The 57,671-nt window shown below is 47.1% G+C and carries 44 protein-coding genes and 1 other annotated feature (2 of these 45 cut by a window edge); of the genes, 17 read left to right on the forward strand and 27 right to left on the reverse strand.

What is annotated here, in order from left to right; all coding sequences use genetic code 11:
* A protein-coding gene (locus PQQ36_RS11815) for a tRNA1(Val) (adenine(37)-N6)-methyltransferase (protein ID WP_273661264.1) crosses the window boundary here: on the forward strand, positions 1-165 show its end. The gene continues 555 nt to the left of window position 1, outside the view; only the last 165 of its 720 coding nucleotides appear in the window; its start codon lies beyond the left edge, outside the window; its stop codon occupies positions 163-165.
* A 108-nt stretch (positions 166-273) separates the two neighbouring features.
* A complete protein-coding gene (gene srmB / locus PQQ36_RS11820) occupies positions 274-1,500 on the forward strand; it encodes an ATP-dependent RNA helicase SrmB (protein ID WP_039552717.1) in 1,227 nt (408 codons plus the stop codon).
* 72 nt (positions 1,501-1,572) lie between these two features.
* Here the strand turns inward: srmB and yaaA are convergent, their stop codons facing one another.
* Together yaaA and PQQ36_RS11830 are read right to left on the reverse strand one after the other, a co-directional pair.
* Positions 1,573-2,349 (reverse strand): peroxide stress protein YaaA, encoded by a 777-nt coding sequence (gene yaaA / locus PQQ36_RS11825; protein ID WP_011078623.1) that lies wholly within the window; start codon positions 2,347-2,349, stop codon positions 1,573-1,575.
* Positions 2,350-2,453: 104 nt separating this feature from the next.
* Entirely contained in the window at positions 2,454-3,884 is a 1,431-nt protein-coding gene (locus PQQ36_RS11830; RefSeq protein WP_011078624.1) for an alanine/glycine:cation symporter family protein, read from the reverse strand.
* Positions 3,885-4,595: 711 nt separating this feature from the next.
* Here PQQ36_RS11830 and PQQ36_RS11835 point away from each other — a divergent pair.
* Positions 4,596-4,781 (forward strand): DUF3545 family protein, encoded by a 186-nt coding sequence (locus tag PQQ36_RS11835; protein WP_013572406.1) that lies wholly within the window; start codon positions 4,596-4,598, stop codon positions 4,779-4,781.
* Between the two features lie 77 nt (positions 4,782-4,858).
* Here PQQ36_RS11835 and PQQ36_RS11840 read toward each other — a convergent pair whose 3' ends face one another.
* The 3 genes from PQQ36_RS11840 to nfo form a co-directional block, all read right to left on the reverse strand.
* Positions 4,859-5,410 (reverse strand): hemerythrin domain-containing protein, encoded by a 552-nt coding sequence (locus tag PQQ36_RS11840; RefSeq protein WP_013572407.1) that lies wholly within the window; start codon positions 5,408-5,410, stop codon positions 4,859-4,861.
* 111 nt (positions 5,411-5,521) lie between these two features.
* Complete coding sequence (gene ung / locus PQQ36_RS11845; RefSeq protein ID WP_011078627.1) at positions 5,522-6,202, reverse strand: uracil-DNA glycosylase; 681 nt, start codon at positions 6,200-6,202, stop codon at positions 5,522-5,524.
* A 301-nt stretch (positions 6,203-6,503) separates the two neighbouring features.
* Positions 6,504-7,385 (reverse strand): deoxyribonuclease IV, encoded by an 882-nt coding sequence (nfo, locus tag PQQ36_RS11850; RefSeq protein WP_045596264.1) that lies wholly within the window; start codon positions 7,383-7,385, stop codon positions 6,504-6,506.
* 324 nt (positions 7,386-7,709) lie between these two features.
* On the opposite strand from nfo, the gene grcA reads away from it, so the two are divergent.
* Entirely contained in the window at positions 7,710-8,087 is a 378-nt protein-coding gene (gene grcA, locus PQQ36_RS11855) for an autonomous glycyl radical cofactor GrcA (protein ID WP_011078629.1), read from the forward strand.
* Positions 8,088-8,210: 123 nt separating this feature from the next.
* Here the strand turns inward: grcA and thrC are convergent, their stop codons facing one another.
* From thrC to thrA, 3 genes are read right to left on the reverse strand one after another with little or no spacing between them, the layout of a single operon-like run.
* Positions 8,211-9,491, reverse strand: coding sequence for a threonine synthase (thrC, locus tag PQQ36_RS11860; protein ID WP_011078630.1), 1,281 nt, complete (start codon positions 9,489-9,491; stop codon positions 8,211-8,213).
* Positions 9,488-10,444: a homoserine kinase gene (thrB, locus tag PQQ36_RS11865; RefSeq protein ID WP_011078631.1), complete on the reverse strand. Its 957-nt coding sequence runs from the start codon at positions 10,442-10,444 to the stop codon at positions 9,488-9,490. The genes thrC and thrB overlap by 4 nt, the downstream gene beginning before the upstream one ends.
* A gap of 18 nt (positions 10,445-10,462) precedes the next feature.
* Positions 10,463-12,922: a bifunctional aspartate kinase/homoserine dehydrogenase I gene (thrA, locus tag PQQ36_RS11870; RefSeq protein WP_011078632.1), complete on the reverse strand. Its 2,460-nt coding sequence runs from the start codon at positions 12,920-12,922 to the stop codon at positions 10,463-10,465.
* 30 nt (positions 12,923-12,952) lie between these two features.
* Positions 12,953-13,075, reverse strand: a sequence feature (Thr leader region).
* A gap of 318 nt (positions 13,076-13,393) precedes the next feature.
* On the opposite strand from thrA, the gene PQQ36_RS11875 reads away from it, so the two are divergent.
* Positions 13,394-13,858: a hypothetical protein gene (locus PQQ36_RS11875; RefSeq protein ID WP_011149528.1), complete on the forward strand. Its 465-nt coding sequence runs from the start codon at positions 13,394-13,396 to the stop codon at positions 13,856-13,858.
* On the opposite strand, the gene PQQ36_RS11880 is transcribed toward PQQ36_RS11875, so the two are convergent.
* Positions 13,855-14,337: a putative 4-hydroxy-4-methyl-2-oxoglutarate aldolase gene (locus PQQ36_RS11880; RefSeq protein WP_011078634.1), complete on the reverse strand. Its 483-nt coding sequence runs from the start codon at positions 14,335-14,337 to the stop codon at positions 13,855-13,857. The two genes, PQQ36_RS11875 and PQQ36_RS11880, sit on opposite strands and share 4 nt — an antisense overlap.
* Before the next feature lie 58 nt (positions 14,338-14,395).
* Positions 14,396-14,803 carry a DUF3293 domain-containing protein gene (locus PQQ36_RS11885; protein ID WP_011149526.1) on the reverse strand — a complete coding sequence of 136 codons (408 nt, stop codon included), beginning with the start codon at positions 14,801-14,803 and terminating at the stop codon, positions 14,396-14,398.
* A gap of 363 nt (positions 14,804-15,166) precedes the next feature.
* Here PQQ36_RS11885 and arcA point away from each other — a divergent pair, with 363 nt between their 5' ends.
* On the forward strand, positions 15,167-15,883 hold the full coding sequence (gene arcA / locus PQQ36_RS11890) for a two-component system response regulator ArcA (protein WP_011078635.1): 717 nt from the start codon (positions 15,167-15,169) through the stop codon (positions 15,881-15,883).
* A gap of 72 nt (positions 15,884-15,955) precedes the next feature.
* Here the strand turns inward: arcA and PQQ36_RS11895 are convergent, their stop codons facing one another.
* From PQQ36_RS11895 to PQQ36_RS11910, 4 genes are all read right to left on the reverse strand, one after another.
* Positions 15,956-16,405: a hypothetical protein gene (locus PQQ36_RS11895; protein WP_011078636.1), complete on the reverse strand. Its 450-nt coding sequence runs from the start codon at positions 16,403-16,405 to the stop codon at positions 15,956-15,958.
* 4 nt (positions 16,406-16,409) lie between these two features.
* Positions 16,410-18,752 carry an aerobic respiration two-component sensor histidine kinase ArcB gene (gene arcB, locus PQQ36_RS11900; RefSeq protein ID WP_011078637.1) on the reverse strand — a complete coding sequence of 781 codons (2,343 nt, stop codon included), beginning with the start codon at positions 18,750-18,752 and terminating at the stop codon, positions 16,410-16,412.
* A 206-nt stretch (positions 18,753-18,958) separates the two neighbouring features.
* Positions 18,959-20,758: a sensor domain-containing diguanylate cyclase gene (locus tag PQQ36_RS11905; RefSeq protein ID WP_273661280.1), complete on the reverse strand. Its 1,800-nt coding sequence runs from the start codon at positions 20,756-20,758 to the stop codon at positions 18,959-18,961.
* Positions 20,759-20,799: 41 nt separating this feature from the next.
* Positions 20,800-21,756, reverse strand: a complete 957-nt coding sequence (locus PQQ36_RS11910) for a TIGR01212 family radical SAM protein (protein WP_039546002.1) — start codon at positions 21,754-21,756, stop codon at positions 20,800-20,802.
* Positions 21,757-22,305: 549 nt separating this feature from the next.
* On the opposite strand from PQQ36_RS11910, the gene gltB (PQQ36_RS11915) reads away from it, so the two are divergent.
* From gltB (PQQ36_RS11915) to PQQ36_RS11960, 10 genes are all read left to right on the forward strand, one after another.
* Positions 22,306-26,844 (forward strand): glutamate synthase large subunit, encoded by a 4,539-nt coding sequence (gltB, locus tag PQQ36_RS11915; protein WP_273661285.1) that lies wholly within the window; start codon positions 22,306-22,308, stop codon positions 26,842-26,844.
* Complete coding sequence (locus tag PQQ36_RS11920) at positions 26,844-28,313, forward strand: glutamate synthase subunit beta (protein WP_047109922.1); 1,470 nt, start codon at positions 26,844-26,846, stop codon at positions 28,311-28,313. Before gltB (PQQ36_RS11915) ends, PQQ36_RS11920 begins: the two co-directional genes overlap by 1 nt.
* 429 nt (positions 28,314-28,742) lie before the next feature.
* Positions 28,743-33,206 (forward strand): glutamate synthase large subunit, encoded by a 4,464-nt coding sequence (gene gltB / locus PQQ36_RS11925; RefSeq protein WP_111437309.1) that lies wholly within the window; start codon positions 28,743-28,745, stop codon positions 33,204-33,206.
* A gap of 18 nt (positions 33,207-33,224) precedes the next feature.
* Positions 33,225-34,637, forward strand: a complete 1,413-nt coding sequence (locus PQQ36_RS11930; protein ID WP_039552690.1) for an FAD-dependent oxidoreductase — start codon at positions 33,225-33,227, stop codon at positions 34,635-34,637.
* Between the two features lie 112 nt (positions 34,638-34,749).
* Complete coding sequence (locus tag PQQ36_RS11935; RefSeq protein ID WP_047109928.1) at positions 34,750-35,178, forward strand: DUF1499 domain-containing protein; 429 nt, start codon at positions 34,750-34,752, stop codon at positions 35,176-35,178.
* Between the two features lie 96 nt (positions 35,179-35,274).
* Positions 35,275-35,970 (forward strand): 5'-methylthioadenosine/S-adenosylhomocysteine nucleosidase, encoded by a 696-nt coding sequence (gene mtnN, locus PQQ36_RS11940; RefSeq protein ID WP_011149517.1) that lies wholly within the window; start codon positions 35,275-35,277, stop codon positions 35,968-35,970.
* A gap of 11 nt (positions 35,971-35,981) precedes the next feature.
* Complete coding sequence (locus tag PQQ36_RS11945; protein ID WP_130349525.1) at positions 35,982-36,935, forward strand: cobalamin biosynthesis family protein; 954 nt, start codon at positions 35,982-35,984, stop codon at positions 36,933-36,935.
* A complete protein-coding gene (gene btuF, locus PQQ36_RS11950) occupies positions 36,932-37,753 on the forward strand; it encodes a vitamin B12 ABC transporter substrate-binding protein BtuF (RefSeq protein WP_101956696.1) in 822 nt (273 codons plus the stop codon). Before PQQ36_RS11945 ends, btuF begins: the two co-directional genes overlap by 4 nt.
* A gap of 71 nt (positions 37,754-37,824) precedes the next feature.
* Positions 37,825-38,445: a TRIC cation channel family protein gene (locus PQQ36_RS11955; protein ID WP_111437307.1), complete on the forward strand. Its 621-nt coding sequence runs from the start codon at positions 37,825-37,827 to the stop codon at positions 38,443-38,445.
* A gap of 112 nt (positions 38,446-38,557) precedes the next feature.
* Entirely contained in the window at positions 38,558-39,403 is an 846-nt protein-coding gene (locus PQQ36_RS11960; protein ID WP_011078649.1) for a LysR family transcriptional regulator, read from the forward strand.
* Here PQQ36_RS11960 and PQQ36_RS11965 read toward each other — a convergent pair.
* The 6 genes from PQQ36_RS11965 to secA all read right to left on the reverse strand — a co-directional run bounded on the left by PQQ36_RS11965 (position 39,354) and on the right by secA (position 49,588).
* The gene (locus PQQ36_RS11965; RefSeq protein ID WP_013572421.1) at positions 39,354-40,133 is read right to left on the reverse strand and encodes a TSUP family transporter; all 780 of its coding nucleotides are present in this window, start codon (positions 40,131-40,133) and stop codon (positions 39,354-39,356) included. The genes PQQ36_RS11960 and PQQ36_RS11965 overlap by 50 nt on opposite strands.
* A gap of 494 nt (positions 40,134-40,627) precedes the next feature.
* Positions 40,628-43,861, reverse strand: coding sequence for a carbamoyl-phosphate synthase large subunit (gene carB / locus PQQ36_RS11970; protein WP_011078652.1), 3,234 nt, complete (start codon positions 43,859-43,861; stop codon positions 40,628-40,630).
* Between the two features lie 16 nt (positions 43,862-43,877).
* A complete protein-coding gene (gene carA / locus PQQ36_RS11975; protein ID WP_011149509.1) occupies positions 43,878-45,017 on the reverse strand; it encodes a glutamine-hydrolyzing carbamoyl-phosphate synthase small subunit in 1,140 nt (379 codons plus the stop codon).
* Positions 45,018-45,498: 481 nt separating this feature from the next.
* A complete protein-coding gene (gene dapB / locus PQQ36_RS11980; RefSeq protein ID WP_013572424.1) occupies positions 45,499-46,308 on the reverse strand; it encodes a 4-hydroxy-tetrahydrodipicolinate reductase in 810 nt (269 codons plus the stop codon).
* 92 nt (positions 46,309-46,400) lie between these two features.
* On the reverse strand, positions 46,401-46,799 hold the full coding sequence (gene mutT, locus PQQ36_RS11985; RefSeq protein ID WP_013572425.1) for an 8-oxo-dGTP diphosphatase MutT: 399 nt from the start codon (positions 46,797-46,799) through the stop codon (positions 46,401-46,403).
* Positions 46,800-46,864: 65 nt separating this feature from the next.
* Complete coding sequence (gene secA / locus PQQ36_RS11990) at positions 46,865-49,588, reverse strand: preprotein translocase subunit SecA (protein ID WP_273661299.1); 2,724 nt, start codon at positions 49,586-49,588, stop codon at positions 46,865-46,867.
* A 331-nt stretch (positions 49,589-49,919) separates the two neighbouring features.
* On the opposite strand from secA, the gene PQQ36_RS11995 reads away from it, so the two are divergent.
* Positions 49,920-50,378, forward strand: a complete 459-nt coding sequence (locus PQQ36_RS11995) for a DUF721 domain-containing protein (protein ID WP_065090720.1) — start codon at positions 49,920-49,922, stop codon at positions 50,376-50,378.
* 73 nt (positions 50,379-50,451) lie between these two features.
* Here the strand turns inward: PQQ36_RS11995 and lpxC are convergent, their stop codons facing one another.
* The 7 genes from lpxC to ftsW all read right to left on the reverse strand — a co-directional run.
* Positions 50,452-51,369, reverse strand: a complete 918-nt coding sequence (lpxC, locus tag PQQ36_RS12000; protein ID WP_011078658.1) for a UDP-3-O-acyl-N-acetylglucosamine deacetylase — start codon at positions 51,367-51,369, stop codon at positions 50,452-50,454.
* A gap of 98 nt (positions 51,370-51,467) precedes the next feature.
* A complete protein-coding gene (ftsZ, locus tag PQQ36_RS12005; protein WP_011078659.1) occupies positions 51,468-52,682 on the reverse strand; it encodes a cell division protein FtsZ in 1,215 nt (404 codons plus the stop codon).
* Positions 52,683-52,714: 32 nt separating this feature from the next.
* A complete protein-coding gene (gene ftsA / locus PQQ36_RS12010) occupies positions 52,715-53,977 on the reverse strand; it encodes a cell division protein FtsA (protein ID WP_011078660.1) in 1,263 nt (420 codons plus the stop codon).
* 10 nt (positions 53,978-53,987) lie between these two features.
* The gene (locus PQQ36_RS12015; protein ID WP_370293068.1) at positions 53,988-54,689 is read right to left on the reverse strand and encodes a cell division protein FtsQ/DivIB; all 702 of its coding nucleotides are present in this window, start codon (positions 54,687-54,689) and stop codon (positions 53,988-53,990) included.
* Positions 54,690-54,946: 257 nt separating this feature from the next.
* Positions 54,947-56,407 (reverse strand): UDP-N-acetylmuramate--L-alanine ligase, encoded by a 1,461-nt coding sequence (gene murC / locus PQQ36_RS12020; RefSeq protein ID WP_013572430.1) that lies wholly within the window; start codon positions 56,405-56,407, stop codon positions 54,947-54,949.
* Positions 56,408-56,420: 13 nt separating this feature from the next.
* Positions 56,421-57,488 carry an undecaprenyldiphospho-muramoylpentapeptide beta-N-acetylglucosaminyltransferase gene (murG, locus tag PQQ36_RS12025; protein WP_045596246.1) on the reverse strand — a complete coding sequence of 356 codons (1,068 nt, stop codon included), beginning with the start codon at positions 57,486-57,488 and terminating at the stop codon, positions 56,421-56,423.
* On the reverse strand, positions 57,475-57,671 hold the 3' end of the coding sequence (gene ftsW / locus PQQ36_RS12030) for a cell division protein FtsW (protein WP_013572432.1). Its footprint extends 997 nt past the window's final position; only the last 197 of its 1,194 coding nucleotides appear in the window; its start codon lies beyond the right edge, outside the window; the stop codon is at positions 57,475-57,477. The genes murG and ftsW overlap by 14 nt, the downstream gene beginning before the upstream one ends.

A 57,671-nucleotide genomic window follows, 5' to 3' on the forward strand; every position in this document is an offset into this window, starting at 1 on the left:
CTATGTCGTGTCAAGCCTAATCCGAATAAGCCTGTTCATCGCTTACTGTTTGAACTCGGTTTATCCACGGCAACAACGAGTGAAGAGCATCTCACGATCAACGACGGATCGACCTACAGCGCAGACTTTGTCAAACTGTGCCAGGATTTTTATCTCAAGATGTAGAAATAACGTGTGATCAAAATCACCGAACACTCTATAATATTCGCCCTTTTAAACTATTGCTGCCCATTGAACTTTGTATCTCAGGGCATTGCTTGTGGAGAACACACTGTGATCAGAACCTTTGCCGATCTTGATCTTGACCCAAACTTGCTGTCTGCCATCGAAGAGATGGGTTACGAGCGCCCAACTCAAATTCAGGCAGAAGCAATTCCACAAGCCCTAGAAGGCCGTGATATTCTTGCTTCCGCTCCGACAGGAACCGGAAAAACCGCCGCATTTGTCTTGCCTGCGCTGCAATACTTGCAAGATTTTCCACGCCGTAAACCAGGACCAGCACGCGTTCTTATCCTCACGCCAACCCGTGAGCTAGCGATGCAAGTGGCCGATCAAGCTCGTGCGCTTGCCAAAAATACCAGTTTGAACATTTTCACCATCACAGGTGGTGTTCAATACCAAGAACATGCGGATATCCTTGCTACCACACAAGATATCGTGGTAGCGACACCGGGCCGCTTGATGGAGTACATCCAAGCAGAGCGCTTTGATTGCCGCGCGATCGAATGGCTGATCCTCGATGAAGCAGACCGCATGCTTGACATGGGCTTTGCTCCGACAGTGGATCGCCTATCTAACGAATGTCGTTGGCGCAAACAGACCATGCTCTTCTCTGCAACGCTAGAAGGCAAAGGGGTGGAAGGTTTTACCGCGGATCTGCTGAACGATCCTGCGGACATTGATGCTGAGCCTTCGCGCCGCGAGCGTAAAAAAATCACCCAGTGGTATTACCGTGCAGATAACATGGAGCACAAGCTCGCGCTACTGAAAGACATCATCAACAACCAAGCGGAACGTACGATTGTTTTCCTCAAAACACGTGAACGTCTGGCGGATCTACGTGCTCACCTCGAAAGCGAACAAGTCAATTGCGCTTGGATTCAAGGTGAAATGCCGCAAGATCGTCGTAACAACGCGATTGCTCGCTTCCGTGATGGCAGTGTGAATGTGCTGCTTGCAACGGATGTCGCAGCTCGTGGTATCGACTTGCCTGACGTGTCACACGTTGTAAACTTCGACATGCCACGCAGTGCCGATGTTTACCTTCACCGCATCGGTCGTACCGCTCGCGCAGGTAAGAAAGGCAACGCAATCTCTATTGTAGAAGCCCACGACCAACCCATGATGGATCGCGTTGCTCGCTATGTGAAAGAGGATATTAAAGAGCGCTTTGTCAAAGAGCTTCGCCCTCAACACAAGAAGCCGGTGTTTAAGAAGAAAAAGAAAAAAGACGATAAAAAAACGTCAGTGAAAAAGAAAAGCACCAAAAAGAAAAAGTAATGGTTCGATAACGTAAAAGGGTTGGCACTGTGCCAACCCTTTCTGTTTTCAGACCTTAACTAAAACCAAATCTCAGTGTTGCTCTTCGCGCTTAAACACCAATTCTGTCGGGGTCGACTCTTCTTCGACGAAGTAGTAACCCGCACTGTCAAATTGAGTTAAATCCGCCACACTCGAAATACGATTTTCAATGATGTAGCGCGCCATCATGCCTCGCGCCTTTTTAGCAAAAAAGCTAATGACCTTGTATTGACCGTTCTTCGCATCTTTAAAAATCGGCGTGATCACTTGCGCGTCCAAGGCTTTCGGTTTCACCGCTTTAAAATACTCATTGGACGCCAGATTGATCAACACGTTATCACCTTGAGCCACAATCGCCTCATTAAGTTTCTCAGTGATCACATTGCCCCAAAACTGATAAAGATTACTGCCTTTGGGGTTGGCCAATTTTGTGCCCATCTCCAAGCGATAGGGTTGCATCAGATCCAGTGGCTTTAATAGCCCATACAGCCCAGATAGCATACGCAAATGTTTTTGCGCGTAATCAAAATCGTCATCGTTGAGCGTTTCCGCTTCAAGCCCTGTGTACACATCACCTTTAAAAGCCAGAATCGCTTGGCGCGCGTTATCTGGAGTGAATTCTTCGCTCCACTCTTGGAAGCGACCCACATTGAGATCGGCGATTTTATCACTCACTTTCATCAACGAAGCCACATCCGCAGGCGTCAACTGACGGCAAACTTCAATCAACTGTTTTGAGTAATCCACGAGCTCTGGCTGAGTGAACTTGTGGGTCACGAGTGGTGATTCGTAGTCCAGAGTTTTAGCTGGTGAAACAACGATAAGCATGACGATTCTTTCCCTTATTTTCTTTTTGTCTAGGGTACAAAAAAAGCCGTGCATTGTCTGCACGGCTTTTCGAATCACAGTGATAGAAAATCTCGATTTCTACCTTAGTCTTTCTTGTTGTTGTCCCAAATGCCTTCTTCCAGTTGAGATTTCAGCTCAGGAAAATCATCGGCATTAAAGGTTGGCAACTTACCCGCTTGTAACTGACGGTTGTAGTCTTTTGCCAGTTTAATCACGATACCAGATAGCAGCAGGATCGCGACTAAGTTCACAATGGCCATCAGACCCATCGATACGTCAGCCAGAGCCCATACCACTGGAAGTGGCGCAATCGCACCAAAGCCCACAAGACCAAGCACGACCAAACGGAAAACATTTAAGCCAGCTTTGTGGTTGTGCTCCAAGAAGACCAAGTTGGTTTCTGCATAAGAGTAGTTAGCAATGATGGAGGTGAACGCGAAGAAGAAGATCGCGACCGCGACAAAAATGCTACCCCAGCTACCCACTTGCGAGCTTAACGCTAACTGAGTCAATTCAATGCCCGTGATCTCACCATGCGGCACGTACTCGCCCGACATCAAAATAATTGCAACGGTCGCTGAACAGATCACAATAGTATCCATGAAAACGCCCAGCATTTGCACGTACCCCTGAGAAGCTGGGTGTGGAGGATATGGCGTAGCTGATGCCGCAGCGTTTGGCGCGGAACCCATACCGGCTTCGTTCGAGAACAGGCCACGTTTGATACCATTAATCATCGCTTGTGCAATCGCGTAGCCCAAACCACCCGCAGCCGCTTCTTGCAAGCCAAAAGCGCTCTTGAAGATCAGCATGAGTACGTCAGGTAGTTTCTCCAAGTTAGAGAGCATCACAAACAGCGCTAAAGCAAGGTAAGCCAATGCCATCACTGGAACGATAAGCTCAGCAGTACGCGCGATACGCTTGATACCACCAAAGATAATCACACCAGACAGCACCACAATCACAACGCCTACGTAGGCATTTTCCCAACCAAAGGCATTTTGCATTGCGTTGGCGATCGAGTTGGCTTGCACCGCGTTAAACACCAGACCAAAAGCAATGATAAGGAAGATGGAGAACAGCACCCCCATCCAACGCATACCAAGGCCTTTTTCCATGTAGTAAGCAGGACCACCACGATAGTTGCCATCGTCATCTTTGGTTTTGTAGAGCTGAGCTAGCGTACTTTCAGCAAATGATGTCGCCATACCCAACATGGCGATGAGCCACATCCAGAAAATCGCACCAGGGCCACCGGCGGTCAGCGCAACAGCCACACCGGCCATGTTACCAGTGCCTACACGTGCAGCAAGGCTGGTACAAAGCGCTTGAAAGGAGGAGATACCAGCGTTGTCCGATTTACGGCTGTTTTTTAGAACAGAAAACATGTGGCCGAAATGGCGGAACTGAATGAAGCCGAGTCGAACCGTGAAATAAATTCCCACACCGACAAGCAAATAAACAAGAATGGAACCCCAAAGCAGGTCATTCATTAGATTGATCAAGTCTGTCATAGTTACCTCAAATTGAGTTTGCGCCAGTCTGTGCTTCCGAGCCATCCACCAGATTGCTTAACCAAGTGTCAAATTAGCTTGGTGAACTATTATTTTCTTTCTGCAATCTAGAATCGTAAATGTCGCTTCATGCATCCGTTTTACGTACTAGCGTTTTTTGACGGGCGGATAATGCAGCCTAGCCACGCAAAAATCAATATGAAACTGCATACTCAATTTTTGTATTTTTCACTATTTTTATACCATTTCTTAACATACAAACCAGAATCAAGAATCAAAAGCAGTTACATAAACCAAACAATTCCATTACAACAAAATGTATCGAAATATTTTGTTTTTCATTTCGCGTCAATTCTCTGTTAAACCAAGAGTGACAAGGCTTTTGCTCTTTCCCCACGCCCCCTCCCTCACTTACCTGTTGTGGATGAGAAATTCACAAGCGCCTTTTCGGATCCTTACCCTCCTCTCTTTGACTTCGTACTGTATAAACACACACATTGTTAACATTAAAATTCTTTTCATTTAATCGTTTTCGTGAGATCGATCGCTCACTTTTTGAGCTCTTATTGCAAGCAAAATGTGATGGTGTGTTCAGTTTTAATCGAAATCTTCATCATACCGACACAAATGCGAAATCTATCATGGTTATGCTCGGAGAAACTGTGGTACTTAGTGACTGCACAAGCGCTGGTGATTTATGTGAGGTGGCTTATGGATGGCTTTGAACTAGATGACTTACTGGATTTTGAAACAACAAGCACAACGAAAACGCGCTCTAAACCAGTAAAAAGGAAATGGCGTGAAATTGAGGCGATGCTTGACCGACGTAACTTACTCAAAGAGCTGCGTGATATGGACATGTGTCACGACTACTCACTGGAAGATATTAAGCTTTAACCACATTAACGAACAAAAAATAGCACTCTTACTCAACGAAAAAGGCACCTCTCACAGGTGCCTTTGTTTATTTTGGGCTAGATCATCTCTTTTTCACTTTGCTGTACACGCTCTGCCAGTTGTCGGTAATGATCGGCAATGGTTTCACCAAAGACTGGATCGTCTTCATTAACCAGCCATTGTGATTCCACTTGTTGCCAATCTTGTGTGGTAAAAGACTCGGCGATCAATGGCAGAATCAAGCGCTCTTCAATGTCCAAATGTTGGCGTTGTGATGAGATAAACGCCTCTAACTGCTCAATGAACATCGCTTGTGGCACCACTGCATCGTTCAAAATCATATGCACCACGTCAGCAAAAGCTGCGGTTTTCTTCGCTAGTTCTTTGTGTTCAAGCTCTAAGTTTTCAATGGTTCTCTGCGCGCCGTAATGCTCTAAGTAATGGCGATAAAGGATGTCTTCTTTCGGATGGTGCACCTTCTCCGCATGATCAGATAAATAGCTGACAATCTCGGCGACCAAACTGTAGTTAATAGGTTGCTCATTTTTGAGCAACTCCACTTTATGGCGCAGTATAGCGAGCATGCGCACAATGTAACCGTGTTCGCGTCTTATCCGTTCAATCATCATAGCGTTTCTCCTTAACACCTCATTTGTTGTAAGTGTATAAGATAGAACGCCATTCGGCTTAGATATCGCTCAAAAAACCATCGCTTTCTACGAAATTACATTCAAATGTGCTTAGAGCGACAAAGGTAGTTGCCAGTCTATTGCTTGCTTTCCTTGATCAAGTAAATGTTGATTCGCTTGTGAAAAATGCTTACAGCCCAAAAAGCCGCGGTGAGCAGAAAGAGGGGATGGGTGTGGCGCGGTGAGAACCACATGCTTATGGCGATCAATAAATCGGCCTTTTTTCTGTGCGTGCGATCCCCACAATAGGAATACCACACCTTGTTGGTGCTGATTGATCGCCTCAATCACTTTGTCAGTGAATGTTTCCCATCCTAATGAAGCGTGAGAATGCGCTTTGCCCTGCTCCACCGTAAGCACCGTATTGAGCAGCAATACGCCTTGTTTAGCCCAAGCTTCAAGGTAACCATGCGCCGGGATCTGAAAGCCCTGGATATCCTGCGCCAACTCTTTGTACATATTCACCAAAGAAGGAGGTGTCTTGATGCCCGGTAACACTGAAAAACACAAACCATGAGCTTGGTTGGGGCCATGGTAAGGATCCTGTCCTAAGATCACCACTTTGACATCTTGAAACTCGGTATAACGAAAGGCATTGAAGACATCCTTTGCTGGAGGGTAAATCACTTTGCCAGCTTGTCGCTCTGCTTCAACAAAGTTGAGTGTCTGTTGAAAATAGCTTTGCTCTTTTTCCGCACCAATTACATCGTGCCAAGTGAGTTGCTGTGTCATGGGGAGAATCCTATTGAAAACCATCAGGCGGTTATTCTAAGTCAGGTCACTCCCCTAACCAAATTCATCACAAGCTATTGGTTTTTTTCGTGACTTTGTGGGCTTTTTTGTGGCGTTCTTGCATGCCCCTGCCCGGTAATATGACGGTTCGGTATTGGCCGTCTTGCGACAGAACGCACAACGTAAGTGGAATGGAACATCATGGTTGTAAACATAGTGGCATCCTCCTGTGACAAACTCGATAAACACTATTGTTCTTGTTTGCTATGAAAGAAAGATGCCAATCTGATGACAAAAAGCGCTAAGCGATTGAAGAGAGATGATATTTTCTCAACTGCTCAATTTCTTGCGGCCAAAGTTCAGGTTCAATAGTTTCTAAAATCAATGGGATAGAATCAAAACGGCTGTCTTTCGCAATGTATTCAAAACAGTCCCAGCCAATTTCACCTTTCCCTAGGGCATGGTGCCTATCCACCTTACTGGCTAATTTTACTTTTGAATCATTAATATGCATTGCACGTAAATAGTGCATTCCGACCACACGTTCAAACTCAGCGAAGGTCGCCTCACACGCCTCAGGAGTTCGCAGATCATAGCCTGCGGCAAAGGTGTGGCAAGTATCCAAACAAACCCCAACTCGACTCTTATCTTCAACCTGCTCAATGATTTCTGCAAGGTGCTCAAATCGCCAACCTAAGTTGGAACCTTGTCCGGCCGTGTTTTCTATCACCGCCACCACATCAGGTACCGCTTGATGCGCTAAGTTGATCGATTCTGCGATTAAAGACAAACACGCTTTTTCTGAGATCTTCTCCAAATGGCTGCCTGGGTGGAAATTGAGTAAGTTCAACCCTAGCTGCTGGCATCGCTCCATTTCATCAATAAACGCGAGACGAGACTTTTCCAGCTTCTCCGCTTCTGGCGCACCTAAATTAATAAGATAAGAATCATGGGGAAGAATTTGCTGTGGAGAAAAACCCAACAACGCGCAATTGGCTTTGAACGCCGAGATGGTTTTCTCTTCTAATGGCTTGGCAACCCATTGACGTTGATTCTTCGTGAACAAAGCAAACGCGTTTGCTCCAATCTCACGCGCCCGCAGAGGTGCATTGTCAACCCCGCCCGCCGCTGAAACATGCGCGCCAATAAATTTGTTACCAAAACGGTTTTTGCTGTTTGTCATTTAATCACTTAACACTTTCAAGATAAGGGGCTAATTACAACCATTTAGCTTAGTTCAGTCAAATTTCCAATTAATTTTGTAGTAAATTTACAACAAAATTAACACTTAACTATTTTTGATATTATCAAATAAATCGTAATTGATAGTTTTTAAAGGGTTTATTGATTTAACTCAATAAAATAACCATCACAAAATTAATGTTTTTAGTTGTTTTTTGACCTAAATCAATACTATCATAATGGATATTAGCTATATAATACTCAGCTCGACAAAATTCGAAAATTAACACCAATAATCACCACGTAAGTGGACTAGGAGATAGTGATGATCCAAGGTATCCAAATTACTAAAGCAGCAAACGACGACCTACTAAACTCAATCTGGCTTCTAGATAGCGAGAAAAATGAAGCTCGCTGTGTAGCGGCAGTTTCTGGCTACGAAGCCGATCAAATCGTTGCAATTAACGAGCTAGGTGAGTTTGAAAGCCGTGAAGTGGCTATCGAAGCAGCACCTCGCATTGAAGGTGGTCAACACCTAAACGTGAACGTTCTAAAACGTGAAACGCTAGAAGATGCAGTTGCGCACCCAGAGAAATACCCACAACTAACCATCCGTGTATCGGGTTATGCTGTGCGTTTCAACTCACTAACACCAGAACAACAGCGTGACGTCATTGCTCGTACGTTTACTGAATCTCTATAATATAGAGACCTAAATATTAAAAAAAACGGCGCTCATCGAGCGCCGTTTTTCTATTCTTGCATTTGTTTTCTAAAGAAAACAATAGGGTGGAGGCCAAGCTCCACCTGTGAGATTGATGCCTGCTTATTGCACGCGACGCAATACTTCTTTCAGAGCCGTAAAATCCGCATCCAACTCTTCTGAGAGCAGTTCCATCACCGCATGTTTTGCCAGTGGTGCTGGCAAATCGATGTCACTGCCAAGAATGTCATCGACCACTTCCTTAAACTTCGCCGGATGTGCGGTACAGAGGAACAAGCCAGTTTCACCTTCTTGTAGCTGCTGATCCAGCACACGATAGGCAATCGCACCATGTGGTTCACAAAGGTAACCAAGTGAATAGAGATCTTTCACCGATTGCGCACTTTGCTCATCAGACACAGCACCTTTGCCCAAAGTTTCCAAACCCCACTCTTTCACACGGCACAACTCTTCAATTCGTGGCCAGTTATTAGGCTGACTCACGTCCATGGCATTTGAAGTCGTCGCGACAGTCGGTTTTGGATCCCATTTACCGGTTTCTAGGTAACGAGGCACGGTATCATTGGCATTCGTTGCAGCGATAAAGCGCTTAATCGGTAAACCCAGAGCTTTAGCAAGCAAACCCGCAGTAAGGTTACCAAAGTTGCCGCTTGGTACCGACACCACCAGATTCTCGCGCTCTTGCTTACTCATCTGCGCCGCTGCTTCAAAGTAGTAGCAGATTTGCGCCATCAAACGGCTAATGTTGATGGAGTTTGCGGAGTTGAGACCAATCTCTTCACGCAGCTCTGCATCATCAAACGCTTGCTTCACCAGCGCCTGACACGCATCAAAGTCACCATTGATCGCTACCGTGTGAATGTTTTTGCCTAATGTGCAGAACAGCTTTTCTTGCAATGGGCTGATTTTGCCTTTCGGATAAAGAATGACCACATTGATGTCTTCCATACCGTAAAAAGCGTGTGCAACCGCGGCTCCTGTATCACCCGATGTCGCTGTTAGAATAGTGATTTTTCCACCATCAGAAACCGCAGCCAACGACTGAGCCATAAAGCGGCCACCGAAGTCTTTGAAGGCAAGTGTCGGTCCATGGAACAGTTCAAGCGCGTAGACACCCTCTTTCACTTGTTTAATCGGTGCTGGGAATTGGAATGCCGCATCCACCATTGAGTTAACTTTGTCTTCTGCTAGCTCATCACCAATCAACGCGGAAAGAATCGCAGTGCTGCGCGAGATAAAATCTTGCGCAAGCAACGCATCGATATCATCAAATTTCGGTAATTCTGCTGGGAAAAATAGCCCCTGATTACGGCCTAACCCTTGGCGCACGGCTTGGCCAAAGGAAACTTGTTCGTCATTTTCTTTTATGTTGTAAAGCTTCATAGCTCACTTCCTGTCACAATTGAGCCCTTTTTGTCTAAACGACAAATGTGGACGAATCCTTCTTCATTTTGTACGTAATTTTGTTCTAACCAGCGTGCTACACGCTGTGCAACATCTTGGTCTTTGCAAATACTAAACAGTGTCGGCCCACTGCCAGAAATGCCCGTTGCCAATGCCCCCGCAGAAGCGGCATATTTACGCGCATCGGCAAAACCGGGAAGCAGTTTCTCACGATAAGGCTCTGCGATCACGTCTTTGATCATCTTCGCGGCAAGCTCAGGCTGCCCTGAGTGACAAGCGTGAATAAAGCCGGCCAAATGGCGGCCATGTGCGATCACATCTTGACGTCGGTATTGAGAAGGTAAAATCGCACGCGCTTCTGCCGTCGACACCTTAATGCCAGGGTAGGCCATCACCCAATACCAATCATCGAAGCACGGAACTTCTTGGCTAATAATGCCGAGCTCTTCGAGCATTAATTGCAAGCCACCTAAATAGCAGGGTGCAACGTTGTCATAGTGCACTCCACCGGAGATTTGACCTTCCATTTCACCCATCAGTGCGAGCAATTCCATTTCATCCAGTGGGTTGGCATGGAACTGATTGAGGGCATCTAACGCGGCAACAATAGAACAAGCACTAGAGCCAAGCCCAGATCCAATCGGCATGTTCTTTTCTAATGTCATCTCAAGCGGTTTGAGCTCAAGACCTTTTTTATCGAGTTCGCGAGCAAACACTCGCCAGCAATCATAAACAATGTTTTCTTTCGGATCGCTTGGCAGCTTTGCAACAAAACTACCCGCCGTCTTTAACGAAAACGGCTCGTTCCCCGCTTTCACCATGACTCGATCGCCAAGTAAAGTGCCATCGATGGGCGACACTGCCGCCCCTAATACATCAAAACCAACACTGACATTACCAATAGAAGCGGGAGCGTACACTACCACAGCCATATCGCTTGAACTCATCGATTAAACCCCTAATTTCCAGCCTAAAGTACGCATCACATCTGAGAACACGCCTGCCGCAGTCACTTGAGTACCGGCACCGTAACCTCTCAATACTAACGGGATCGGCTGATAGTAACGGCTGTAGAATGCTAACGCATTTTCACCATCTTTAATTTTGAACATCGGATCATTTTCATCTACCGCAGCGATCGAGACTTTGCACTTACCATCGATGATTTCACCGACATAACGCAGTACCTTGCCTTCTTCGGCCGCTTGCGCAGAAAGTTGCTTGAAGTACGCATCAGCTTCCGGTAGTCGAGCCATAAATTCATCGACACTGCCTGAATCATCAAAACTTGGTGGCAAGGCTTGATCCACTTCGACATCTTCCAGCTCTAATGCCATGCCCGCTTCACGCGCCAAGATCAACAGTTTACGCGCCACATCCATTCCGGACAGATCATCACGAGGATCTGGCTCTGTAAAACCATTTTGTTTGGCGATATTGGTCGCCTCACTCAACGTCATGCCTTCATCCAACTTACCGAAGATAAAGGAAAGTGAACCAGAGAGAATGCCGCTGAATCGCTCCAACTCATCTCCGGCAGAAATCAGATTTTGCAAGTTCTCGATCACAGGCAAGCCTGCACCAACCGTGGTTTCATACATCAACTTACGACGAGAGCTGCGTGCCACATCGCGTAGCTGATGGTAATACGCCATACTCGCGGTATTTGCTTTCTTATTTGGCGTCACAACATGGAAACCAGCGGCTAAAAACTCTGCGTATTGGTTAGCAATCACGTCGCTAGAAGTACAATCGACGAGCACAGGGTTGATGATATGGTTACGCTGCACGGTGGCAATCAAACTGGCAAGGCTAAACGCTTCAGATGCATTGGCCATGCGGTCACGCCAATGTTCCAGTGGTAAGCCGTTACTGTCTAACAATAGCCCTTTGCTATTGGCCAAACCACACACTCGGATGACAATGCCTTTGTCTGCCAGTTTGGCTTGCTGACGCTGGATCTGATCCACCAACTCACCACCAACACCACCGACACCAACAACAAAAACATCAAGGTAATGTTTCGAGTTGAAGAGATTTTCATGACACGCTTTGATCGCTTGAGAGATCTTATCCTCTGGGATCACCGCTGAAATAGCGCGCTCTGACGAACCTTGAGCAATAGCGATGACATTGACACTCACTTCCGCAAGAGAAGCAAAGAATTGTGATGCGACACCTTTGGAAGTGCGCATACCATCACCCACCAGCGTGATGATAGAGACATTAGTCAGGAACTCGACGGGCTCCAATAGACCATCTTTCAGTTCTAACTCAAAAGCATCTGAGAGTGCCTGTTCGGCTAAAGGTCTGTCGGCAGCTTCAATACAGAAGCTGATACTGTACTCAGAAGAAGACTGAGTAATCAGAACGATTGACACGCCAGAGGCCGACATCGCACCAAATACTCGGCTCGCCATACCAACCATGCCTTTCATTCCCGGTCCAGACACGTTGACCATCGTCAGGTTATTGAGCGTAGTGATGCCTTTGATCGCTAGATTATCTTCGCCTGTATCTTGGCCAATCAGCGTACCAGCACCTTGAGGATTGAAGCTGTTCTTAATCAAACATGGGATATGAAATTGAGCAATTGGCGCAATGGTTTTGGGATGCAAAACGGATGCGCCAAAGTATGAAAGCTCCATGGCCTCTTGATAGCTTAATGACTTCAATAAGCGAGCATCTTCGACTAAACGAGGGTCACAGTTGTACACCCCATCCACATCCGTCCAGATCTCACAACAATCCGCGCGCAGACATGCCGCCAACACGGCAGCTGAGTAATCGGAACCATTACGACCTAGAGTAACCAGCTCACCATGCTTATTGCCCGCGGTAAAGCCAGGCATGATATGAACGTGCCCCTGAGGAAGAGGATTTGAACGGAAGTTTTGCGTAGATACATCGACATCCACCATCCCTTCTAAGTGATCACCATGGGCAAGCAAGTAGTCAACCGGGTCAATAAGATTAACGAGATGACCTTTTGCTTCCAACACCGCCTTCATCAACTGGATGGAAACACGCTCACCTTTGCTGATGATGCGAGCATTGACGTTGTCAGGACACATCCCCAACAAGCCGATACCATGAACAAATTGACGCAGTTGCGAAAGTGAATCCGCGACTTGCTTTAAATACGCGTCACCGTTAAGGCTAGGAAGCTGCTGTTTAATATCACTCAGCAATTGTTTGAACGCACTGTCTAGCTCGTCGACTTGTCGTTCTGCTTCGCCATTTTTCAGTGCAGACTCAATGACCGCGACCAATTTATTGGTTGTTTTCCCTGGCGCCGACAACACTACAGAAACTTCTTCCTGCTTGGCATTGTTAGCAACAATGTCCGCCGCTCTTAAAAAGCGGTCTGCATCGGCTAACGATGAGCCACCAAACTTTAATACTCGCATCCCTTCCTCCCGGATTATTTTTAATCTGTATAAAAAAAGGCCTGTATCTTGTTGGATACAGGCCTTTTTTTGAAATTTGTTCTTTCGCTCAGCAGCCTGCCCCAACATGTGTGATGTCGGTAATAATAATGGTGGTGGTCATTACTAGTTGGCTGTTAAGAATCATAAAACGTTATCTATTGCTTTTGTGTGTTTGCTTGTATCTACGTTTACCGTAGTTTCGAGCGGTTCGTCAACAAAAAGTTACGTTTTTTTTATCACGGGGGTTATGCATATGCGCACATTTTAGGATCGTGTTCTCATTTTCAGGATCTTAAATCTCAGCATTTTGATCTTCTCAGCAAAATGGCTGTAGAAAACTCGCTAACCTAGATCTTCGACGGAAAAATTTTTCCCAACATGGGAGGAATTTTGTGCTTAACTTGAGAGTACAATAAAAAAATCCTCATAATAATCACAAGGAGTAGTGGTATGAAAAACTGGCCCATCTTGCTGCTTTTCTTTGTGTTTTCTCATGCATATGCCAACAATTTGCCTGCTTTAAACCCGACGAAAACGTCGCCCCACAAACTGTTTCTCACCAGTGAAAGTCAAACAGAAGAAAGTTTTGATGTCTGGAATATCGATGGAGGCTACGCCTATCAATTGTTTGATTCAGTGGACCTTTACGTGGGCGCTCGTGTCAATAACTCGCAAACAGCCAATCAGAGTGGCTTTTTAAGTGGCGTGAGTTACCAAATTAGCGATCGGGTGGTAGTGAAAAGTACCATTCGTTCCTTCAAAGTTCAGGAAGAAAGTGGCACTGAACATAATGGTAATTTTGCTGCAGAAGTGACAAGCCGAGTCAAAATTAGCGAACAACTGGATTTGCATGCCACTCTCGACCTGCAAGAGTGGCAACAAGGTATTGAGTTTGGTTTAGGTTTCCGCTTTTAGAATTGAAGCAACTCTTTGGAAATAAGAATTCCATTCCAATCGGCGTAGATGTAATCCTTTGGCTGCACCATTTGGTTGTGCATGGTTAAGGTAACATTGACTTCACCGGCCCCTCGTTTTTCCGTTTTGAATGGTGACGTGCCCAATGCTTTAATCCCCAGTTCCATCTGTGACATCTGGGCGACGTCGCGCACGGCACCAAACACAATCACCCCTTCCCAATCATTTTCAATGGCCAATATCGCTAATTGATCGCCAAGTAATGCTTTTTGGCAGGAACCATGCCCATCCACAACCAACACTTTACCTTTACCATTTTCACTCAAAACATCTCGCACTTTCGAGTTATCGTGATAACAGCGAACGGTCACAATCTCTCCGAAGAATGCCGCTTTCTGACCAAAATTCTGTAATGGCAAATTGAGTAAAGTGACTTTGTCTTCATGTTGATCACAGATATCCGGGGTAATGTCCTTCATATATCCTCCTTGAGAAAATTTTTGCCACATCAAACATGCGGCTCGAATTCAAAATTTCTTATCTGATGCGCTGGTCAAACGGCCCCAGTGATTCTTTCCTTTCATCACTCAAGCAAGACACTAAAAAAAGCTCTCCTTGTTCAACAAAATAAATCGCGTTTTGTTTGAACTCTCTTGCTAAGTTTAGTGCGTAATTCAAATTTATCTCGACAGCAAAACTTTCTTCGCTCCAGCAGCACGCCTTATCGGCGACTAAAACAGAACAAAAGCGTCGCGTGTTAATCTTTGTTTTTAACTTCTGATTACTTATGCAATTCTCTTTTTTTGACTGCAAAATACTCGCAGGGTTCCATGCTGTAATAATGGCGAAACGATCGCTTTGCCATTCATCATTAAAATGGAAAAAAGAGGCTGAATAGGCATGCCATAATGACGCATCTACAGTTGTTTCACCATTATTTATCATAAGTCTCCATCGATTAATAATTGTTACATTTCATCAATTGATATAAATCAACAAAGTGAATGGAATTAACATTTGTTCATTGTTAGCATGCTGTTAACATTATAGAATCCGCACAAAAGCCTTGGGATGCTTACCTTTCCACACCAGACGAAAGGCGTCGAAAGGTAAACAGACCCAGTAGAATAATCCAGTAACAGTTGGACACTGTATACATTTGGCGAGAACCCACGGAAGGCAGATAACTTAAAGAAGTGTTTTTTTGATCACTTTGTTTTATTATCAAAAAATCATTACCTGTATGTTATGTTTTTGCCTAGAATTTATTCTATTCGTACAATTTTGTCACAAATTTAGGTACCGCCAATGCAAACCCCGCAGATTCTTATCGTCGAAGATGAGCAAGTAACTCGTAACACTCTTAAGAGTATTTTTGAAGCAGAGGGATATGCTGTATTTGAAGCCAGCAACGGTGATGAGATGCATCACATGCTGTCTGAAAATAGTATTAATCTGGTGATTATGGACATCAACCTGCCTGGTAAAAACGGCCTTCTTCTTGCCCGTGAACTCCGCGAGCAAGCCGATGTTGCTTTGATGTTCTTAACCGGTCGCGACAATGAAGTCGACAAGATTCTTGGCTTAGAAATCGGCGCAGATGATTACATCACGAAGCCATTTAATCCTCGCGAACTGACGATCCGTGCTCGTAACCTGCTAAGCCGCTCTATGAGCAGCAGTGTTATGCCGGAAGAAAAACGTTCGGTTGAGAAATACGAATTTAACGGTTGGGTGTTGGATATCAACAGCCGCTCACTCATCAGCCCATCGGGTGATGGCTACAAACTGCCACGTTCAGAGTTCCGTGCATTGCTGCACTTCTGTGAAAACCCAGGCAAGATCCAAACTCGTGCCGATCTTCTGAAGAAGATGACGGGACGTGAACTGAAGCCGCACGATCGTACCGTTGACGTGACCATTCGTCGCATCCGTAAGCACTTTGAATCGGTATCTGGCACACCAGAAATCATCGCAACCATTCACGGTGAAGGCTACCGTTTCTGTGGTGATTTAGAAGCGTAAGCGCGCCGCATAAACAAAAAAAGGTTGGTGTTTACCAACCTTTTTTATTTTGTTATGCCCTATCCGTTTGGCTTAAAACACTTTATCGATCGTAATGTTGCGCTCAACTAACCATTCACGTTTACCGTGATTATCGAGCTCCACCAGCAAATCAACATTCTTTTCTGGATCAAAATTCGCTTGCCACACAAAGGCAATTTCCCATTTATTCTCACTGTGCGTGCGCAATTCAAGCAAATCGCCATCAATTTTCCACTCTTGATCGCCTTGCTTAATCGTTAACTCACTCACTGTTAAGCTAGCTGGCAGATCGCGATCCGACGAGAGATACAAAGCGCCATGCAGGTTATCTTGTTGCGATTCACCTAGCGTCGGCATCTGGTTGATCCAAAGGTTACTGGCCAGTTCAATGCGAGTATCAGCAATGGTGATACGATTATCTTGCTGCCAACTCACGTTTGGCTCGGAGGTGCATCCTACCAACAGCAATAGTGGCAGCAGTGCAATTAATGGTTTTTTCATTTCTTCACCTCTGTTCTAACCAACTCTTCAATATCTGAATATCATTTTGATACTCATTCTTGATTTCTTCTACCCAGTCCGCGATATTTTCCCACCATGCGGGCATGTCTGGAGATTGCGCTTTTTGCGCAACGCTTTGAATTCGTTTCAACCCGATCGAACCCGCAGCCCCCTTGATTTTATGCGCTTCGGAAACAATCCCTGGTTGATCTTTTGCAATCATATTGGAATCGAGTATTTCAAGGTATTCAGGCATCATCTCTTCAAACATACGAATGCTATCGAGGACGGGCTGCGGTCCAACAATCTCTACGTAGGATTCAAGCATCACCAGATCCAAAATATGATTCTCTACATGGCTGGTTGTGATCTCAACAACTTCTGCCTCTTCCATCTCGATCGTGGTGCTTTCTTGTTTGATGATCAGTTTTTCAATCACATCTTGAATTGCCTGTACCGCAAGTGGCTTGCTAATGGCTTCATCCATGCCATTGTCTAGATACTCTCGTTTATCTTTCAATACGTTGGCAGTGAGAGCAACCAGCGGTGGCAATTGGCTATAGTGTTTACGATAGTACGCAGCGACATCAAACCCCGTCATATCCGGCAGTTGGATGTCCAGTAACACCAAATCGTAGCGGCTCGGGTCAAAGGAACGTATCGCCTCGTCCCCTGTCATCGCAACCGTCACTTTGTGGCCGAGACTTTCAAGTAGAGAGCGAGCAACGGTGACATTGAGTGCAATGTCTTCCACCATAAAGATACTGAGATGGAGCTGGGTTTTCGGTTTGTCCACAGTCGATGGTGCAGATTCAATCACAGGAACGTGAATCGAAATAGTGAACGTACTACCAAAGCCTTCCTCACTGCTGACGGTAATATCGCCGTCCATCATGTTGATCAACTGGCGTGAAACCGCCAAACCAATCCCGGTTCCAACGGCATGCAAGTTATCTTTACCCGATTTGACTTGGTAGTACATGGCAAAAATCTTATCCAGTTCCGCTTCTGGAATCCCGATCCCTGTATCTTCTACTTCAATAATGATGGTGGCAAAATCCTCTTCCACTTCGGAACTCACCGTCATGACCACTCCACCCTCTTTGGTAAACTTCATCGCATTGCTGATGAGATTCCAAATGACTTGGCGCAAGCGCGTGGCATCCACCTCGATGGCTTTAGGCAGTTCACTCAGACGCTCTAAATCAAATCGCAATCCTTTTTGTTCTGCCATAAGTGCCGAAATGCTTTCGATTTCTGCGACAAAATCTTCAAAGTTAAGCGGAGCTGGTAACAGCTCTAATTTGCGGCGATCAAACTTGTCCATATCAATGATGTCATTGAATATATTACCTAAGGTGATCGCGCTGACATTGATGGTTTGCATGTACTTGCGCTGCTCATCGGTTAAGCGCGTATCCAATAACATACGACTTAAACCAACAATGCCGTTAAGTGGGGTTCTAAGCTCGTGACTGATGGTTGAAATGAACGTGGTTTTATCGCGGCTCGCTTTTTCCAATGATTCTTCATGGCGCTTACGTTCTGTAATGTCACGGCCAAAGCCAACCAATCCTAGGTGACGCCCATCTTTGCTGTAAAACGGCACTTTACGCAGCTCAAAGTAGTGTTTTCTACCATCTGGGTATTCAAGCCACTGCTCGTAAGTCAAAGCGCGATTATTGGCAAAAACTTGCTGATCCGTATCGACAATTTGTTGAGCAACTTCCTTGCTGTAAACATCCCAAGGGCTTAAGCCGACCAATTGATGCTCTTTCTTGCCAGTCAACTCTTCCATCGCTCGGTTACAACCAGAGAACACCCCCTCGGCATTGCGGTAGTAAATCAAATCCGGAGAGGCATCAATAAAAGAACGCAATAACGCCGTGCGCTCCGCAAGTTCCACTTGGGTCCGTTCCCGTTGAAACACCTCGTTTTCGAGATCTTTCATTGCCTCTTCTCTGGCTTCTTCGGCGCGAATACGTTCTTCAATCTCTTGGTTCAATTGCTCGATGTTCTGTTGCAACTGAACATTAAGCTCTTGATCTCGTGAGCGCATATCTTTCAATTTAGAAACCAATTTTGAGAGACGCTGGCGTGACTCTTCCAGCTGATCCACCACCACTGACAAGAAATAGACCGCCCAAGGAGTAATGAGCAAACCGAAAAAGACTGAGCGGACAATATCGATATCATCCACATTACCTTTCAGCACCAAGGTGATGCCCACTTGGACCACCACAGCTAATGCAACCAACGCCAAGGCTAGCAACATCGAAAAACGCACAATCCCCAGCTTAACCAGTAGATCAACGTAATACTGGGCAAGGTTTTTCATCGGTTTCATTTAATGCTCCAAAAGATGAGAGGACAACCTGAACTAGTGAAGTCGTTGGCGACATTAGCATTTAATGCCGTGCAAACATCGAACAGACCATGTAATGAAAATGGCGATCGCGGCACGTTTCAACATCAAACTCACGCACTTAGTTTAGCTTGTTTACCCTTGAGGGTTAAGCTATTGAAATCACAACAAGCGCAATCAATAGAAAATCAGTTGGCGTGAGGGGAATTACCCTTTGCCAAAGTAGACGGCGATTCGCCAGAAGAGAGAGAAATAGGATGAACACAAGTGCGATTCCGGCCATCAGATTTGGCTTGATAAAGCGCGCTATCAGCAAGCGCCACTCCCATATCAGGGACATCTTCGGGGGAGGGAATGTAAGAAACCAAACCAATACTGATGGTCACTCGCCCTGCAATCTTGGAACCTTGATGGGCTATGTTGCTTTCGGCGATGTAAGCGTGGATCTTCTCCGCCACTTTCAAAGCCCCTTCTGCCGTAGTGTTGGGCAGCAATAGAGCAAATTCCTCGCCACCATAGCGCGCAACACAGTCAGACGAGCGGCTGACAACTTGACTAAAAACGGTCGCAACTTGGATCAGCGCCTCATCTCCTGCTTGATGGCCATAGCGGTCATTGAACTCTTTGAAGAAATCAATATCGCAGAGCATGATGGTCAGCGGCAATTTTTCTCGGGCATGGTGGAACCACAGAGTATTCAGTTGCTCATCAAAACGGCGACGGTTGGACACTTGAGTTAAGCTGTCCATAAAGCTCAATTTTTCTAGCTCTAGGTTTGCGGCTTCCAATTTCTGCTCGGCGAGATAACGCTCAGAGATATCGCGTGCCATGATCAAGACACCGTTGGTCCCCGAAGCGGGATCGCGAAACGGTGACTTCACCACGTCATACCAAGCGTATTCTCCATTACTGTCGAGCACTTTATCGATATAACGCAGCGACTTACCTTCGTGCAACACCTGGCTGTCCGTCACAGAGAGGCGTTGGTACATCTCGCCGGGAACCACATCTTGCAAACGCTTACCGATGAGATCATTCACGTCCGCGATGCCCAGCGCTCGCACGAATGGCTCGTTACACGCTTGATACACCAAATTCTCATTGAAGATGCCGATCGAATCAGGGCTGGCTTCCAAAATGTTTTGTAAGATGGTATCTCGCTGTGCCAACGCCACCTCGGTATCTTTGCGGCGCTCCATCTCATCTCGTAGATTTTGCTGCATGGCATGCCACTCTGTTACATCGTGGCTGATGCTAAGAGTACCAATCGGCTCACCCGCTTTGGTCATCAATAAACTTTGATTAACTTCCAACAAACAACTGCGCCCTTGCGGATCGGTCGTCCAGCGGCGTTCACTTTGACGGCCTTTCATCAGGCGACTTTCCGGCATAATCGCTTCATCTCTCCGCCCTTCCCAGAACAGTTCAAAAGCGCGGTTGGTGGCCAGAATTTTGCCGTCATTGTCTTTCAGGCAGATCAGTTCGCTTAGCGAATCTAACGCTGATTGCGCCACTAAGAAGGCATCGAGATCGTCCATATGACGAGAGCGATTCGAAGGATTTAATTGGATATTCAGTAGCCAGCAGTGCTGACCACGGTAGTAAACTTTGCGGCCACTTAACGCCACGTCAAGATGCTCGTGTTCCGATGCTTGCCAGGCAAACGCAAGCTGACTGAACTGACGCCCAGAGAGTGAGGTTAACGAGTTGGACAACTGTTCAATGGCGAACGTCGCCGGAAAAAGATACGTTCGATTAAGCTGACGAACCCCAAGCTGCTGCATTGCCACACTGTTTGCCAATAGAACATGCTGCCCAGTGAGATCGACTAATAAGACTGGGGACATCAAATCGAGAATCAGCGTATCAAGCTCTCGTTGATAGCGAAGATGCAGTAGCCGAGCCACAACATAGCCGAACACCGCCATTAAAATAATCGCGCCGTAATGCTCTGCGAGGTGTGCTATCCATGCAAACTGCTTGTCCATTCTCACTCTTAGATGAATTGTGTGTGCGGCGACTATACCAACTATTGAGGGTGAATTCCGCTTTTTAATTGCGGTTTAGTATAGACAAAAGAATGGCCAAGCGCACTGCCCTGTCCGCCATGCTGAGCAAGGTATTGACCGATTTCAGTCATGGCTAACCAGCGATTTTCACACCATAAAGGTGATAGCAATGTCGGACGACGAGCGGCTGAAGAGACTCGGTGGAAAATCACCTCTGGCGGTGTTCGGCGAATCATTTCGCAGGCAATCTCGACATATTGCTCCAATTCTGGTGCATCCAACTTACCCGCACGCCAAGCTTTGGCCATGGTACTGCCTTCAACAATATGCAAACCATGTAACTTGATGCCATCCGTACCGACCTCAATCACTTTTTCCAAGGTGGTAAAGTTATCGTCTCGAGACTCTTTTGGTAACCCAACGATCAAATGCGTACATACTTTGATGCCCAACGCACGGGCTCGCTGGGTGATCTCTGCATAGCATTCAAAATCGTGTCCACGATTGATCCGCTTTAAGGTGTCATTGCTGGCCGTTTGCAGCCCCAACTCCAGCCAAATTTCATACCCTTGCTGCACGTAATCCGAGAGCAGGTCTAACACCGCATCTGGCACACAATCTGGGCGAGTCCCGACACAAAGACCGACAATGTCCGCGGCTTTCAACGCCTCTTCATACATGTTTTTCAGCACCTGCACTTCCGCATAGGTGCTGGTGTAAGCTTGAAAATAGGCTAAGTACTTCTTCGCGCGATGCACTTCTCCCGCTCGTTCGGTCAATTGCTCTCGAATACTTTTGACTTGAGCTTGCTCATCAGCGAACGACGCCACATTGCAGAAAGTACAACCACCACGGCCGATCGTGCCATCACGATTTGGACAGCTAAACCCTCCATGAAGCGTCAATTTATGCACTTTTTCTCCATATCGGCGCTGAAGATCCTGACCAATCGTATTCACTAGCTCATGTAATTGCATTGAAAACCACCAATTGTAAACCGCAATCAATCTCACTACGGTTTATGTAAATTAATTACACACCTGCAAGAAAAAACACAAAATTTTATTGAATTCAAACGAAGCTTTTCATGGCAAAAATCAATAAACATGCATAAATAAAAGCAAAACAAGCCAGTGTTGCATATTTGTTAAACAAAAAGTGCATTTTTAAACAAGAATTTTGCCTAACTCTGGTTACTTTTCGTTGCATTCCTTAGTCACTAAATTGTAGGATACTTACACATAACCGTCATTTTTGTGAGCTTTATTACAAAATCAAATGCGGAATATGTCTGCGATAAGCCACTCCAACCTATATAAATCACTAAAAAGTGACCAATAAAACAGGCTTATCACCAAGGATTGTTTTTCCCACAAAATTTTTCCTGTGGGATACGGAAAGGACTCAAAATCAACCCCCTCTGGTTGATTGCGATTCAAAACTATAAAGGACAAGGTGCTCAACCCGAGAATGCGATCTCATCGTATTGGTGTTGCTGCGCCTTCTAGAACTGGAAGGAAGTATCTATGGTAGATAGAGAGCAAAGTTCGCAAGGGCTTTATACTCCCGAGCTAGAGCATGATGCCTGTGGTATCGGTTTTGTCGCTCATCTCAAAAACCGCAAATCCCATCAGGTTGTGACTCAAGCTCTAGATATGCTAGCTCGCATGGAACACCGTGGTGGTCAAGGCTGCGATCCATGCAGTGGCGACGGTGCGGGTATTTTGCTGCAAAAGCCTCACGAATTTTTGTTAGAAGAAGCGGTCAAGCTTGGTATCAAGCTACCTTCTTTTGAGAAATACGGTGTCGGTGTCGTTTTGTTCCCGAAAGATGAATACAAACGCGAACAATGCCGTGACATCCTAGAACGCAATGCGAAACGCCTTGATTTGGATATCATTGGCTATCGTGTTCTGCCAACCGACAATTCGATGATTGGCGCCGATCCGCTAAGCACAGAGCCTCAATTTGAGCATGTGTTTATTTCTGGCGGCCCAGGTACCTCACCAGAAGAACTTGAGCGCAAGCTGTATGTGCTGCGTAACTACACCGTACGCGTTTGCCTTGAGAGCGTTTCGAATATCGGGGATGACTTCTACATCAACTCGATGTCTTACAAAACCTTGGTCTATAAAGGTCAGCTAACCACTGAGCAAGTGCCTCAGTATTTCCAAGACCTACAAAACCCGACCATGGTCACCGCACTGGCTCTTGTGCACTCTCGTTTCTCTACCAATACTTTCCCGAAATGGCGCTTGGCTCAACCTTTCCGTTACATTGCGCACAACGGTGAAATCAACACGGTTCGCGGCAACCTTAACTGGATGAAAGCACGCGAAGCGATCTTAGAATCTAAGCTCTTCACGCAAGCAGAGATCGACATGCTATTGCCGATCTGTCAGGAAGGTGCTTCTGACTCTGCCAACTTTGACATGGTGTTGGAACTGCTGGTGCTTTCAGGCCGCAGTCTGCCGCACGCGCTGATGATGATGATTCCTGAAGCGTGGCAAGAAAACAAAGCCATGGATCCAAAATGCCGTGCCTTCTATCAATACCATGCCAACATCATGGAACCGTGGGATGGCCCTGCGTCTGTCTGCTTTACCGATGGTGTACAAGTCGGTGCAACACTAGACCGTAACGGTCTGCGCCCGTCACGCTATACCGTGACAAAAGACAACATGCTGATCATGGCATCCGAATCTGGCGTCGTGGAAATCCCACCAGAAAACGTTGAATACCGTGGCCGTTTGCAGCCAGGACGCATCTTCGTCGCCGATCTCGAACAAGGCCGCATCATTTCCGATGAAGAAGTGAAAGATTCGATTGCCAACGCTCAGCCGTATGAGCAGTGGGTAACAGACAATCTGCTCAGCCTAAAATCGCTGCCAGATGCTGATAACGTACACAGCCAACCTTCTCCAGAGCGTCTACTGCATCGCCAGCAAGCGTTTGGCATCAGCGCAGAAGAAGTGAATGAGATCATTCTACCGTTGGCACAAACTGGCTATGAACCACTTGGTTCGATGGGTGCGGACTGGCCAGTTGCGATTTTGTCACACCAATCGCAACATCTTTCAAACTACTTTAAGCAGCTGTTTGCTCAGGTGACTAACCCGCCGATCGACCCGATCCGTGAACGTATGGTGATGTCACTCAATACCTACATCGGTAAAGATCAGAACCTGCTGGCAGAATCGCCGGTTCATTGCCGCAAAGTAGAACTTGAATCTCCAGTGATCTCAAACGCTGAGCTCGAAAAACTGCGTGCTATCGACAACGAACACTTGCAAGCAAAAACGTTAGATATCGTATTCCAAGCCAACGAAGACGCTGGCAAACTGGAACGCGCACTCAAACGTATTTGTCAGTACGCGGAAGATGCCGTGATCGACGGTTACTCCATCATTCTATTGACTGACCGTGCTGTAAACTCTAACCACGCAGCGATTCCAGCGATGTTAGCCGTGGGTGCGGTTCACCATCACCTGATTCGTAAAGGGCTACGCGCCAAATGTGGCATCGTAGTGGAAACGGGTGATGCGCGTGAAACACACCATTTCGCCACGCTCGTAGGCTATGGCGCCAATGCGGTGAACCCTTATCTGGTCACTGAAACGATCGTTGATCTACAACGTCGTAAAAAGCTGGATGCCAACGTGTCGGTTGAAGAGTACTTCAACAACTACCGTAAAGGGGTCAACGGCGGCCTATTAAAGATCTTCTCGAAAATGGGTATTTCGACGCTGCAGTCCTACCACGGTGCGCAAATTTTTGAAGCCCTTGGTATCAGCAAAGCGGTGGTCGACAAATACTTCACCGGTACCGTTACACGTATTCAAGGTTTGACCTTAGATGACATCGCTAAAGAAGTCTTAGTGCGCCATCGCGTGGGCTACCCAACTCGTGAAATCCCAATTCAAATGCTCGATGTGGGCGGCGTTTATCAGTGGAAACAACGTGGTGAAAAACACCTGTTTAACCCTGAAACCATTCACCTGCTGCAACACTCTACTCGTAACAAAGACTACGCAGAGTTCAAAAAATACGCAGCAGAAGTGGATCGCCAAGGTGACAACGCCGTTACCCTACGTAGCCAACTTGATTTCGTGAAAAATCCAGCGGGTTCAATCCCAATCGATGAAGTGGAACCCGTAGAGAGCATCGTCAAACGTTTCGCCACTGGCGCAATGTCATTTGGCTCTATCTCTTACGAGGCACACTCGACTCTAGCAGTCGCGATGAACCGTCTCGGTGCGAAATCGAACTCCGGTGAAGGTGGTGAAGATCCAATTCGCTTCTCACCGAATGAGAATGGCGACTCAGAGCGCTCTGCGATCAAACAGGTTGCTTCAGGCCGTTTTGGTGTGACCTCTTACTACCTCACTAACTCTGACGAAATTCAGATCAAGATGGCACAAGGGGCAAAACCGGGCGAAGGTGGTCAGCTACCGGGCGACAAAGTCGACGATTGGATTGGTGCAACACGTCACTCCACTCCTGGGGTTGGTTTGATTTCGCCACCGCCACACCATGACATCTACTCGATCGAAGATTTGGCTCAGCTGATCTACGACTTGAAAAACGCCAACCGTAAAGGCCGTGTCAACGTTAAGCTGGTTTCCGAAGCTGGCGTAGGGACGATTGCCTCTGGCGTGGCAAAAGCAAAAGCAGACGTGGTTCTGATTGCCGGTCACGATGGTGGTACCGGTGCTTCACCAATTTCGTCGATTCGTCACACAGGTCTACCTTGGGAACTTGGTCTTGCAGAAACACACCAAACGCTGCTGAAGAACGGTTTACGCAACCGTATCGTAGTTCAAGCCGATGGCCAGATGAAAACCCCTCGTGACATCGCAATCGCAACGCTATTAGGTGCTGAGGAATGGGGTGTCGCGACTGCTGCCCTCGTGGTTGAAGGCTGTATCATGATGCGTAAGTGTCATAAAAACACTTGCCCTGTTGGTATTGCAACTCAGAACAAAACGCTACGTGAGCGCTTTGATGGCCGCGTAGAAGACGTGGTGACCTTCTTCCTCTACATGGCACAAGGCGTGCGTGAAATCATGGCGGAACTTGGCTTCCGTACTGTGGATGAGATGGTGGGTCAGGCGCAAAAACTCAAAGTACGCGACAACGTTTCTCATTGGAAATACAAGAATTTGGATCTTTCTCCAGTTCTCTTCCTAGAGCAGCCTCGCGAGCAAGATGGCATTTACTGTCAAACCAAACAAAACCACCAGCTAGAAGCGGTACTTGATCGTCAATTAATTCAAGTGGCGACACCAGCACTGGAAGAAGGTTTGGCGGTAACCGCGGAATTCCCAATCATCAACACCGATCGCTCTGTGGGTACCATGCTGTCGAACGAAATTTCGAAAGTGTACAAAGACCAAGGTTTACCACAACCAATGAACGTCAAGTTCAAAGGTTCTGCTGGCCAATCCTTTGGTGCTTTCCTCGCGAAAGGCGTGAAGTTTGAAGTGGAAGGCGATGCGAACGACTACTGGGGCAAAGGTCTCTCTGGCGGTACGCTGGTGCTCTACCCAGACAGCAACTCAACACTGGTGCCAGAAGACAACATCGTCGTGGGTAACGTTTGTTTCTACGGTGCAACATCCGGTGAATCTTACATTCGTGGCCTAGCGGGCGAGCGCTTCTGTGTTCGTAACTCCGGTGCCAAAGTGGTCGTTGAAGGCGTGGGTGACCACGGTTGTGAATACATGACCGGTGGTGTCGCAATTATCCTCGGTTCAACAGGTCGCAACTTTGCCGCCGGTATGAGTGGCGGCGTGGCCTACGTTTGGGACAAATCAGGTGACTTCCAGTCGAAACTGAACCCTGAACTGGTTGACCTCGATCCAATCGAACAAGAAGACAAAGATCTACTGCTGGATATGTTGAACAAACATGTTCAGTTCACAGGAAGTGAAGTGGCTCAAGCTTTCCTTGCTAATTTTGAAACCAGCTTGAAATCCTTGGTAAAAGTCATGCCACGTGATTACAAAGCGGTACTACAAAAACGCAAGGCAGAAGCAGAGCAACGTGAAGCGGAGGCAGTGTAATGGGTAAGCCGACTGGATTTTTAGAGTTTGGACGCGAGCTTCCAAAGAAGCTTGCACCAGCAGAGCGAATCAAAAACAATAAAGAGTTCGTACTCAACGCGGAATTTGGTAAGAAAATCAATACTCAAGCGTCTCGTTGTATGGACTGTGGTGTGCCGTTTTGTCACAACGGCTGCCCAATTGGTAACATCATTCCGGAATTTAACGATGCGGTTTATCGCGACAGTTGGGAAGAAGCGTGGAACATTCTAAGTTCCACCAACAACTTCCCAGAGTTCACCGGACGAGTTTGCCCTGCGCCATGTGAAAGTGCTTGTGTCTTGGGCATCAACCAAGACCCAATCACCATCTGTAACATTGAGAAAACCATTGTGGAGACGGCGTATCGTGAAGGGTACGCCAAACCCAAAACTCCACGTTCGCGCACAGGTAAGAAAGTGGCGATCATCGGTTCCGGTCCGGCAGGATTAGCGGCAGCTGAGCAGCTCAATAGTGCAGGCCACACCGTCACTGTTTTTGAGCGTGACGAAAAAGTCGGTGGTCTACTGCGTTTCGGTATCCCGGATTTCAAACTGGGCATGGACATCATTGACCGCAAGATCAATCTCATGGCAGAAGCAGGGGTTGAGTTTAAGGTGAATCAACATGTTGGTGTGGATGTGAACGCACAGCAAATTCGCCAAGAATACGATGTTGTTCTGCTTACTGGCGGCTCGACCGTACCACGCGATCTTCCTGTCCCTGGCCGCGAGCTGAAAGGCGTTTACTTTGCGATGCAGTTCCTCGCACAAAACAACCGCCGAGCAAATGAAATGGACCTTAAAGGTGAAGAAATTCACGCAGCAGGAAAACATGTTGTCGTGATCGGTGGTGGTGATACTGGTTCAGACTGTGTGGGTACTTCTAACCGTCATGGTGCTGCAAGTGTAACTCAAGTAGAAATTATGCCTGTGCCACCAGAAAAGCGCCCTGCTAATATGCCTTGGCCACAATACCCAATGATTCTTCGCACCTCAACTTCGCATGAAGAAGGAGTTGATCGCCATTGGAATATTCTGACCAAAGAGTTCATCGGCAACGACAAAGGTGAAGTCACAGGTCTACGTCTTGCAGACATTGTTTGGCAAGATGCACAACCAGGCGAACGCCCAAGCTTCAAAGAAGTCGAAGGTAGCGAGCGCGTGATTCCATGTGATATGGCTTTCTTGGCGATGGGTTTCCTTCACCCAGAACCGCATGGTGTACTTGCGCAGTTGAATGTCGCGCTGGATGAACGCGGTAACGTGGCAACTCAAGATTTCCAGACCAATCAACAAGGCGTATTTGCCGCAGGTGATATGCGTACTGGTCAATCTTTGGTGGTGCGCTGTATCAACGAAGGTCGTGAATGTGCACGTGCTATCGACCAATACCTAATGGGCAATACCAATCTGGAAGCAAAAGCCGATTCACTCATGCTTTCTGCTTAATTGCCTACTCTTTACTCGGAGCGGTCAAGAAACCTATCCGAGTAAAGAAAGATAATCCAATCCTTCCAAACTTTTTCTTTTGACCAGCATTTTATGCTGGTCTTTTTTCTTCTCCAGACTTTATTTATGTTGCAAAACTGTAACAATAAAAAATCTATCTTTTTGAATTTAAACACCTTATTTAGACCATTACGTGGTAAATCGCATATTGACGTGATTATTCACTAACAACTTGACCTTTTTCACAATAACCTATACGTTGTGAATTCAGTGCAACATAAAGCCTAATTTATTGTTAAGAATTTAGAACGTTTTTATTGCATAAACATACAAATACGAATAATTAGAACGCATAGTTAGTCATACATACCAACATAAACTGTGTTGGTATTTCTGTCTGGAAGACAGAGAAGCAAAGGGAGAATTGCAATGGCTCTTTATGATCCAAGTTTAGAGAAGGACAACTGTGGTTTTGGTCTTATCGCACACATGGAAGGTGAGCCTAGCCATAAGCTGGTCCGTACCGCGATTTCAGCACTTGATCGCATGACACACCGCGGCGGTATCGCTGCCGATGGAAAAACCGGTGACGGTTGTGGACTATTACTTCAGAAACCCGACTCTTATTTACGTCTTATCGCCAAAGAAAATGGCTTCAATTTAGCGAAGCAGTATGCGATTGGTATGATCTTCTTCAGTCAAGATCCCGTTAAGGCACAAACCGCTCGCGATATCATCAACAAAGAACTCGCCAAAGAGACACTCACGGTCGCAGGTTGGCGCAAAGTGCCAACCAATCCAGCGGTACTTGGTCCCATTGCCGCGGATTCTTTACCCGATATTCAACAAGTGTTCATTTCTGCTCCCGCTGGCTGGCGTGAGCGAGATATCGAGCGACGCTTGTATATTGCTCGCCGCCGTATTGAAAAACAGATCATTGACGATAGAGATTTCTACGTTTGTAGCTTATCAACACAAGTGATTGTCTATAAAGGCTTGTGTATGCCAGCGGATCTGCCGCGTTTCTATTTGGATCTCGCGGATCTGCGGATGGAATCGGCTATCTGTTTGTTCCATCAACGTTTCTCAACCAACACTCAACCACGTTGGCCGCTCGCTCAACCGTTCCGCTACTTAGCACACAACGGTGAGATCAATACCATCGAAGGCAACCGCCAATGGGCTCGTGCTCGTGGCTATAAATTTGCGTCGCCACTTCTGCCTGATCTGCAAAGCGCTGCGCCGTTTGTTAACGAAACGGGCTCGGACTCCTCCAGCTTAGACAATATGCTGGATCTCTTCCTTGCTGGCGGTATGGATATCTTCCGTGCCATGCGCATGTTGGTGCCGCCTGCGTGGCAAAACCACCCAGATATGGATCCCGACCTACGTGCCTTCTACGATTTCAACTCCAAACACATGGAGCCTTGGGATGGTCCTGCTGGTATCGTACTTTCTGATGGACGCTACGCCGCCTGTAACCTCGACCGCAACGGCCTACGCCCAGCTCGCTATGTGATCACCAAAGACAAGTTGATCACCCTAGCCTCAGAAGTGGGCATTTGGGATTACGCACCGGATGAAGTGGCGGAGAAAGGTCGCGTTGGTCCCGGCGAGCTATTGGTGATTGATACCCGTAAAGGCAAGTTATGGCAATCGAGCGAGATCGATAACGATCTCAAGAGCCGCCATCCTTACCGCGAATGGATGGACAACAACGTTCGCCGCCTTACACCATTTTCTGAACTACCTGAAGATCAAGTGGGTGAACGCAGCTTTGATAGTGACACACTAAAAACCTATCAAAAGCAATTTGCGATGAGCAATGAAGAAGTCGATCAAGTACTGCGCGTGTTGGGTGATATGGCACAAGAAGCCGTTGGCTCTATGGGTGATGACACACCGATGGCCGTCTTGTCTTCAAAAGAGCGACTCGTAACGGATTACTTCCGTCAGAAATTTGCTCAGGTCACCAACCCACCGATTGATCCATTGCGCGAACAGCACGTCATGTCATTGGCCACCAGCATCGGCCAAGAGATGAACGTCTTTTGCGAAACAGACGGTCACGCTCACCGCGTGACATTCGGTTCTCCGGTGCTGCTCTATTCCGATATGCAGCAACTACTTGAGCTGAGCGATGACCACTATCGCAACACCATTTTGGACATCAACTACGACCCAAGTGAAAAAGATCTCAAGCAAGCGATATTAGATCTCTGCGATCAAGCAGAGCAAGTTGTCCGTGATGGCACGGTTTTGATTGTGCTTTCTGACCGCCCTTTAGTGGCAGGTAAACTGCCAATTCCAGCAGCCATGGCGGTGGGTGCGGTACAAACTCGCCTCGTTAACGCCAACTTGCGTTGCGATGCCAACATAGTGGTGGAAACGGCGACCGCGCGTGATCCTCATCAATTTGCCGTCTTACTTGGCTTTGGTGCAACCGCCGTCTACCCCTACCTTGCCTATGAAGTGCTAGGGAAATTGATCGACGATGGCGCACTCGAAAAAAGCTATCGCGAGGTGATGCAAAACTATCAATACGGCATCAATAAAGGTCTGTATAAGATCATGTCGAAGATGGGCATCTCCACCGTTGCATCCTACCGCTGTTCTCAACTTTTTGAAGCGGTTGGTTTGAGCCGTGATGTGGTGGAGTTGTGCTTTAAAGGCGTAACCGCCCGCATTGAAGGCGCTGGGTTTACGGACTTCCAACAAGATCTCTTTAACCTCTCTCGCAAGGCATGGGCAAAACGTAAATCGATCGAACATGGCGGCTTACTCAAATACGTACACGGTGGTGAGTACCACGCCTACAACCCTGATGTTGTTGGTACGTTGCAAAAAGCGGTGAAATCGGGAGAAAGCGGTGATTATCAGCAGTTCGCTCAACAAGTGAATCAGCGCCCTGTCGCCATGCTGCGCGATTTAATGCAACTGAAAAAAGCGGACCAACCACTTGCGTTAGAAAACATTGAACCCAGTACCGAACTGTTTAAGCGCTTTGATTCTGCGGCGATGTCGATTGGTGCATTAAGCCCAGAAGCACATGAAGCGTTGGCAACCGCCATGAACCGTTTGGGCGGTTACTCCAACTCAGGCGAAGGGGGCGAGGATCCACGTCGCTTTGGCACCGAGCGTAACTCGCGCATTAAGCAAGTTGCCTCTGGCCGTTTTGGCGTCACGCCACACTACCTCACCAACGCTGATGTACTGCAAATCAAAGTCGCTCAAGGCGCTAAGCCAGGTGAAGGCGGTCAGTTACCTGGCCACAAAGTCACTGCCGAGATTGCTAAGCTGCGTTATTCCGTGCAAGGCGTGACACTTATCTCGCCACCACCGCATCACGACATCTATTCGATTGAAGACTTAGCGCAATTGATTTTTGACTTGAAACAGGTCAACCCGAAAGCGTTGGTTTCCGTCAAACTGGTCTCTGAGCCCGGCGTCGGCACCATCGCCACCGGCGTTGCCAAAGCCTATGCCGATCTCATCACCATCTCTGGCTATGATGGCGGTACTGCTGCCAGCCCGCTGACATCAGTAAAATACGCCGGCAGTCCATGGGAACTGGGCCTAGCAGAAACGCAACAAGCCTTAGTAGCCAATGGCCTACGTCATAAAATTCGTCTTCAAGTGGATGGTGGTTTGAAAACGGGCTTGGATGTGGTGAAAGGGGCGATTCTAGGTGCCGAGAGCTTTGGTTTCGGTACGGCGCCAATGGTGGCAATGGGTTGTAAGTTCCTGCGTATCTGTCACCTCAACAACTGCGCGACCGGAGTAGCAACGCAAGACGAAACTCTGCGTAAAGAGTACTTCAAAGGCTTGCCAGAAATGGTGATGAACTACTTTATCGGCTTGGCTGATGAAGTACGAGGCTTGCTCGCTGAACTGGGCGTTGAAAAACTCACCGACTTGATTGGCCGTACCGATCTGCTCGAAGTGGTGCAAGGCATGACCGCTAAGCAGTCCAAGCTTGATCTGTCAGGCATTCTTGAAGCACCTGTATCACCGCAGAATCTACCTCTGTTCTGGACAGAGCCAAATGCACCATTTGATAAAGCAGTGCTAAACCAAAAGATCATTGAAGATGCGCTTGATGCGGTTGAAAACCGTCAATCTGCCAGCTTCTTCTACAACGTGATCAATACCGATCGTTCGATTGGCGCACGCCTTTCCGGTGAAATCGCCAAGCGTTATGGCAACCAAGGAATGGCAGCATCGCCCATTAAACTCTATCTCGATGGTACTGCTGGCCAATCTTTTGGCGTGTGGAACGCGGGTGGCGTTGAGCTTTATCTCACTGGTGATGCCAATGACTACGTCGGCAAAGGCATGGCGGGCGGTAAGATTGTCATCAAACCGCACTTAGGCACTGCCTTCCGTTGTAACGATGCGACCATTATCGGCAACACCTGTCTCTATGGCGCAACAGGCGGCAAACTGTTCGCTGCTGGTAAGGCGGGTGAACGCTTTGGTGTACGTAACTCCGGCACCATCACCGTAATTGAAGGCGCGGGCGACAACGCTTGTGAATATATGACCGGCGGCATCGTGGCCATTCTTGGCGCGACTGGGGTTAACTTCGGCGCGGGGATGACAGGTGGCTTTGCTTACGTTCTGGATGAGAATGAAGATTTCCAAGGCCGTGTTAACAGTGAATCGGTTGAAGCAATTTCGCTTTCTGATCTTTATATCCACCAAGAACATCTACGCGGTTTGATCGCCGAGCATCTGGAAGAGACCGGCTCCGTTCACGCCGAAGATATTCTGGCCAACTTTGACGCATGGATACCGAAGTTCTACTTGGTGAAACCGAAAGCAGCGGATCTTAACACCCTGCTTGGCCACCAAAGCCGCAGTGCGGCAGAACTTCGCGTGCAGGCCCAGTAATTCAAGGAGGATATGAACATGAGCCAGAATGTATACCAGTTTATCGATGTTCAACGTGTCGATCCTGCTAAGAAGCCGCTGCAGATTCGCAAGATCGAGTTCGTCGAAATCTACGAACCCTTTACTAAACAACAAGCGACCGCTCAAGCGGATCGCTGCTTAGATTGTGGTAACCCTTATTGTGAATGGAAGTGCCCGGTACACAACTACATCCCTCAGTGGCTAAAACTGGCCAATGAAGGACGAATTTTGGAAGCGGTCGAGCTTTCACATCAGACCAACAGCTTGCCGGAAGTGTGTGGCCGAGTTTGCCCTCAAGACCGACTGTGTGAAGGCTCTTGCACATTAAATGACGACTTTGGTGCCGTCACCATCGGTAATATTGAAAAATACATCACCGACAAAGCCTTTGAGATGGGCTGGAAGCCAGACATGTCCAAAGTCGAATGGACAGATAAGAAAGTGGCCATCATTGGCGCGGGCCCTGCAGGTCTCGCGGCGGCTGATATTTTGGTGCGCAATGGGGTCAAACCCGTTGTCTTCGACCGCTACCCAGAGATCGGTGGGCTACTGACGTTTGGTATTCCGTCTTTCAAACTGGAAAAAGGGGTGATGGAAAACCGCCGCCGCATTTTCAGCGAAATGGGGGTTGAGTTCCGCATGAACGTCGAAGTCGGTAAAGATGTACAGATGCAAGAACTGCTGGAAGAGTATGATGCCGTGTTCCTTGGCGTCGGCACCTACAAATACATGCGTGCTGGTTTGGAGAATGAGGATGCCTCCGGCGTGTATGACGCCCTGCCTTTTTTGATTTCCAACACTTACAAAGTAATGGGCCTTGAACACGACCAGCCTTTCATCGATATGGCGGGCAAAAATGTTGTCGTGCTTGGTGGCGGTGATACCGCGATGGACTGTGTTCGTACTTCTATCCGCCAAGGCGCTGCCAATGTCGTTTGTGCCTATCGTCGCGATGAAGAGAACATGCCAGGCTCACGTCGTGAAGTGAAAAACGCCAAAGAGGAAGGGGTGAACTTTATGTTTAACCTGCAACCTCTGTCGATTGACGTGGACACTCGCGGGCAAGTAACGGGCGTGAAAGTGGTGCAGACTGCGTTAGGTGAGCCCGATGAGGCCGGCCGCCGCCGTCCCGAACCTGTGGCAGGCAGTGAGCATGTGTTACCTGCCGATGTGGTGATCATGGCCTTTGGTTTCCAACCCCATCAAATGAGTTGGTTGGAACCCTATGGGGTTGAGCTCGACCAATGGGGTCGCATCAAAGCTGCTGCGAAACAGACTTACCAATTCCAAACCAGCAATGAGAAGATTTTTGCCGGTGGTGATGCGGTGCGTGGTTCCGATTTGGTGGTAACGGCGATTGATGAAGGCCGTAAAGCCGCGGAAGGCATATTAGATTATCTCGAACTCTAATATCTATCGGTGTGTTATGAGAGGTTGGTGAGCGATCACCAACCTTTTTTCTTTTAGACTTAATGTTTAGGATCTGCGGATAACGCCCTTTTGGGAACAGTAGGTGTACAGGATGAAAAAACTCATTTTAACGATTTGCGCCACCTTAGCCCTGACCGCTTGCAGCAATGGAGCTTACACAATGACCGATCGAACTTCTCAGCCTTGTGGCAATAAACCCAACTGTGTTTCCACACAAGATGAGCGCGCGAGTTTCCAACTCGACCCTTTTAAGCTCACGGCCAACGCCACCTTAGATCAAATAGAGCAAGTTGCCCTTGAACTTCCTGGGGCAAAAGTGGCGGACAAAACGGAACACTACTTAAGAGTAGAATGCACCTCACGACTGTTTCGCTTTGTTGATGATCTTGAACTCAAAATCGTCGATGGCCAATTGCTCGTCCGTTCAGAGTCACGCGTTGGTTACTCCGATCTTGGCGTCAATCGCAAGCGTGCAGAGCAATTAAGAAGCTTACTGACTGAGGCGGGTTTCATTAAGTAAAGGCAAAGGGTAAACAACAAGCGAAAGTACTTATTGTGACAGAGCTTTGCTATACTCTCGCCAATTCTATGTTTGTTTAAAAATGAAGAGATTGATATGAAAGTCGGTATTATCGGTGCCATGCAACAAGAAGTGGCCATCCTTAAAGAAGCAATGACCAACGCACAAACCGTAAATAAAGCAGGTTGCACCTTCTATTCAGGTCAAATCAATGGTGTTGAGGTTGTGCTACTGCAATCCGGCATTGGTAAAGTTGCTGCCGCGATTGGCACCACTATCCTTCTCGATGAATATCAACCTGATATGGTGCTCAACACCGGTTCTGCAGGTGGTTTTGATTCCAGCTTAAATCTTGGTGATGTGGTCATTTCGACTGAAGTCCGTCATCACGATGCTGACGTGACGGCATTTGGCTATGAAATGGGCCAAATGGCAGGTCAACCAGCCGCTTTCCTCGCTGATGAAAAATTGATGAACTTGGCTGAAAAAGCGTTAGAACAAATGGACGGACAGCACGCGGTTCGTGGTCTCATCTGTACTGGTGATGCATTCGTTTGTACCGCTGAGCGTCAAGCCTTTATCCGTCAACACTTCCCATCCGTGATTGCGGTTGAAATGGAAGCGTCTGCGATTGCACAAACTTGTCACCAGTTCAAAGTGCCGTTTGTTGTCGTACGTGCAATTTCAGATGTGGCAGACAAAGAATCACCAATGAGCTTTGAAGAGTTCTTACCTTTGGCAGCCAAGAGCTCGTCAGAAATGGTCTTCAAAATGTTGGAACTACTGAAGTAATCGCCCTATCTATGACAGAGCTGTTTGATCAACTCTATGCCAACGGCGCGCTCCTCATTCTGTGGGGAGCGTTACTGTTCCATCTCATTATCCCGATTCCACGCTCCTCTCATCCCGTCACACTCTGGCACAAATTTGCAGAGCTGTTGGCAGACAAAGTCAATACCCAACAAAGCTATCAACAAAGCCTCATCTCAGGCCATTTAGCGTTATTGTTGATGCTGTTTCCTTGTTTAGCGGTCCTGTTTGCTTTAAAACCTTTGGTTTGGCAACCGCAACTATTTGAACTTGCGTTGCTGCTGTTGGCACTAGATTGGCGCAGTAACGAGAGCCTCGCCAAAGCGCTGATTCGTGCCATGGCCAATGAAGATAAACCTGCGGCAAGAAGCCTATTGGCCCCCTACCTCAATCGAGAAACCAACGCACTCTCCCAGCTTGGGATCGGTAAAGCCGCCGCTGAAACCTTGATTATAGGGTATGGGAGAAATGTGGTTGGCGTTCTCTTTTGGTTCGCACTTTCAGGCGGCATCGGAGCGTTGATGTATCGCCTCACGGTTGAACTGGCAAGAGCTTGGTCGCCAAGTCGCGCTAACTATGCGCCATTTGGCATGGCAGCAGTGCGGCTTGCCGCGGTGCTGGATTTTATTCCGCTGCGTTTATTTGCCGTTATGATCCTGCTTGGTCAACACACAGGTCAAACATGGCAAGGCATGCGTCAACAAGTCGCTTCTTGGCCATTGCCTGGTCCGGCTTGGTTACTGTGTGCCGTAGGCAACAAGCTGCAACTCTCTTTGGGTGGGCCAGCGATTTATCAAGGTAAAAGAGCCGAAAGAGCCAAAATTGGTGGACGCATTGCGCCCTCCGCTTTGCATATTGATCAGCTACAACATTTATTAGCACGTAGGATCCTAGTTTGGATTTTGCTTCAGAGCCTACTTATGGGGCTTATTTATCAAGGGATATGATGAAAACTCTCTCTTCACTTCTTCTACTGTTTTCGGTCAGTTTACAAGCAGCCCCCATTGAACGCGTCATCAGCTTGGCACCACACGCCACCGAGATCGCGTACGCAGCAGGGCTTGGAGATAAACTGATTGCCGTTAGCGAGATGAGCGATTATCCAGAGGCAGCAAAAAAGTTAGAGAAAGTCTCCAACTACAAGGGGATTAACCTAGAGAAAATCATCACTTTAAAACCGGATTTGATCATCGCATGGCCGGCAGGTAACCCTGCAAAAGAGTTAGAAAAACTCGAGCAGTTTGGCTTTAAGATCTACTACTCACAAACCAAATCACTTAAAGATATTGGCGATAACATTGAACAACTCAGTCAATACAGTGACGATCCGCAAATCGGCCTAAACAATGCTCGAGATTACCGAACTCATCTCGAAGCACTAAGAGCAAAGTACCAAACTCTGCCTAAAACCCGCTACTTCTACCAACTCAGCGACACGCCGATCATCACCGTTGCTGGCCAAAACTGGCCTACAGAGGTCTTTCGTTTTTGTGGCGGTGAGAATGTGTTTGATGGCGCATCAGCACCTTATCCTCAAGTCAGTATTGAGCAGGTGATTCTAAAAAGACCCCAAGCCATGTTCGTTTCTCCTCACGCGATTCAAAATAACGGCATGTGGAGCCCTTGGGTTGAGGAGATTCCAGCATTAAAAAATGCGCATTTTTGGCAGCTCAATTCAGATTGGTTAAACCGACCAACCCCTCGCACCCTGCTGGCGATTGAACAAGTCTGTGAGCACTTTGCCAGCATCGAGCAAAAACGCTAACGTTTGGCTGGAAAATTTCGTACAATTTGCCCCCATTTTCTGTTCCCTCACTTTTTAAGGCATTAAGTAACATGGACTCCATGCTGCTGTATTTTATCGATTTATTTGGCACCGCTGTTTTTGCTGTTTCCGGCGTTCTCTTGGCTGGACGGTTAAAGATGGATCCTTTTGGTGTGGTTGTATTAGGCAGCGTGACCGCGATTGGTGGTGGCACTATTCGCGATATGGCCTTGGGCGCAACCCCCGTCTTTTGGATCAAGGACACCACCTATCTTTGGGTTATCATCGTTACCTGTCTGTTGACAATGCTCGTTGTGCGCCGACCTAAGCGCTTGGCGTGGTGGATATTACCCGTCTGCGATGCCATTGGCTTGGCGGTATTTGTTGGGATCGGCGTCGAGAAAGCCCTCGCCTATCAAGATTCAGCGATGGTCGCGGTGATCATGGGCGTCATTACCGGCTGTGGTGGCGGGATCATTCGCGATGTGTTAGCGCGTGAGATTCCAATGGTGCTGCGAAGTGAAGTGTATGCGACTGCCTGTCTTGTTGGTGGGATATTCCACACCTCTACCCTAAGCCTTGGATATGATCACTCTACAGCCTTATTGGCAGGAGTATTTTCGACCTTGATCATCCGCTTGGGCGCCATTCGCTGGCATTTATCATTGCCTACATTTGCACTAAATAAATAATCTGTGTTGGCCGACTTTATCGGCCAACGTCACGCCTCACTTGCTTTCGCCTTGGCAGCCGACTCTTTACTCGTTAAAGTGAACTACCTATTCCCACTCGTCATCAATCATTATGTTACTCGAAGGCATTGAAACCTTATTGGTTCTACATAAAGAAAAGACCATGAGTCGCACCGGCAGTCAGCTCTATATTAGTCAATCTGCTGTCAGTAAACGGATTGCGAATCTTGAGAAAAAGCTTGGAAAGAAACTGATTGAACCTGACGGACGCCATATTCGTTTAACCGCTGACGCTCAAGCCTTAATAAAGAGCATTGAACCGAGTTTTAATGAGCTGCGTGGGCAGATCTACGATCAGCAACTTATCGAAGACAATGCATTGATTAAAATCGATTGTTCAGAAACGCTACTGGCGGGTTATTTGAACAATGCGATGGAAGCACTGTATCAGCAGGATCGTCACCTTTCCTTGACCACCAACCACACACCTAGGATTGTGGAACACGTTCAGTCAGGCAAAGCTACTCTCGGATTTTGCGCCGGCTATTTGCCGCCAAATCATGGATTGATGACCTTTCACCTTTTTGATGAATCTTTTAGCATCATTAGTAAGTACCCACTAACTGAGCTACCAAAAGCAATCATAACCAATGACCTCAACAATCCCGCCAATACCTATCAACTGGCTGCATTGTCAGCGGTGGGTGTGACGCCCTTGATGCAAATGGACTCTTACACCGCGTCAGCCCAGCTCGCCGTGGGTGGTATGGCACCCGCCCTAGTGCCGAAATCCGTGATTAACGCATTACGAATAGAGCCACAGTATTGCTATCACTTTGACGAGCTTAGCCACCTAACCCGTCCGGTGACGATATGTTGCCGCGCCAAAAGCCATCAAAACAGCCGAGTTAAAACAGTGATAACAACCATTGCTGATGCTGTTGCCAAAGTAGTTTAGAAGCCATTGCCATCGACATCACAATGACCAGAGGACGGATCCATTTGTGTCCTTTGGTCACCACCACTTTTGCCCCCAAGCGCGCACCAATAAAGCCCCCCACAGCCATCACTAAGCCCACTTTCCAGACTGGCAATCCCGCCAGCACAAAAAACAGTAATGCCGCGATGTTAGAGGTAAAATTGAGCACTTTGGTTCGCGCAGTGGCTTCAACGAGGGAAAACTGTCCAAGCACAACAAAACAAACGGTAAAGATCGATCCCGTTCCCGGGCCAAAAAAACCATCATAGAAACCAACACCACCGCCGACCGACAGTGCAAACATCGCCTCGGATAACTTTGGCTGCCCGCCCGTATTGCGGGTGGGTGGCGCAAGTAAAAAATAGAGAGAAATCGCTATTAGCAGCACGGGAATCAAACTGGTTAGCACGCTGGCATCAATCACTTGAACAAGCTCTGCCCCGATGGCCGCTCCAATAAAGGTGCATGCGATGGCGACTTTCATCTCTTTTAAACTGACGATGCCATTACGGACAAAATATAAGCTGGCTGAGAAACTGCCGAATGAGCTTTGCAACTTATTGGTCGCCAATGCTTGTGTTGGGCTCAACCCTGAAGCCAACAACGCAGGAAGAGTGAGCAGTCCACCACCACCTGCCATGGCATCAATAAAACCAGCCACAGAAGCAACAAAGAACAGTGCTGCCAACATCTCAATCGTTATGTCCAATTCAAGCATCCTTTTCAAAGAGGAAGAGTAAAGAACAAGACGGTAGCATCAAAACTAGCGAGGTAAAAAGGAAACCCAAGACAGCAATCCATTCCTAAAATTCATCGATTGTATTTTGTTAGAAACATAGCTTATTTGGGATGCTTCAAATATGAAGGAGAACGTGGACAACACAAGTTGGGAGATGCAGAACATCGGATTTCCCAACTGGACAAACTACATCAAGGGAACGTTACTGAAACAGAACCTAAGAATCGCAGAACTGTAAAGGGAACAAGCTTCAACACCAGAGGAAATTCGCAAGAGGCAGAATAACCTTCAGCAAGCAAGGAAAGAGTACGAGGATTTCACTCAGCGCCATCAAGTCGTTGACTAAGAGAATACAAGCCAAGCGTATTTGGCGATTTCTTTCTAGAAAAAAGCCCGCTCACATGAGCGGGCAATGAGGTTGTCATATAAGCCGTTATAGTTATGAACTCAGGGCTTACTGATTATTACGCTTTCAAACTCGCTTGCACTTGCGCGTGCAGTTCCTGCACCGACGTCACGCTTGCTTTCGCGTCCGCCGTATGAGACATACAGGTTGCAAATGCCGCGTTAAGTGTCGTGGTGTAGTTCACTTTCTCTGCAAGTGCGCCACGGCGTAGAACTTTCGAATCTTCAATCGCTTGACGACCAGCCGCCGTGTTCACGATGTAGGTGTATTCGTTGTTCTTGATGCGGTCAAGAATGTGAGGACGACCTTCGTGCACTTTGTTTACTAGGCGTGGGTTGATGCCCGCTTCACCTAAGATCACTGCCGTACCGTGTGTCGCATCCAACTTGTAACCCAGTTTCAATAGCTTAGACGCCAGGTCAACCACACGTTGCTTGTCGCCTTCGCGTACCGAAAGCAGCGCACGACCACCTTCAGGATACACATTGCCACAACCCAGTTCTGCTTTCGCATACGCTTCAGCAAAAGTTGCACCTACACCCATCACTTCACCGGTTGAGCGCATTTCAGGACCCAATAGTGGGTCAACGCCAGGGAACTTGTTAAATGGCAGAACCACTTCTTTTACCGAGTAATAAGGAGGAATAATCTCTTTGGTGAAACCTTGCGATTCCAGAGACTGACCAGCCATAACACGTGCAGCGATTTTAGCCAATGGTGCACCGGTCGCTTTCGATACGAATGGAACGGTACGTGCAGCACGAGGGTTCACTTCGATAAGGTACACTTCGTTGTCTTTTACAGCAAACTGCGTGTTCATTAGGCCACGAACGCCCAACTCAAATGCCAGCTTTTCAACTTGCTCACGCATCTTGTCTTGGATTTCTTGGCTTAACGTGTAAGCAGGCAGTGAACATGCTGAGTCACCTGAGTGAACACCTGCTTGCTCGATGTGCTCCATGATACCGCCAATCACCACGCGCTCACCGTCACAGATAGCGTCGATGTCGACTTCAATAGCATCGTCTAGGAAGCGATCCAGTAGAACCGGTGATTCGTTCGACACGCTAACCGCTTCATTGAAGTAGCGACGTAGGTCTTGCTCGTCATAAACGATTTCCATCGCGCGGCCACCCAGTACGTAAGATGGACGAACGACCAATGGGAAGCCAATTTCACGCGATTTCTCAACCGCTTGCTCCATGGTGGTCACAGTTGCGTTCTCTGGCTGTAGCAGGCCTAAACGGTCAACCGCTTGTTGGAAACGCTCACGGTCTTCCGCACGGTCGATGGCATCTGGGCTAGTACCGATAATTGGCACACCCGCTGCTTCTAGCGCACGCGCCAGTTTCAGTGGCGTTTGACCACCGTACTGCACGATCACGCCTTTTGGTTTTTCAACGCGAGCAATCGCCAACACATCTTCTAGAGTCACCGGTTCAAAGTAGAGACGGTCTGAAGTGTCGTAGTCGGTTGATACGGTTTCTGGGTTACAGTTCACCATGATGGTCTCGTAACCATCTTCACGTAGCGCTAGCGAAGCGTGTACACAGCAGTAGTCAAATTCAATACCTTGACCGATACGGTTTGGACCACCGCCCAGAACCATGATCTTTTCTTTATCGGTTGGGTTTGCTTCACACTCGTCATCATAAGATGAGTACATGTAAGCCGTATCCGATGAGAATTCTGCCGCACAGGTATCAACACGCTTGTATACAGGGTGGATGTCGAATTGGTCACGTAGACGACGGATTTCACTTTCAGCCACGCCGAGTAGTTTTGATAGGCGAGCGTCGGAGAAACCTTTACGCTTCATTTGACGAAGCACATCTTGAGTCAAACCAGCAAAACCACCCGCTTTCACTTGCTCTTCCAGCTTCACAATCTCTTCGATTTGAACCAAGAACCAGCGATCGATGTTAGTTAGGTTAAATACACCATCAACAGACATACCCGCACGGAATGCATCGGCAATGTACCAAATACGCTCAGCGCCCGCTTCTTTCAGCTCGTGGCGAATTTTGGTCAGTGCATCTGGTGAATCAAGATCAACCATCTCATCAAAACCAGTCGCGCCCACTTCTAGACCGCGCAGCGCTTTGTGCAGTGATTCTTGTTGGTTACGGCCAATGGCCATCACTTCACCAACTGACTTCATTTGCGTCGTCAAACGGTCGTTAGCACCGGCAAATTTCTCGAAGTTAAAACGAGGAATCTTAGTCACTACGTAGTCGATGGTCGGTTCAAATGATGCTGGCGTCGCACCACCAGTGATGTCGTTTTGTAGCTCATCAAGCGTGAAGCCAACGGCTAGTTTCGCTGCAATCTTCGCAATAGGGAAACCCGTTGCTTTTGACGCTAGAGCAGAAGAGCGCGATACACGTGGGTTCATCTCGATGATAACCATACGGCCATCTTTCGGGTTGATACCAAACTGCACGTTTGAACCACCGGTCTCTACACCGATTTCACGAAGTACCGCTAGCGACGCATTACGCATCAGTTGGTATTCTTTATCTGTCAGCGTTTGAGCCGGTGCCACGGTGATAGAGTCACCGGTGTGGATGCCCATTGGGTCGAAGTTTTCGATTGAACATACGATGATACAGTTGTCCGCTTTGTCGCGAACCACTTCCATTTCGTACTCTTTCCAACCGATCAAAGATTCATCGATAAGCAGTTCATTGGTTGGCGACAGGTCAAGACCACGGCGACAGATTTCTTCGAACTCTTCTTTGTTGTACGCGATACCACCACCCGTACCACCCATGGTGAATGATGGGCGGATGATACATGGGAAGCCAACCATATCGAGCACTTTGTACGCTTCTTCCATGGTCTTTGCCGTATCAGCACGAGGACACTCTAGGCCGATAGATTTCATCGCTTTGTCGAAACGCGAACGGTCTTCCGCTTTATCGATGGCATCAGCAGTTGCACCGATCATTTCTACGCCAAATTCCGCTAGCACACCGTGCTTTTCAAGCGCAAGCGCACAGTTTAGAGCTGTCTGACCACCCATGGTTGGTAGAACCGCATCTGGACGCTCTTTTTCGATAATCTTGCGTACCACTTCCCATTGAATTGGCTCGATGTAGGTCGCATCCGCCATATCTGGGTCTGTCATGATGGTCGCTGGGTTCGAGTTTACTAGGATAACTCGGTAACCTTCTTCACGTAGCGCTTTACATGCTTGTGCGCCTGAGTAGTCAAACTCACAAGCCTGACCGATAACAATTGGACCAGCACCTAGGATAAGAATGCTTTGAATGTCAGTACGTTTTGGCATTGTCTACTACTCCAAATTAAGCGCTGTGTTGTTTAATCAGTTCGATGAAATGGTCAAATAGCGGAGCTGCGTCGTGTGGACCTGGGCTCGCTTCTGGGTGACCTTGGAAGCTGAATGCTGGCTTGTCTGTACGGTGAATTCCCTGCAAAGAGCCATCAAAGAGCGATACGTGAGTAGCACGTAGGTTATCTGGTAGAGTTGCTTCATCAGCGGCAAAACCGTGGTTTTGCGAAGTAATCATCACCACATTGCGGTCTAAATCTTTTACAGGATGGTTTGCACCATGGTGACCAAACTTCATCTTCACCGTTTTCGCACCAGACGCCAACGCGAGAATTTGGTGGCCAAGACAAATACCAAATACTGGTAGGCCTTTTTCTAGGAACACTTTGGTTGCTTCAATCGCATAAGTACAAGGTGCTGGGTCACCTGGGCCGTTTGACAGGAAAACACCATCTGGGTTTAGCGCCAGAACGTCTTCTGCCGACGTTTCAGCTGGCACGACCGTTAAGCGGCAGCCGCGGTCAACCAACATTCGTAAGATGTTGCGTTTTGCGCCGAAATCGTAGGCAACAACGTGATATGGCAATTCGCTGTCATCTTTCGCTTCTGGAAGTCCACCCTCAAGCGTCCACGAACCTTGTTTCCATTGATACGCTTCTTTTGTTGTAACCTCTTTCGCAAGATCCATTCCTTTTAAACCTGGGAATTCTTTTGCTTTCGCCAGTGCCAAAGCTTCATCTAGGTTGTTACCTGCAACGATACAACCGTTTTGTGCACCTTTCTCACGCAGAATACGAGTGAGCTTACGCGTATCAATATCAGCAATGCCGACAATGTTTTGCGATTTGAGGTAATCAGAAAGAGATTGTTCACTACGGAAGTTAGAAGCGATAAGAGGAAGATCGCGAATCACAAGGCCTTGAGCATGAATGGAAGAGGATTCTTCGTCTTCGGAAGTGGTTCCGGTATTGCCAATGTGAGGATAAGTAAGAGTAACGATTTGCTGGGAATAAGAAGGATCAGTGAGGATTTCTTGATACCCCGTCATCGAGGTATTGAAAACGACTTCTCCAACGGAAATACCATCTGCGCCAATGGACACTCCGCGGAACACTGTCCCATCTTCCAGGACTAACAGTGCTGATTTACTCAAGACAACCTCCAGAATAAAAATGCATAAAAAATAAATTAAACTGCAAATCTGCCCTATCTATCACCAGAAAAGTGTGATTTTGGGGAATTCAGACAAATTGGCGGTATTCTAAAGACACTCTTGATACATGTCAACATTTCGCTTTTAACAAAATAGCACTTTAGAGCATCTAGGGTAAAAAACAGCAAAACAGCCCCAAAAGTATAACTTTATTCAGCCTCAACTACCCAATTCATGAAAATTTTATGAAACGAGCAAAAACCAAGCAAACCTAGATCACATTTTTTATTTACACCAAAAAGCAAACGTTGCGCAAGTTTCCATTACACTTACTTTCTAGCACTTCAGTACAAAACAAGGCTAAACAACAAGAAATAACACATTAACTTAACACTAAGAAGAGAAGAACTTTGAGCAAACTTTAAGGAAAAGTAGAGCAGATAAAAGAAGCGCCAGCATTGGCTGGCGCATAATTATTTATTTACAGGTCGTTAAGACCAAGGACATCTGTCATGGTATAAAACCCGGCAGGTTTTTCGTGCAGCCACACTGCGGCTTTGACGGCACCATTAGCAAAAGTCATACGGTCTGTTGCTTTGTGGGTAATTTCTACACGCTCACCAATATCAGCAAACATCGCGGTATGCTCGCCAACAATATCCCCCGCTCGAATGGTCGCGAAACCAATTTCGTCCTTGGTTCGCTCTCCAGTGATCCCTTCACGAGCATAGACGGCAACATCACTGAGTTTATTACCCATGGCACCTGCAATCGCTTCGCCCATACCAATAGCTGTACCCGATGGAGCATCCACTTTGTGGCGGTGATGCGCTTCCACAATTTCGATGTCACAGTAGTCGCCCATCACTTTAGCCGCTTTTTCAAGCAGCTTGAAAACAAGATTCACGCCCACAGAGTAATTTGGCGCCATGACCACAGGTACCTGTTGCGCGACCAGATCGATCTGCTCACGTTGCTCTTCGGTAAAGCCAGTAGTACCAATAACAATACTCTTGCCATATTGTTGGCAAAGCGCCAAATTGTTCAAGGTGCTTGCTGGAGCGGTAAAGTCAATAATTACGTCAAATTGATCAATCTGTTTGGCTAAATCATCGCAAACCACAACGTCAAATTTACCTTCACCGCATAGTTCACCAAGATCGACACCAACCAGTGATGATTCTGGACGCTCTGAGCCAGCAGCAACCTTGGCTGCGGGATTGTGATGTGCTGCTTTAACCAAATTGCGACCCATACGACCCGCCGCTCCTGCCACTGCAATTCTTACCATTGCATTTTTCTCCGTGTTTCTGGATCTGCCAAACGGGCAAATCGATCAAATAGGTTCTTAAACTATCAACTATTGCAAAGCGAGACCAGATCTCAAGCAAACTCTTTTAGCACTCTTTCGAGAATTGGTACGTTTGCTTCTGGAAACGGGTAACGGCTCAGTTCCGCAATCGCCACCCACTCTCCCTGTTGTCCTTCTCTTCCATAAGGCTGACCGTTAAAATCCGTCACTGTGATAAAGTCAAACTTGAGCGATTTATCTGGGTAATCGTACTCTAAATGCTCAAACAGCTGTTGTTGAGTCGCCGTAATACCAATTTCTTCTTCGAGTTCACGTACCATGGCTTGCTCTATGCTTTCCCCCTCTTCGACTTTGCCTCCAGGAAACTCCCAAAAGCCACCTTTGTGTTTATCATCCGGACGCTTGGTAATGTAAACCTGGCTCTTATCTTGATTGAAAATAATCGCCGCAACAATATGGATACGTTTCATCATTTTTTCCTTAAAAAAAGAGCCGCCTAAGCGACTCTTAATTGATTACATTAATTAGGCTAACACTAATTGATTTGACCGTGACACTGTTTGTATTTTTTGCCACTACCACAAGGGCAAGGTTCATTACGACCTACTTTACGCTCGTCACGGACCACTGGCTGGTGATGCCCTTCGTCAGAATCATCAGCAAGCTGGCTTTGAGCTGAGGCATGTTGAGCTTGTGCACGGCGAGCGGCTTCTTCAGCTTGAGCACGACGCTGAGCTTCCATACGCTCCACTTCTTCTTGCTGCTGCACACGAACTTTTGACAAAATCATCACAACATCGGATTTCAATGTTTCAAGCAAGCCTTCAAACAGTTCAAACGACTCACGCTTGTATTCCTGTTTCGGGTTCTTTTGTGCATAACCACGCAGATGAATACCTTGACGTAAGTGATCCATCGCCGCCAAGTGCTCTTTCCACAATGTATCCAACGTTTGTAACATCACCGATTTTTCGAAGTTACGTAGCACTTGTGCACCAACCACTTCTTCTTTCGCTTTGTAGACTTCAACCGCGGTATCAATGACTTTTTCACGTAGTGCTTCTTCGTAAAGCTTGTCGTCTTCTTCCAACCATTGCTTCACAGGAGCATCGATATCGAAATCGTTCTTTAGACGTTCTTGTAGGCCTTCAAGATCCCACATGTCTTCCAGTGATTGGGGTGGAATGTATTCATCGATGACACCTTGAAGCACATCAACGCGATTGTGTTCGATCATATCGCTAATGTCATCAACACTCATCAACTCATCACGTAGCTCATACACGACTTTACGCTGATCGTTCGCCACATCATCGTATTCAAGTAGCTGCTTACGAATATCGAAGTTACGTCCTTCCACTTTGCGTTGCGCTTTTTCGATAGAGCGAGACAGCATCTTAGATTCGATCGCTTCCCCTTCTTCCATACCACTTTGAATCAATGCCGCCATACGATCCGAAGTAAAGATACGGAGTAGTGAATCTTCCATAGAAAGGTAGAAACGAGATGAACCGGCATCACCCTGACGACCTGAGCGACCGCGCAACTGGTTATCGATACGACGAGATTCGTGACGCTCTGTACCAATAATGTGTAGACCGCCCGACTCAAGCACTTGATCGTGAACCAGCTTCCACTCCGCTTTGATTTCATCAATCTGTTGTTGCGTTGGGTTAGCCATCGATTCAACTTTCGCTTGCCAACTACCGCCTAGCACGATGTCCGTACCACGACCAGCCATGTTGGTTGCAATGGTCACCGCACCCGGTTTACCGGCTTCTGCAACAATTTCCGCTTCTTTTTCGTGGAACTTGGCATTTAGAACATTGTGTTTAATTTTCGCTTTCTTCAGTGCATTCGAAAGCAGCTCGGATTTTTCGATAGAAACCGTACCCACGAGAACAGGTTGACCTTTTTCTACACGCGCTTTGATGTCTTCAATAATGGCAGCAAATTTCTCTGCTTCAGTACGATAAACAACATCTGGCATGTCGTTACGGATCATTGGCTTGTTGGTTGGGATAACCACTGTCTCAAGACCGTAAATCGATTGGAATTCGAACGCTTCGGTGTCCGCTGTACCCGTCATACCAGACAGTTTTTCATACAAACGGAAGTAGTTCTGGAATGTAATCGAAGCCAAGGTCTGGTTTTCGTTTTGAATCTTAACGCCTTCTTTCGCTTCAACCGCTTGGTGAAGACCTTCAGACCAACGACGACCTGGCATAGTACGGCCAGTGTGTTCGTCAACGATCACCACTTCACCGTCTTCGTTTACGATGTAGTCTACGTTCTTCTCAAACAGGACATGCGCACGTAATGCCGCGTTAACGTGATGCAGAAGGCTGATGTTGGTTGGAGAGTACAATGTATCTCCCTCTTCCATTAGGCCATTTTTCACCATCAACTCTTCCACAAACTCTTGGCCTGTTTCCGTTAGATGCACTTGCTTCGATTTTTCGTCGACAGTGTAGTGGCCATCACCACGATACTCTTCAGAGTCTTCTTTATCTTGCTTCTGCAATAATGGAATCAGCGCATTGACACGCGTGTAAAGCTCAGAGCTGTCTTCAGCAGGACCAGAAATGATAAGTGGTGTACGCGCTTCATCGATCAAGATCGAGTCCACCTCATCGACGACGGCAAAGAAACGCTCACGCTGAACGCGATCTTCATTGCGGAAAGCCATGTTATCGCGTAGGTAATCAAAACCAAACTCGTTGTTGGTCCCGTATAGGATATCGGCTTGGTACGCTTCTTTTTTCGCAGGATGAGGCATGTTTGGCACATTAATGCCAACGGTCATTCCTAGAAACTCAAATAGAGGGCGGTTGGTTTCTGCGTCACGCTTTGCCAAGTAATCATTGACGGTAACAATGTGAACACCTTTACCAGCCAGTGCGTTAAGGTAAGCAGGAAGAGTTGCGGTTAAAGTTTTACCTTCACCCGTACGCATTTCAGCGATTTGGCCTGCATTGAGAACCATACCACCGATCAACTGAACATCGAAATGACGCATACCGTAAACACGCTTTGATGCTTCACGAACGGTAGCAAATGCTTCAGGTAATAGTTGGTCAAGCGTTTCGCCTTGTTCTAGACGTTGGCGAAACTCAACCGTTTTTGCTTTTAATTGTTCATCTGAGAGAGCCTCAAAGGTCGGCTCGTAGTTGTTAATCTCTTTAACAATCTTTCTAAGGCGGCGCAGTGTGCGATCGTTGCGACTACCAATCACCTTTGTCAGTAGCTTAGTTATCATTTCTTATGAATCTCTCTTTGTTAGACCATTTCGGCCTACGATAAATGCCTTCAGTCTCTACCAGTTTTAAACTAAGGATACTGAGATAAATCATGTAACTCAGATATTGTACTGGCGAGCTATTTTTTCAAGGCTAAGGTGGCAAATAATGTCGTCTAGTGTAAGGATTTTTCGTTAAGACAACCATCACAAACCCCATTTGTTTGAAGCGCTTTGAAGTTTTTATTGTTATTGGCGATGGATTCACCAGTGAAATAACCCCAAAGCAACTTGAAGCAGGCTTAAGTGGTAACTTAGAATGCATGTATGGATGTTTTTTTAGGTGCCTATCATGCGTGATCATCGCCCCACTTCAACACAAGAACTTATTGACGGTAGCGGTAGCTCGCTACAAAAGATCCAGCATCATGCGTGCGAGATACTCGAGTTGAATAAAGTGTTAGCAGAATTGCTGCCAAATGGGACGGCACAGCATTGCCGAGCGGCAAATTTACGTCAGGGATGTTTGATCCTCGATGTCGCCAGCGCAGCGATCAAAATGAAGATTGATTATGATCGATTAACGATCCTGAATGCTTTACGCTCTCGCGGATTCGCTAAATTAATGGCTATCGAAGTACGCATTAATCCTGGCCTTTATCAGCAAAAAGATCCTAAGGTTCAAAAGAAGCGCGAGCCGATCTCGCAAAATGCTGCAAATGCTTTAACTATGATTGCCGAAATGGCACCACCAAAAGTGAAAGCTCGTCTCGAGCGATTGGCTGCAATGGCAGAGAAGAAATCGAGCTGAATTTTGATTTGTTAATGAATCAAAAAAGTAAAAAGCCAGACATCTGTCTGGCTTTTCTTTATTCATTCGCTTGTTACGCTAAAACCATATTCGGTTCTGCGAAGGCAACTGGAGAACCAACTTCTTCTTCAAACGTTGTCCATTCCCAAGCTTCTTGATCTGCCAACACTGCGCGTAGCAATTGGTTATTTAAACCATGTCCGGATTTGTATGCGCGGAACTCACCAATAATCGCATGACCACACATGTAAAGGTCACCGATCGCATCCAACACTTTGTGCGTAACAAATTCGTTTTCGAAACGAAGGCCTTCTTCGTTAAGAATGCGGTAATCGTCCAACACAATGGCGTTGTCAAAGCTGCCACCCAAGACTAAATTTTGTGACTGGAGATATTCGATATCACGCATAAAGCCAAAAGTACGTGCACGAGAGATTTCACGAACAAAACCTTGCGTTGAGAAATCGAACAACAAACGCTGCTCATCAGAATCGATTGCAGGGTGGTTAAACTCGATTTCAAAATCCATGCGGAAACCATTAAATGGTACAAATTCAGCCCACTTGTCACCGTCTTCAAAACGAACTGGTTTCTTAATACGGATAAAACGCTTCGCTGCATTTTGTGTCTCAATGCCTGCTTGCTGAAGCAAGTAAACAAATGGACTTGCGCTGCCATCCATAATTGGAATTTCAGGAGCATCAACTTCAATGATGATGTTATCGATACCCATACCCGCAAGCGCTGCGTTCAAATGCTCCACTGTAGAAATGCGCACACCCTCATCATTCACGAGCGCAGTACACAACATAGTGTCACGAACAGAAGCAGGATCAGCAGGAAAATCTACCGCAGGCGTTAGATCAGTGCGGCGATAAATAATGCCAGTGTTTGCAGCTGCAGGGCGAAGAGTTAATGTGACTTTACGACCAGAGTGGAGACCCACACCAGTTGTTTTCACAATTTCTTTCAGAGTACGTTGTCTGATCATCTGATTGCCTCTTTGAAGTGCTACAAATCACGGTCGTCTAAGACGCCGACCGTGAATGCTACCACAATTTTGAACAGTGTCAAATTTGTGCCTGAATATTAATCAGCCTGACGACGTAAAAATGCCGGAATATCCAAATATCCGCTCTCTTTTTCCTGCTTAGGTGCCGCATTCTGGCTACCTGATGCAGGAGAAGAAGAAACAGGCGTCGATGGCTGAGGAGTAACCTGAGGTCTTTCCTGCAAAGTTTGTGCCGGTTTCTCTTCCACCTTCGCTGCCACAACAGGTTGTGGTGCTGCAGTTGGTTGAGCGACTTTAGCTTTACCACCTGAAACTAACGTGATGTCTGGTTTCTTATCGTTACCGATACCGGTAGCAACCACCGTCACTCGAATTTCATCCGCCATGTCTGGATCAAGTGAAGTACCGATTACGACTGTTGCGTTATCCGAAGCAAACGCTTTAACAGTATTACCCACCGTTTCAAATTCATCTAGGCGCATATCTAGACCAGCGGTAATGTTAACCAGCACGCCACGAGCACCTGCAAGGTCGATATCTTCGAGAAGTGGGCTAGAAATAGCCATTTCCGCCGCTTCTTCTGCACGATCTTCGCCTTTTGCCACACCGCTACCCATCATCGCGTGACCCATCTCAGACATCACTGTACGAACGTCCGCAAAGTCCACGTTGATCATGCCAGGACGAGTAATTAGCTCGGCGATACCTTGCACTGCATTTTTTAGTACATCATTCGCGCTAGCAAAGGCTTCCAACAAAGTGATGCCGCGACCAAGCACTTTCAGCAACTTTTCGTTTGGAATGGTGATCAATGAGTCAACATGCTTTGATAATTCATCGATACCTTGCTCAGCAAATGCTAAGCGCTTCTTTCCTTCGAAACTGAACGGCTTGGTTACTACTGCAACCGTCAGGATGCCTAGCTCTTTCGCAACTTCTGCAATAACGGGAGCAGCACCAGTACCAGTACCACCGCCCATGCCAGCTGCGATAAACACCATATCGGCACCAATCAGCAATTCTTTAATTCTTTCTTTGTCTTCAAGAGCTGCGTCACGACCAACTTGTGGGTTTGCACCTGCACCCAGACCTTTAGTGATGTTGCCACCAATCTGGATCACATTGCCCACACTTGTCTTACGAAGTGCTTGTGCATCCGTATTGACGCTGATGAATTCCACGCCTTCGATGGATTCACGCACCATGTGTTCTACAGCATTACCGCCGCCGCCACCAACCCCAACGACTTTAATTACAGCATCGTCAGACATTTCCATCATCGGTTCAAACATGTGTTATCTCCGTTTTTCCTGCAACTCTCAGGTTAAAACTCTTTTTGTATCCAATTACGCAGCTTGCCAAACAAGCCAGTGACTGCCGAACGTTTAGGCTCGTTGTAGTCACTATCATCGCTTGAGCGCATATCTCGTGCGTAATGAAGTAATCCAACTGCCGTGGAATGATACGGCTCTTTTACATAATCAGTTAAGCCACTTACTTCTAGTGGCTTACCAACGCGAACTTGATTGCGGAACACTCGCTCCGCACATTCTACTAAACCTTCAATTTGCGCTGCCCCTCCGGTGAGGACAACACCCGCTGCAAGATGGTGCTTAATTCCATCTTCACGCAGCTTCATTTGAACAGATTCAATAGTTTGGTTAACTAATCCCATCAGTTCAGAATAGCGCGGTTCAATCACCTCAGACAAAGTTTGACGTTGCAAACTCCGAGAGGGACGCCCACCAACACTTGGGACGTTAACCGTATCATCCTTGCTGACTAGCTCACTCAGAGCACAGCCATATTTCACTTTGATCTCTTCGGCATCACTCACGGGTGTACCAAAGGCAAAAGCGATGTCGCTGGTGACAGCATTGCCGGCATAAGAGAACACTTCGGTATGTCGAAGTGCACCACCAGTCCAGATTGCTACGTCCATGGTGCCTGCGCCGATATCGACCACACACACTCCCAGCTCTCTTTCATCTTCTGTAATGACTGCATTACTTGCCGCCAAACCAGAAAAGACAATTTGCTCGACTTTTAAGCCACAACGCTCTACCGCTTTAATTATATTACGCGCCATGTCGTTGTGGCAGGAAATAAGATGAACACTTACTTCCATTCTCACGCCAGACAAACCAAGAGGGTTTTTAATGCCTTCTTGATAATCGATGGTGAACTCTTGTGGAATCACATGAAGGATTCTCTGCTCATCACCGATTTTAATGGATTTAGCTGTATGTATAGCACGATCCATATCTTCTTGTGAGACTTCTTCATCGGAAATGGTACCCATGCCCTTTTCTATGCGGCTGGCAATATGCTTCCCCGATAAAGAAATAAATACGTTGCTGATTTGGCACTCAGCCATCATTTCAGCTTGATCGATCGCTCTCTGGACAGATTTCACCACAGATTCAAGATCGTTCACGCCGCCTTTATCCATACCACGAGATGGGCTACTGCCGGCTCCAATGATATTAATTTGACCATCAGGCAGAATTTCGCCTACCAGAGCGGATACGGTTGCAGTGCCTATATCAAGACCAACAATAATGTTGTCATCGGCGGTCTTAGTCATCTGTACTCTCTTATTCTGACTCTTGCTCAGGGAACCAGCCAACAGCGGCTCCCGTGTCATACCTGAGGTCAACATAGCTGACCTTATCAGCTTTGCTGCCTAATTGGCGATAGAGCGAAAAAAACCTCGCTACTCGCTCATCCAAAGACTCTTTGCCTAGTTCAAGGCGAATACCATTATCTAGGATGATTTGCCAAGCGCGTCGGTCATTTAATACTAATGAAGAAATCGATAAGCCTAACTTACTAAACTCAGGATTCATTTCTCGATACTTTTTCAGTACCTCAACCCCAGTCGCAACTGGCCCGTAAAGTTTGACTCTCTCTTCATTCAGTTGCGCGACGTCACCATCAAAGACCATTCCATCTTGATTGAGTAATGCGTTGCCATTCCAAATCGCCGCGGCACGGTGCTCGGTGATAAACACTTTCACCGTATCTGGCCATTGCTTGCGAATGGATGCATGCGCGACCCAAGGCAAGGCTTCCACGCTTTCTTGCAACACCGAAACGTCTTGCGACATAAAGGTGCCGATATGAGTAATACTGCCAAAGGCATGCTGTACATCATCGGCTGTGACGTACTGCAAATCCCCTTGCAGAATTATCTTTGATAAAGGCAGGCGTTGGTCATCCCACATCCAACTCAAGGTTGAATATAAAATTGAGCCGATTAAAGCGACAACCAATACGAAAAATGCAGCGCCAATTATTTGGTGCTTTTGTCTCTTCCAGTGCGAGGGAAGTACATCAGCTTCATCAACTGCTATTTCTGTCAAAGTTAACGCTTCCTGACTTTGTTCAAATACTCTTTATTCAGCGGATATTCGCGAGCGAAAAGTAATGACTTTAACTTCGGGATTATACTGAGCTCTTGTAAACTATCAAACATTGATAGAGAGAAATCGCAACGAAGTTATCGCAAATACGAGATCTGCGTTACTAACTGCTTAATATCCGCCACAAATGGCTATTTTGCTTTCATATTACTGATATTTAGCTCAAGTGCTGCCAATTGTCGGGCGACTTTACCAATATCCCCCGCACCTTGTGCTAATAACAGATCGCCTTCTTGTAAAATGTTCGCCAATACCTCTGGCAGTTGTTGGGTATCTGCAACAAAAATAGGGTCGATTTTTCCACGGCTGCGAATCGTGCGGCACAATGAACGACTGTCCGCTCCAGCGATCGCTTTTTCACCCGCCGCGTACACATCCAACATGACCAACACATCAACCTGCTCAAGCACGTTCGCGAAATCATCGTAGAGATCTCGGGTACGGCTGTAACGGTGGGGTTGGAAAATCATCACTAGACGTTTGTCTTGCCAACCATTACGAGCGGCATGAATGGTCACATCCACCTCGGTTGGGTGATGGCCATAATCATCAACCAGCATTACGTTGCCATTGCCTGTTTCGAACTCACCTAGATGTTCAAAACGGCGACCTGTGCCTTGAGTACCAATCATGGCAGCAAGGATCGCGTCATCGCCAATTTCATCTTCCGTTGCAACAGCAATGGCCGCAGCGGCATTCAATGCATTGTGGCGGCCAGGAATATTCAGGGTAATATCCAGCGCTTCGCAATCTTTGCGGACCACAGTGAATTTGCCTTGCTGGCCTTCTTGGCGGTAATTCTCAATGCGAACATCGGCATCTTCCGAGAAACCGTAAGTAATGACTTGACGACTGATGCGCGGAATCAACTCACGAATCACCGGATCATCAATACAAACAATCGCCTGACCATAAAATGGCAAATTGTGTAAGAAATCGATGAAAGTTTGCTTTAGCGTTTCGAAGTCACCGCCATAGGTATCCATATGGTCAGCTTCAATGTTGGTGACAATACACACCATCGGTTGCAAATGTAAGAACGATGCGTCACTTTCATCGGCTTCAGCAATCAAAATTCGGCTAGAACCTAAACGCGCATTGGTACCTGCACTTTTTACCAGACCACCATTCACGAACGTTGGATCCAGTCCCGCTTCTGAATAAATTTGCGTCACCAATGCTGTCGTGGTGGTTTTACCATGCGTACCAGCGACGGCGATACCATGACGAAAACGCATCAGTTCCGCCAGCATTTCTGCACGGCGAACAACCGGAATGCGAGCTTCACGCGCCGCTTTGACTTCTGGGTTCGCTTCATTGATCGCTGTTGAGACAACAACAACACTCGCCTCTGCAACATTCGTCGCTTGGTGGCCGATATACACTTTCGCGCCTTTTTGAGCCAAGCGCTCAGTAACGGCATTTTCCGCAATATCAGAGCCGGTGATTTGATACCCTTCATTGAGCAACACTTCGGCAATGCCGCTCATACCTGCGCCACCAATACCAATGAAGTGGATGGATTTCACTCGGCGCATCTCTGGAACCATAGCGCGAATCTGTGCAAGATCTTGCTTGTGTTGAATAGTCATTAACCTGTTCTCTTTATTTCTGTTCAGTTAGGGCGACAATCGCATCCGCCACAACTTGGTCGGCATTATTTTGTGCTGCAGCTCGGGCGTGAAGCGCCATTGAGAGCAATGTATCTCGACCTAATTTTTGAATTTCTCCCGCGAGCTTATCCACCGTCAGTTGTGGCTGCTCAATCATCAGTGCGGCTCCGCACGCCACGAGATGATCTGCATTCAACGCTTGTTGACGATCTTTGTGCATAAATGGGATAAAAATGGCCCCTACGCCAGCGGCAGAGACTTCCGATACGGTCAGAGCTCCAGAGCGACACACCAATAGGTCGGCCCAAGCGTATTGCGCAGCAACGTCATCAATGAACTCGCTCACCTCAACGTGCTCAACGCCCGCTTGTTGGTAGGCCAGACGCACTTCATCCGCACTGCCTTTACCCGCTTGATGGCGAATCTCAAAACCAGACCCGAGTTGTGCCATCACTTGTGGCATGGTTTGATTGAGGATTCTGGCACCTTGGCTGCCACCCATCACTAAAATGCGTACTGCACCTTCTCTGTCCTGCATTCTCTGCATGGGATCAGGAAGGGCAACGACATCTTCACGTACTGGATTACCTACGACTGGTGCATCTTTAAATGCCCCCGGGAAGGCTTGAAATACCTTTTTGGCGATTTTCGCTAGCCAGTGATTGGTTAACCCTGCCACCGCATTTTGCTCATGCAGGACCACTGGAATGCCAGATAGCCAAGCGGCAATACCACCAGGACCACTTACGTAGCCGCCCATCCCTAACACGGCATCCGGCTGCCAACGCTTAATGTGTGCCTTCGCTTGAAAAATAGCATTGAGGATTTGAAAAGGCGCCAAAACAAGGCGTTTGATGCCTTGGCCACGCAAACCTTTGACTTTAATGAAATCGATATCGATACCGTGCTTTGGCACCAACTCGGCTTCCATACGATCCGCTGTTCCGAGCCAGCGGATTTCCCAGCCTTGTTGCTGTAATTTTTTCGCCACCGCCAAGCCAGGAAAAACGTGTCCACCTGTGCCTCCTGCCATGACCATTAATCTTTTATTCTTTTTCATCTGTCTGTAAGTCTGTTTTATTGCCCATCGAGATAAGTCGGCATTCATGATCAATTCTCAGAAGAATCGATACAGCGATGGACATAATAATTAAACTCGAACCACCATAGCTGATCAGCGGTAACGTAAGACCTTTGGTAGGGACCATCCCCGCTGCTGCCCCTACATTAACTAGGGTTTGAA

This window comes from Vibrio sp. CCUG 15886 (genome assembly GCF_028570825.1).
Taxonomy (GTDB): Bacteria; Pseudomonadota; Gammaproteobacteria; order Enterobacterales; family Vibrionaceae; genus Vibrio; species Vibrio vulnificus_B.

Excerpts from the sequence above, each read along its gene's own strand:
- ung (WP_011078627.1), bottom strand. The coding sequence starts at position 6,202 with ATGACACAGCAACTCACTTGGCACGATGTAATTGGTGCGGAAAAAGAG.
- PQQ36_RS11905 (WP_273661280.1), bottom strand. The coding sequence starts at position 20,758 with ATGGACAAGCAGTTTGCATGGATAGCACACCTCGCAGAGCATTACGGC.
- dapB (WP_013572424.1), bottom strand. The coding sequence starts at position 46,308 with ATGGTAAGAATTGCAGTGGCAGGAGCGGCGGGTCGTATGGGTCGCAAT.
- murC (WP_013572430.1), bottom strand. The coding sequence starts at position 56,407 with ATGACTATTCAACACAAGCAAGATCTTGCACAGATTCGCGCTATGGTT.
- grcA (WP_011078629.1), top strand. The coding sequence starts at position 7,710 with ATGATCCAAGGTATCCAAATTACTAAAGCAGCAAACGACGACCTACTA.
- PQQ36_RS11835 (WP_013572406.1), top strand. The coding sequence starts at position 4,596 with ATGGATGGCTTTGAACTAGATGACTTACTGGATTTTGAAACAACAAGC.
- PQQ36_RS11885 (WP_011149526.1), bottom strand. The coding sequence starts at position 14,803 with ATGATAAATAATGGTGAAACAACTGTAGATGCGTCATTATGGCATGCC.
- arcB (WP_011078637.1), bottom strand. The coding sequence starts at position 18,752 with ATGAAACCGATGAAAAACCTTGCCCAGTATTACGTTGATCTACTGGTT.
- yaaA (WP_011078623.1), bottom strand. The coding sequence starts at position 2,349 with ATGCTTATCGTTGTTTCACCAGCTAAAACTCTGGACTACGAATCACCA.
- PQQ36_RS11920 (WP_047109922.1), top strand. The coding sequence starts at position 26,844 with ATGGGTAAGCCGACTGGATTTTTAGAGTTTGGACGCGAGCTTCCAAAG.
- lpxC (WP_011078658.1), bottom strand. The coding sequence starts at position 51,369 with ATGATCAGACAACGTACTCTGAAAGAAATTGTGAAAACAACTGGTGTG.
- arcA (WP_011078635.1), top strand. The coding sequence starts at position 15,167 with ATGCAAACCCCGCAGATTCTTATCGTCGAAGATGAGCAAGTAACTCGT.
- btuF (WP_101956696.1), top strand. The coding sequence starts at position 36,932 with ATGATGAAAACTCTCTCTTCACTTCTTCTACTGTTTTCGGTCAGTTTA.
- PQQ36_RS11930 (WP_039552690.1), top strand. The coding sequence starts at position 33,225 with ATGAGCCAGAATGTATACCAGTTTATCGATGTTCAACGTGTCGATCCT.
- PQQ36_RS11840 (WP_013572407.1), bottom strand. The coding sequence starts at position 5,410 with ATGATGATTGAACGGATAAGACGCGAACACGGTTACATTGTGCGCATG.
- ftsZ (WP_011078659.1), bottom strand. The coding sequence starts at position 52,682 with ATGTTTGAACCGATGATGGAAATGTCTGACGATGCTGTAATTAAAGTC.
- PQQ36_RS11895 (WP_011078636.1), bottom strand. The coding sequence starts at position 16,405 with ATGAAAAAACCATTAATTGCACTGCTGCCACTATTGCTGTTGGTAGGA.
- PQQ36_RS11830 (WP_011078624.1), bottom strand. The coding sequence starts at position 3,884 with ATGACAGACTTGATCAATCTAATGAATGACCTGCTTTGGGGTTCCATT.
- PQQ36_RS11875 (WP_011149528.1), top strand. The coding sequence starts at position 13,394 with ATGAAAAACTGGCCCATCTTGCTGCTTTTCTTTGTGTTTTCTCATGCA.
- gltB (WP_273661285.1), top strand. The coding sequence starts at position 22,306 with ATGGTAGATAGAGAGCAAAGTTCGCAAGGGCTTTATACTCCCGAGCTA.
- ftsA (WP_011078660.1), bottom strand. The coding sequence starts at position 53,977 with ATGACTAAGACCGCCGATGACAACATTATTGTTGGTCTTGATATAGGC.
- thrC (WP_011078630.1), bottom strand. The coding sequence starts at position 9,491 with ATGAAGCTTTACAACATAAAAGAAAATGACGAACAAGTTTCCTTTGGC.
- PQQ36_RS11935 (WP_047109928.1), top strand. The coding sequence starts at position 34,750 with ATGAAAAAACTCATTTTAACGATTTGCGCCACCTTAGCCCTGACCGCT.
- PQQ36_RS11955 (WP_111437307.1), top strand. The coding sequence starts at position 37,825 with ATGGACTCCATGCTGCTGTATTTTATCGATTTATTTGGCACCGCTGTT.
- murG (WP_045596246.1), bottom strand. The coding sequence starts at position 57,488 with ATGAAAAAGAATAAAAGATTAATGGTCATGGCAGGAGGCACAGGTGGA.
- PQQ36_RS11995 (WP_065090720.1), top strand. The coding sequence starts at position 49,920 with ATGCGTGATCATCGCCCCACTTCAACACAAGAACTTATTGACGGTAGC.
- thrA (WP_011078632.1), bottom strand. The coding sequence starts at position 12,922 with ATGCGAGTATTAAAGTTTGGTGGCTCATCGTTAGCCGATGCAGACCGC.
- PQQ36_RS11910 (WP_039546002.1), bottom strand. The coding sequence starts at position 21,756 with ATGCAATTACATGAGCTAGTGAATACGATTGGTCAGGATCTTCAGCGC.
- PQQ36_RS11945 (WP_130349525.1), top strand. The coding sequence starts at position 35,982 with ATGACAGAGCTGTTTGATCAACTCTATGCCAACGGCGCGCTCCTCATT.
- nfo (WP_045596264.1), bottom strand. The coding sequence starts at position 7,385 with ATGACAAACAGCAAAAACCGTTTTGGTAACAAATTTATTGGCGCGCAT.
- carB (WP_011078652.1), bottom strand. The coding sequence starts at position 43,861 with ATGCCAAAACGTACTGACATTCAAAGCATTCTTATCCTAGGTGCTGGT.
- mtnN (WP_011149517.1), top strand. The coding sequence starts at position 35,275 with ATGAAAGTCGGTATTATCGGTGCCATGCAACAAGAAGTGGCCATCCTT.
- thrB (WP_011078631.1), bottom strand. The coding sequence starts at position 10,444 with ATGGCTGTGGTAGTGTACGCTCCCGCTTCTATTGGTAATGTCAGTGTT.
- mutT (WP_013572425.1), bottom strand. The coding sequence starts at position 46,799 with ATGAAACGTATCCATATTGTTGCGGCGATTATTTTCAATCAAGATAAG.
- secA (WP_273661299.1), bottom strand. The coding sequence starts at position 49,588 with ATGATAACTAAGCTACTGACAAAGGTGATTGGTAGTCGCAACGATCGC.
- PQQ36_RS11880 (WP_011078634.1), bottom strand. The coding sequence starts at position 14,337 with ATGAAGGACATTACCCCGGATATCTGTGATCAACATGAAGACAAAGTC.
- gltB (WP_111437309.1), top strand. The coding sequence starts at position 28,743 with ATGGCTCTTTATGATCCAAGTTTAGAGAAGGACAACTGTGGTTTTGGT.
- PQQ36_RS11960 (WP_011078649.1), top strand. The coding sequence starts at position 38,558 with ATGTTACTCGAAGGCATTGAAACCTTATTGGTTCTACATAAAGAAAAG.